This is a genomic window from Candidatus Pseudothioglobus sp. Uisw_041, from assembly GCF_048087625.1.
GTDB lineage: Bacteria > Pseudomonadota > Gammaproteobacteria > PS1 > Pseudothioglobaceae > Pseudothioglobus.
In genome coordinates, this window is the sequence record NZ_CP159805.1 from 807,402 (window position 1) to 865,072 (window position 57,671).

Annotated in this window: 61 protein-coding genes and 1 tRNA gene (2 of these 62 cut by a window edge); 43 read left to right on the top strand and 19 right to left on the bottom strand. The window is 36.1% G+C overall.

Annotated elements, in window-relative coordinates:
• The 8 genes from ABXT44_RS04060 to glk form a co-directional block, all read left to right on the top strand.
• Nucleotides 1-867: the 3' portion of a carbohydrate ABC transporter permease gene (locus tag ABXT44_RS04060; RefSeq protein ID WP_416688268.1), read on the top strand. Its footprint begins 15 nt before the window's first position; the window shows 867 of its 882 coding nt (coding positions 16-882); its start codon lies off the left edge, out of view; the stop codon is at nucleotides 865-867.
• Between the two features lie 49 nt (nucleotides 868-916).
• Complete coding sequence (locus tag ABXT44_RS04065) at nucleotides 917-2,023, top strand: ABC transporter ATP-binding protein (RefSeq protein ID WP_416688270.1); 1,107 nt, start codon at nucleotides 917-919, stop codon at nucleotides 2,021-2,023.
• A gap of 4 nt (nucleotides 2,024-2,027) precedes the next feature.
• Nucleotides 2,028-2,888 (top strand): aldo/keto reductase, encoded by an 861-nt coding sequence (locus ABXT44_RS04070; RefSeq protein WP_416688272.1) that lies wholly within the window; start codon nucleotides 2,028-2,030, stop codon nucleotides 2,886-2,888.
• A gap of 6 nt (nucleotides 2,889-2,894) precedes the next feature.
• A complete protein-coding gene (gnd, locus tag ABXT44_RS04075; RefSeq protein ID WP_416688273.1) occupies nucleotides 2,895-4,322 on the top strand; it encodes a decarboxylating NADP(+)-dependent phosphogluconate dehydrogenase in 1,428 nt (475 codons plus the stop codon).
• Between the two features lie 2 nt (nucleotides 4,323-4,324).
• A complete protein-coding gene (zwf, locus tag ABXT44_RS04080; RefSeq protein WP_416688275.1) occupies nucleotides 4,325-5,788 on the top strand; it encodes a glucose-6-phosphate dehydrogenase in 1,464 nt (487 codons plus the stop codon).
• Nucleotides 5,742-6,497, top strand: a complete 756-nt coding sequence (gene pgl, locus ABXT44_RS04085; RefSeq protein ID WP_416688277.1) for a 6-phosphogluconolactonase — start codon at nucleotides 5,742-5,744, stop codon at nucleotides 6,495-6,497. Before zwf ends, pgl begins: the two co-directional genes overlap by 47 nt.
• Nucleotides 6,498-6,592: 95 nt before the next feature.
• A complete protein-coding gene (locus ABXT44_RS04090) occupies nucleotides 6,593-6,928 on the top strand; it encodes a cupin domain-containing protein (protein ID WP_416688279.1) in 336 nt (111 codons plus the stop codon).
• 42 nt (nucleotides 6,929-6,970) lie between these two features.
• A complete protein-coding gene (gene glk, locus ABXT44_RS04095) occupies nucleotides 6,971-7,909 on the top strand; it encodes a glucokinase (protein ID WP_416688281.1) in 939 nt (312 codons plus the stop codon).
• A 6-nt stretch (nucleotides 7,910-7,915) separates the two neighbouring features.
• On the opposite strand, the gene ABXT44_RS04100 is transcribed toward glk, so the two are convergent.
• Nucleotides 7,916-8,284 (bottom strand): sirohydrochlorin chelatase, encoded by a 369-nt coding sequence (locus ABXT44_RS04100; protein WP_416688283.1) that lies wholly within the window; start codon nucleotides 8,282-8,284, stop codon nucleotides 7,916-7,918.
• 128 nt (nucleotides 8,285-8,412) lie between these two features.
• Here ABXT44_RS04100 and hemH point away from each other — a divergent pair, with 128 nt between their 5' ends.
• From hemH to ABXT44_RS04120, 4 genes are all read left to right on the top strand, one after another.
• Nucleotides 8,413-9,444 carry a ferrochelatase gene (gene hemH, locus ABXT44_RS04105; protein ID WP_416688284.1) on the top strand — a complete coding sequence of 344 codons (1,032 nt, stop codon included), beginning with the start codon at nucleotides 8,413-8,415 and terminating at the stop codon, nucleotides 9,442-9,444.
• Nucleotides 9,445-9,448: 4 nt separating this feature from the next.
• Nucleotides 9,449-10,291, top strand: coding sequence for a TIGR01777 family oxidoreductase (locus ABXT44_RS04110; RefSeq protein ID WP_416688285.1), 843 nt, complete (start codon nucleotides 9,449-9,451; stop codon nucleotides 10,289-10,291).
• 140 nt (nucleotides 10,292-10,431) lie between these two features.
• Nucleotides 10,432-10,917, top strand: a complete 486-nt coding sequence (locus ABXT44_RS04115; protein ID WP_416688286.1) for an FKBP-type peptidyl-prolyl cis-trans isomerase — start codon at nucleotides 10,432-10,434, stop codon at nucleotides 10,915-10,917.
• Between the two features lie 26 nt (nucleotides 10,918-10,943).
• Nucleotides 10,944-11,588 (top strand): class I SAM-dependent methyltransferase, encoded by a 645-nt coding sequence (locus ABXT44_RS04120; RefSeq protein WP_416688288.1) that lies wholly within the window; start codon nucleotides 10,944-10,946, stop codon nucleotides 11,586-11,588.
• Here the strand turns inward: ABXT44_RS04120 and rsgA are convergent, their stop codons facing one another.
• Both rsgA and ABXT44_RS04130 read right to left on the bottom strand, forming a co-directional pair.
• Nucleotides 11,589-12,551 carry a ribosome small subunit-dependent GTPase A gene (gene rsgA / locus ABXT44_RS04125; protein WP_416688290.1) on the bottom strand — a complete coding sequence of 321 codons (963 nt, stop codon included), beginning with the start codon at nucleotides 12,549-12,551 and terminating at the stop codon, nucleotides 11,589-11,591. It abuts the gene before it with no gap.
• A gap of 12 nt (nucleotides 12,552-12,563) precedes the next feature.
• Nucleotides 12,564-13,811 carry a M48 family metallopeptidase gene (locus ABXT44_RS04130; protein ID WP_416688292.1) on the bottom strand — a complete coding sequence of 416 codons (1,248 nt, stop codon included), beginning with the start codon at nucleotides 13,809-13,811 and terminating at the stop codon, nucleotides 12,564-12,566.
• 156 nt (nucleotides 13,812-13,967) lie between these two features.
• Here ABXT44_RS04130 and ABXT44_RS04135 point away from each other — a divergent pair, with 156 nt between their 5' ends.
• The 14 genes from ABXT44_RS04135 (at nucleotide 13,968) to ABXT44_RS04200 (ending at nucleotide 24,491) form a co-directional block, all read left to right on the top strand.
• Nucleotides 13,968-14,897, top strand: coding sequence for a branched-chain amino acid transaminase (locus ABXT44_RS04135; protein ID WP_416688417.1), 930 nt, complete (start codon nucleotides 13,968-13,970; stop codon nucleotides 14,895-14,897).
• Complete coding sequence (locus ABXT44_RS04140) at nucleotides 14,888-15,076, top strand: zinc-finger domain-containing protein (protein ID WP_416688294.1); 189 nt, start codon at nucleotides 14,888-14,890, stop codon at nucleotides 15,074-15,076. Before ABXT44_RS04135 ends, ABXT44_RS04140 begins: the two co-directional genes overlap by 10 nt.
• 20 nt (nucleotides 15,077-15,096) lie before the next feature.
• Nucleotides 15,097-15,612, top strand: a complete 516-nt coding sequence (locus ABXT44_RS04145) for a shikimate kinase (RefSeq protein WP_416688296.1) — start codon at nucleotides 15,097-15,099, stop codon at nucleotides 15,610-15,612.
• Between the two features lie 115 nt (nucleotides 15,613-15,727).
• On the top strand, nucleotides 15,728-17,104 hold the full coding sequence (locus ABXT44_RS04150) for a TolC family protein (RefSeq protein WP_416688298.1): 1,377 nt from the start codon (nucleotides 15,728-15,730) through the stop codon (nucleotides 17,102-17,104).
• Between the two features lie 2 nt (nucleotides 17,105-17,106).
• The gene (locus ABXT44_RS04155; protein ID WP_416688300.1) at nucleotides 17,107-17,949 is read left to right on the top strand and encodes a lysophospholipid acyltransferase family protein; all 843 of its coding nucleotides are present in this window, start codon (nucleotides 17,107-17,109) and stop codon (nucleotides 17,947-17,949) included.
• 74 nt (nucleotides 17,950-18,023) lie between these two features.
• Entirely contained in the window at nucleotides 18,024-18,695 is a 672-nt protein-coding gene (gene cysE, locus ABXT44_RS04160; protein WP_416688301.1) for a serine O-acetyltransferase, read from the top strand.
• 100 nt (nucleotides 18,696-18,795) lie between these two features.
• Complete coding sequence (locus ABXT44_RS04165; RefSeq protein ID WP_271541747.1) at nucleotides 18,796-19,224, top strand: Rrf2 family transcriptional regulator; 429 nt, start codon at nucleotides 18,796-18,798, stop codon at nucleotides 19,222-19,224.
• 17 nt (nucleotides 19,225-19,241) lie between these two features.
• Nucleotides 19,242-20,456, top strand: a complete 1,215-nt coding sequence (locus ABXT44_RS04170; protein WP_416688302.1) for an IscS subfamily cysteine desulfurase — start codon at nucleotides 19,242-19,244, stop codon at nucleotides 20,454-20,456.
• Nucleotides 20,457-20,527: 71 nt separating this feature from the next.
• Nucleotides 20,528-20,908 carry a Fe-S cluster assembly scaffold IscU gene (iscU, locus tag ABXT44_RS04175; RefSeq protein ID WP_271541743.1) on the top strand — a complete coding sequence of 127 codons (381 nt, stop codon included), beginning with the start codon at nucleotides 20,528-20,530 and terminating at the stop codon, nucleotides 20,906-20,908.
• A 5-nt stretch (nucleotides 20,909-20,913) separates the two neighbouring features.
• Nucleotides 20,914-21,237 carry an iron-sulfur cluster assembly protein IscA gene (iscA, locus tag ABXT44_RS04180; RefSeq protein ID WP_271541741.1) on the top strand — a complete coding sequence of 108 codons (324 nt, stop codon included), beginning with the start codon at nucleotides 20,914-20,916 and terminating at the stop codon, nucleotides 21,235-21,237.
• A gap of 33 nt (nucleotides 21,238-21,270) precedes the next feature.
• The gene (hscB, locus tag ABXT44_RS04185; protein ID WP_416688304.1) at nucleotides 21,271-21,786 is read left to right on the top strand and encodes a Fe-S protein assembly co-chaperone HscB; all 516 of its coding nucleotides are present in this window, start codon (nucleotides 21,271-21,273) and stop codon (nucleotides 21,784-21,786) included.
• A gap of 11 nt (nucleotides 21,787-21,797) precedes the next feature.
• Nucleotides 21,798-23,642 (top strand): Fe-S protein assembly chaperone HscA, encoded by a 1,845-nt coding sequence (gene hscA, locus ABXT44_RS04190; RefSeq protein ID WP_416688305.1) that lies wholly within the window; start codon nucleotides 21,798-21,800, stop codon nucleotides 23,640-23,642.
• Nucleotides 23,643-23,660: 18 nt separating this feature from the next.
• Nucleotides 23,661-23,999 (top strand): ISC system 2Fe-2S type ferredoxin, encoded by a 339-nt coding sequence (gene fdx, locus ABXT44_RS04195; RefSeq protein WP_271558565.1) that lies wholly within the window; start codon nucleotides 23,661-23,663, stop codon nucleotides 23,997-23,999.
• Between the two features lie 21 nt (nucleotides 24,000-24,020).
• Nucleotides 24,021-24,491, top strand: coding sequence for a DUF4396 domain-containing protein (locus tag ABXT44_RS04200; protein WP_416688307.1), 471 nt, complete (start codon nucleotides 24,021-24,023; stop codon nucleotides 24,489-24,491).
• Between the two features lie 41 nt (nucleotides 24,492-24,532).
• Here the strand turns inward: ABXT44_RS04200 and apbC are convergent, their stop codons facing one another.
• Nucleotides 24,533-25,615, bottom strand: coding sequence for an iron-sulfur cluster carrier protein ApbC (gene apbC, locus ABXT44_RS04205; RefSeq protein WP_416688309.1), 1,083 nt, complete (start codon nucleotides 25,613-25,615; stop codon nucleotides 24,533-24,535).
• A gap of 90 nt (nucleotides 25,616-25,705) precedes the next feature.
• On the opposite strand from apbC, the gene metG reads away from it, so the two are divergent.
• The 7 genes from metG (at nucleotide 25,706) to ABXT44_RS04240 (ending at nucleotide 29,801) form a co-directional block, all read left to right on the top strand.
• Nucleotides 25,706-27,346 carry a methionine--tRNA ligase gene (gene metG, locus ABXT44_RS04210; RefSeq protein ID WP_416688311.1) on the top strand — a complete coding sequence of 547 codons (1,641 nt, stop codon included), beginning with the start codon at nucleotides 25,706-25,708 and terminating at the stop codon, nucleotides 27,344-27,346.
• Between the two features lie 15 nt (nucleotides 27,347-27,361).
• A tRNA-Ser gene (locus ABXT44_RS04215) sits at nucleotides 27,362-27,451 on the top strand.
• A 50-nt stretch (nucleotides 27,452-27,501) separates the two neighbouring features.
• Nucleotides 27,502-27,906 carry a GIY-YIG nuclease family protein gene (locus tag ABXT44_RS04220; RefSeq protein WP_416688313.1) on the top strand — a complete coding sequence of 135 codons (405 nt, stop codon included), beginning with the start codon at nucleotides 27,502-27,504 and terminating at the stop codon, nucleotides 27,904-27,906.
• 168 nt (nucleotides 27,907-28,074) lie between these two features.
• Nucleotides 28,075-28,509, top strand: a complete 435-nt coding sequence (locus ABXT44_RS04225) for a hypothetical protein (RefSeq protein WP_416688315.1) — start codon at nucleotides 28,075-28,077, stop codon at nucleotides 28,507-28,509.
• Between the two features lie 90 nt (nucleotides 28,510-28,599).
• The gene (locus ABXT44_RS04230) at nucleotides 28,600-28,743 is read left to right on the top strand and encodes a hypothetical protein (RefSeq protein ID WP_416688317.1); all 144 of its coding nucleotides are present in this window, start codon (nucleotides 28,600-28,602) and stop codon (nucleotides 28,741-28,743) included.
• 142 nt (nucleotides 28,744-28,885) lie between these two features.
• Nucleotides 28,886-29,380: a hypothetical protein gene (locus ABXT44_RS04235; RefSeq protein WP_416688319.1), complete on the top strand. Its 495-nt coding sequence runs from the start codon at nucleotides 28,886-28,888 to the stop codon at nucleotides 29,378-29,380.
• A gap of 4 nt (nucleotides 29,381-29,384) precedes the next feature.
• Complete coding sequence (locus tag ABXT44_RS04240) at nucleotides 29,385-29,801, top strand: hypothetical protein (protein WP_416688321.1); 417 nt, start codon at nucleotides 29,385-29,387, stop codon at nucleotides 29,799-29,801.
• Nucleotides 29,802-29,820: 19 nt separating this feature from the next.
• On the opposite strand, the gene ABXT44_RS04245 is transcribed toward ABXT44_RS04240, so the two are convergent.
• From ABXT44_RS04245 to ABXT44_RS04300, 12 genes are all read right to left on the bottom strand, one after another.
• Complete coding sequence (locus ABXT44_RS04245; RefSeq protein WP_416688323.1) at nucleotides 29,821-30,729, bottom strand: metallophosphoesterase; 909 nt, start codon at nucleotides 30,727-30,729, stop codon at nucleotides 29,821-29,823.
• Nucleotides 30,730-30,734: 5 nt separating this feature from the next.
• The gene (locus tag ABXT44_RS04250; RefSeq protein WP_416688325.1) at nucleotides 30,735-31,760 is read right to left on the bottom strand and encodes a DUF3427 domain-containing protein; all 1,026 of its coding nucleotides are present in this window, start codon (nucleotides 31,758-31,760) and stop codon (nucleotides 30,735-30,737) included.
• Nucleotides 31,761-31,763: 3 nt separating this feature from the next.
• Nucleotides 31,764-32,729 (bottom strand): DUF3883 domain-containing protein, encoded by a 966-nt coding sequence (locus tag ABXT44_RS04255; protein WP_416688327.1) that lies wholly within the window; start codon nucleotides 32,727-32,729, stop codon nucleotides 31,764-31,766.
• Entirely contained in the window at nucleotides 32,704-34,665 is a 1,962-nt protein-coding gene (locus ABXT44_RS04260) for a DEAD/DEAH box helicase (RefSeq protein WP_416688329.1), read from the bottom strand. The genes ABXT44_RS04255 and ABXT44_RS04260 overlap by 26 nt, the downstream gene beginning before the upstream one ends.
• Nucleotides 34,666-34,668: 3 nt before the next feature.
• Nucleotides 34,669-36,126: a hypothetical protein gene (locus ABXT44_RS04265; RefSeq protein ID WP_416688330.1), complete on the bottom strand. Its 1,458-nt coding sequence runs from the start codon at nucleotides 36,124-36,126 to the stop codon at nucleotides 34,669-34,671.
• A gap of 77 nt (nucleotides 36,127-36,203) precedes the next feature.
• The gene (gene dcm, locus ABXT44_RS04270) at nucleotides 36,204-37,463 is read right to left on the bottom strand and encodes a DNA (cytosine-5-)-methyltransferase (protein WP_416688331.1); all 1,260 of its coding nucleotides are present in this window, start codon (nucleotides 37,461-37,463) and stop codon (nucleotides 36,204-36,206) included.
• Nucleotides 37,456-40,461: a MutH/Sau3AI family endonuclease gene (locus ABXT44_RS04275; RefSeq protein WP_416688333.1), complete on the bottom strand. Its 3,006-nt coding sequence runs from the start codon at nucleotides 40,459-40,461 to the stop codon at nucleotides 37,456-37,458. Before ABXT44_RS04275 ends, dcm begins: the two co-directional genes overlap by 8 nt.
• 173 nt (nucleotides 40,462-40,634) lie before the next feature.
• Nucleotides 40,635-41,348, bottom strand: a complete 714-nt coding sequence (locus ABXT44_RS04280; protein WP_416688335.1) for a hypothetical protein — start codon at nucleotides 41,346-41,348, stop codon at nucleotides 40,635-40,637.
• An 11-nt stretch (nucleotides 41,349-41,359) separates the two neighbouring features.
• A complete protein-coding gene (locus ABXT44_RS04285; RefSeq protein ID WP_416688337.1) occupies nucleotides 41,360-42,175 on the bottom strand; it encodes a hypothetical protein in 816 nt (271 codons plus the stop codon).
• A 586-nt stretch (nucleotides 42,176-42,761) separates the two neighbouring features.
• On the bottom strand, nucleotides 42,762-42,947 hold the full coding sequence (locus ABXT44_RS04290) for a hypothetical protein (protein WP_416688338.1): 186 nt from the start codon (nucleotides 42,945-42,947) through the stop codon (nucleotides 42,762-42,764).
• Nucleotides 42,948-42,950: 3 nt separating this feature from the next.
• Complete coding sequence (locus ABXT44_RS04295; protein WP_416688340.1) at nucleotides 42,951-43,637, bottom strand: tetratricopeptide repeat protein; 687 nt, start codon at nucleotides 43,635-43,637, stop codon at nucleotides 42,951-42,953.
• Nucleotides 43,638-43,763: 126 nt separating this feature from the next.
• A complete protein-coding gene (locus ABXT44_RS04300; protein ID WP_416688342.1) occupies nucleotides 43,764-44,006 on the bottom strand; it encodes a hypothetical protein in 243 nt (80 codons plus the stop codon).
• 232 nt (nucleotides 44,007-44,238) lie between these two features.
• On the opposite strand from ABXT44_RS04300, the gene ABXT44_RS04305 reads away from it, so the two are divergent.
• The 5 genes from ABXT44_RS04305 (at nucleotide 44,239) to ABXT44_RS04325 (ending at nucleotide 48,617) form a co-directional block, all read left to right on the top strand.
• Nucleotides 44,239-46,578, top strand: coding sequence for a marine proteobacterial sortase target protein (locus ABXT44_RS04305; protein WP_416688343.1), 2,340 nt, complete (start codon nucleotides 44,239-44,241; stop codon nucleotides 46,576-46,578).
• The gene (locus tag ABXT44_RS04310; protein ID WP_416688345.1) at nucleotides 46,575-47,129 is read left to right on the top strand and encodes a class GN sortase; all 555 of its coding nucleotides are present in this window, start codon (nucleotides 46,575-46,577) and stop codon (nucleotides 47,127-47,129) included. The genes ABXT44_RS04305 and ABXT44_RS04310 overlap by 4 nt, the downstream gene beginning before the upstream one ends.
• Before the next feature lie 138 nt (nucleotides 47,130-47,267).
• Nucleotides 47,268-47,525 (top strand): hypothetical protein, encoded by a 258-nt coding sequence (locus tag ABXT44_RS04315; RefSeq protein ID WP_416688346.1) that lies wholly within the window; start codon nucleotides 47,268-47,270, stop codon nucleotides 47,523-47,525.
• On the top strand, nucleotides 47,522-47,782 hold the full coding sequence (locus ABXT44_RS04320) for a hypothetical protein (RefSeq protein ID WP_416688347.1): 261 nt from the start codon (nucleotides 47,522-47,524) through the stop codon (nucleotides 47,780-47,782). The genes ABXT44_RS04315 and ABXT44_RS04320 overlap by 4 nt, the downstream gene beginning before the upstream one ends.
• 10 nt (nucleotides 47,783-47,792) lie before the next feature.
• Nucleotides 47,793-48,617 (top strand): metallophosphoesterase, encoded by an 825-nt coding sequence (locus ABXT44_RS04325; RefSeq protein WP_416688349.1) that lies wholly within the window; start codon nucleotides 47,793-47,795, stop codon nucleotides 48,615-48,617.
• A 32-nt stretch (nucleotides 48,618-48,649) separates the two neighbouring features.
• Here the strand turns inward: ABXT44_RS04325 and ABXT44_RS04330 are convergent, their stop codons facing one another.
• On the bottom strand, nucleotides 48,650-49,186 hold the full coding sequence (locus tag ABXT44_RS04330) for a hypothetical protein (RefSeq protein ID WP_416688351.1): 537 nt from the start codon (nucleotides 49,184-49,186) through the stop codon (nucleotides 48,650-48,652).
• Nucleotides 49,158-49,586 carry a thermonuclease family protein gene (locus ABXT44_RS04335; RefSeq protein WP_416688353.1) on the bottom strand — a complete coding sequence of 143 codons (429 nt, stop codon included), beginning with the start codon at nucleotides 49,584-49,586 and terminating at the stop codon, nucleotides 49,158-49,160. The genes ABXT44_RS04330 and ABXT44_RS04335 overlap by 29 nt, the downstream gene beginning before the upstream one ends.
• 297 nt (nucleotides 49,587-49,883) lie before the next feature.
• Between ABXT44_RS04335 and ABXT44_RS04340 the strand changes: the two genes are divergently transcribed.
• From ABXT44_RS04340 to ABXT44_RS04360, 5 genes are all read left to right on the top strand, one after another.
• The gene (locus ABXT44_RS04340; RefSeq protein WP_416688355.1) at nucleotides 49,884-51,779 is read left to right on the top strand and encodes a lambda-exonuclease family protein; all 1,896 of its coding nucleotides are present in this window, start codon (nucleotides 49,884-49,886) and stop codon (nucleotides 51,777-51,779) included.
• Nucleotides 51,780-51,841: 62 nt separating this feature from the next.
• Complete coding sequence (locus tag ABXT44_RS04345; RefSeq protein ID WP_416688357.1) at nucleotides 51,842-53,542, top strand: bacteriophage T4 gp5 trimerisation domain-containing protein; 1,701 nt, start codon at nucleotides 51,842-51,844, stop codon at nucleotides 53,540-53,542.
• Between the two features lie 25 nt (nucleotides 53,543-53,567).
• Nucleotides 53,568-55,049, top strand: a complete 1,482-nt coding sequence (locus tag ABXT44_RS04350; RefSeq protein ID WP_416688359.1) for an Hsp70 family protein — start codon at nucleotides 53,568-53,570, stop codon at nucleotides 55,047-55,049.
• 1 nt (nucleotide 55,050) lies between these two features.
• A complete protein-coding gene (locus tag ABXT44_RS04355) occupies nucleotides 55,051-56,166 on the top strand; it encodes a TerB family tellurite resistance protein (protein WP_416688361.1) in 1,116 nt (371 codons plus the stop codon).
• Nucleotides 56,159-57,229, top strand: a complete 1,071-nt coding sequence (locus tag ABXT44_RS04360; RefSeq protein ID WP_416688364.1) for a M48 family metallopeptidase — start codon at nucleotides 56,159-56,161, stop codon at nucleotides 57,227-57,229. The genes ABXT44_RS04355 and ABXT44_RS04360 overlap by 8 nt, the downstream gene beginning before the upstream one ends.
• 14 nt (nucleotides 57,230-57,243) lie before the next feature.
• Here ABXT44_RS04360 and ABXT44_RS04365 read toward each other — a convergent pair whose 3' ends face one another.
• Nucleotides 57,244-57,671 carry the final stretch of an Hsp70 family protein gene (locus ABXT44_RS04365; protein WP_416688365.1) on the bottom strand. It continues 1,171 nt past the right edge of the window, so the window shows 428 of its 1,599 coding nt (coding positions 1,172-1,599); the start codon falls outside the window, past its right edge — the gene reads right to left on this strand; the stop codon is at nucleotides 57,244-57,246.

Genomic DNA, 57,671 nt, shown 5'->3' on the forward strand with positions numbered 1-57,671 from the left:
ACTAAAAACACTAAGGATAGTATCAAAATTTCTCGAGTATTTATTTATCTAATTTTGATTATATTTGCAATTTATTATTTACTTCCTCTATATGTAATGCTTACAAACTCCTTGAAGCCACTAGAGGAAATTCGCTCTGGGGGGATGCTTAATCTTCCTGAAGTGTGGACTCTAGATCCATGGCGATCAGCTTGGTCAACTGCTCAAATTGGTGTTGATCCTAGTGGACTTAAGCCTTATTTTTGGAATTCAATTTCTATGGTCATACCAGCAGTAATGTTAACTGCAATACTGGGCGCCATGAATGGCTATGTTTTGACTAAATGGCAATTTAAAGGTCATGGAATTGTCTTTGGGCTGCTTTTGTTATCGTGCTTTATCCCGTTTCAAATTGTGTTAATTCCGATGGCAAAAATGCTGGGTATTTTAGGAATGGCCGGAACAACGTCAGGATTAGTATTTGTTCATTTGGTTTATGGGCTAGGCTTTACAACTTTATTTTTTAGAAATTATTATGCAGCATTTCCTACTGAAATAATAAAGGCTGCACAAATCGATGGGGCAGGATTCTTCAGAATTTTTTGGCGTGTTTTACTTCCAAGCTCAGGTCCAATTATAGTGGTGACTGTGATTTGGCAGTTTACCAACATTTGGAATGATTTTTTATTTGGCGCTTCTTTTGCAGACTTTGATTCAATACCAATGACTGTGGCTCTAAATAACCTTGTTAATTCTTCTCAAGGGGTTAAAGAATACAACGTACATTTTGCAGGGGCAATTCTAGCTGCTCTTCCAACATTAGTAGTTTATATCGTCTCTGGGCGATATTTTGTGAGAGGTTTAATGGCAGGTGCTGTTAAAGGTTGATTTATTCATTTATTCATTTATTTATAATTATCAGTTAAGGGTTTTAAGTATGGCAACAGTAAAAATTACTAATTTACATAAAAGTTATGGCTCTGTAGAAGTATTAAAAGGAATAAACCTTTTTATTGAAGATGGAGGTTTTTTGGTTTTAGTTGGCCCGTCAGGTTGCGGCAAATCAACTCTCCTTAATACTATTGCTGGCTTAGAAGAGATAACAAGTGGTGAAATTGAAATTGGAGAGAACTCTGTTGCTGGGCTTCACCCTTCAAAGCGGAATATTGCTATGGTCTTTCAATCTTATGCCTTATACCCAAATATGACTGTTTCACAAAACATTAGCTTTGGAATGGAAATGAAGGGCGTAAAAAAACCTGAAAGAGAGCAAGCAGTTAATAAAGTTGCTGAAACGCTTCAAATTAGTGAATTACTTAATCGTAAGCCAGGTCAATTATCTGGAGGCCAAAGACAACGCGTCGCAATGGGCCGCGCTATTGTTCGTGAGCCTGAGGTTTTTTTATTTGATGAGCCACTTTCAAACCTCGATGCTAAGCTTCGGATTGATATGAGAACAGAAATTAAACGTCTTCATAAAAGACTAGGCTCGACAATTATTTATGTTACTCATGATCAAATTGAGGCTATGACTTTGGCTACAAAAATTGCTGTTTTAAAGGATGGATGTATTCAGCAATTTGATACCCCATATGAAATATACAATAACCCAAATAATATGTTTGTTGCAAATTTTATGGGAGCTCCTGCAATGAATTTGATAGAAGGAAGAATTGCTAAAAATAAAAAAAATGTAGAATTTGAAATGAAAAATAGTAAAGGCGAAACTATTTGTTTGCCAATTCATGGAATAAACGATATTGAGCAATATATTGATAAAACTGTTATTTGTGGTATTCGACCAGAATCAATAAATGACCTTGATCCATCCTTGAATAAGAGCTCAGTAGAAAGAGAGGTAGTTGTGGATGTTGTTGAGCCAGCAGGCTCAGATACTTTTGCTGTGGTTGAGCTTGGTGAAAAACAAATAGTTGCACGGCTGAATGGAAACTCTAAAGTTTTAGGCGGTGAGAAAGTTAAATTAACTTTTGATTTATCTCAAACTGTTTTCTTTGATAGTGAAACTGAAGATCGAATTAGATAAAATTATGTATCAAAAACTCTCAAAATCTGGCACTGATATCCCATCTTTAGGTTTGGGAACTTGGGACCTTAAGCAAGGTGAATGCTCAAGAGTTGTCTCAGAGGCATTGGACTTAGGTTATCGTCATATTGACGCTGCAGCAATGTATGAAAATGAATCTGAAGTGGGTACTGGAATCATTGACTCGAGAGTTGATAGAGCTGAGTTGTTTTTAGCAACAAAAATTAATACTCTGGGTTGGACTCCTTCAGGAGGGCAAGGACCTCAACTAAAAAATAAAAATATTATTAAATCACTTGAAAAGAGCCTTGAAGATTTAAAGACTGATTATGTTGATTTATTACTAATACATTGGCCAAAATTTGAAACAAATTTAGGAGACATGCTTGAAATAATGTATGAAATTAAAGCGAGTCAAAAAGCAACAGAAATCGGCGTTGCAAATTTCAATTCCAACTTATTAAATGAATGTGTAAATCTCGGCTTTAATGATCTCTTTTGCAATCAGGTGGAGTATCACCCATTTCTCTCGCAATCTAAGCTTCTTGATACAATGAAGAACTTAGATATTATTCCAGTTGCTTATTGCCCAATATGCCGTGGTGATGTTGCCAAAGATGATGTAATTATTAATTTATCAGAAAAATATAGCAAGACTCCTGCGCAAATTGCATTAAGGTGGATTGTTCAGCAAAATGCAGTTGCAATCCCAAAGACTGCAAACCTAGAGAGATTAAAAGAGAATAGCAACATTTATGACTTTAATCTTGATGAAGGTGATATGGAGCAAATTTTTGGTTTGCAGAGGAACCAAAGACTCGTACCAAATCTTGAATCTAACGAATCACTGTATCCTTGGGACTAGATTATTATGAGTGAGAATTTGTCAGATATTGGCCTAATTGGTTTGGGCGTTATGGGCTCAAGTCTAGCTTTAAACATTGAGAGAAATGGTTATAGAATCTCTGTGCACAATCGCACAACTCCTCAAATAGATAATTTAATCAACAATAGATCAAAGAGTAATAATATTATTGGTTTCGCTAATCTTGAGGAGTTTGTAAGTTCAATTAAAAAGCCTCGTAAAATTATGCTAATGGTTGTTGCAGGCCCAGTTGTTGATGATTACATTAATAAACTTATGCCTCTTATCGACAAAGGCGATATTATTATTGATGGTGGTAACTCTCATTACCCCGACACTATCAGAAGAACTAAAGAGCTAGAAGAGAAGGGCTTTCAATTTATTGGTGCTGGCATCTCTGGAGGCGAAGAGGGTGCTTTAAAGGGTCCTTCAATTATGCCAGGAGGCTCAGTATCTGCTTGGCCTGAAGTAAGAGGTATATTTCAAGCAATATCAGCCAAGGTTGAGGGTAAAGAGCCTTGTTGTGACTGGATAGGTGAAGATGGCTCTGGCCACTTTGTAAAAATGGTCCATAACGGCATTGAGTATGGTGATATGCAGCTTATTTGTGAAGCGTACCAAATCATGAAAGATGTCTTGGATATGTCGAACGATGAAATGCATCAAGTATTCAAAAAGTGGAACGAAGGTGAGCTTAGTAGTTATCTGATCGAAATCACTGCAGACATTGTTAAATTTAAAGATAAAGACGGGACTTATCTTGTTGATAATATTTTAGATGCAGCAGGTCAAAAAGGAACCGGTAAGTGGACTGCAACGGTTGCCCTTGAGCTTGGGACTCCTCTTACACTAATTGGAGAGGCAGTATTTTCAAGATACCTTTCATCCATTAAGCAGGAGCGCGTCGAGGCATCAAAGTTGTTAAGTGGCCCAAGCCATGCTTTTGAAGGCAACAAGGAGCAAGTCCTCAACGATATTCATGACGCACTATATGCTTCAAAGATTGTTTCTTATGCCCAAGGATATGCCTTACTAACAAAGGCAGCTAAAGAATTTAATTGGAATTTAAATTACGGCGGCATCGCGCTTATGTGGCGTGGAGGCTGCATCATTCGCTCGGCCTTTTTAACTAAAATAAAAGATGCGTATGATGCTAATTCTGAGCTGCAAAACTTATTATTAGATCCTTTTTTCATAGATAAGATCAATAAATCTCAAGATGGCTGGCGCCGAGTTTGCTCATTAGCAATTAGTCATGGCGTGCCAATACCTGCAATGACCTCCTCTCTGTCATATTTTGACGGTTATAGAACAGAGAGGCTGCCAGCAAACTTGCTTCAAGCTCAGCGCGATTATTTCGGTGCTCACACCTATGAGCGGCTAGATGCAAAAAAAGGTGAATTTTTTCATACTAAGTGGATCAATGGCGATTAATTATGAAGCCTGAAGCTGCTATAAAAATTAAAAGCTTTGTGCTTTTTGGGGCCCTAGGGGACCTATCTATTCGTAAGTTAATACCTGCCTGGTATTATCTAGAGCGCGACCATAAGCTTGATGATGGTTTACAGATTTTAGGTGTTGGAAGGCAAGAGCTAACGAAGTCTCAGTTCAAAGAAAAAGTAAACGATGCTCTGAGCACTAATGTATCAGATGAGTACTTAGACGATGATATTATTTCTAAGCTTTTGAATCGCATTGATTTCTGTTGCTGTGATCTTCAGAATCCTAATAGTTACCAAGTGCTAAGCTCAAGTCTTAAGAATTGGAGTAAGCCAGTCGCTTACTATTTAGCAATATCCCCAAAGCTTTTTGAAAGTGTTTTTGATGGCCTAAATAGCGAGCAAATAATAACCAGTTCATGCAGAATTATTGTTGAGAAACCTATTGGATATGATCTTGAGTCTTCTAAGGACATTAATGCCAAACTTTTAAAGCACTTTAATGAGTCTCAAATTTATCGAATTGATCACTATCTAGGAAAAGAAACAGTGCAAAACCTTATCACTCTTCGGTTTGCAAATTCATTGTTTTCAAGTCAATGGAACAGTAAGGGTATTGATTATATTGAGATAACTGCCGCAGAATCTGTTGGTATTGAGGACCGTTGGGGTTATTTTGATGGAATGGGGCAGCTAAGAGATATGGTGCAAAGCCATCTTCTTCAGTTGCTATGCCTGATAACAATGGAGCCACCCAACCGCCTTAATGATCAGAGCATTCGCTCAGAGAAGGTTAAGGTTCTTGAAGCATTAAAACCAATTAATAAGGAAGGGATTGAGTCGAATTTTGTTTCTGCGCAATATACCGATGGTAAAAATAAACTTGCCTATATTGATGAAGAGGGTGCAGACGTAACAAGTGATACTGAGACTTTTGTAAGTATTAAGGCAGAAATACAGAACTGGCGATGGAAAGGGGTTCCTTTCTACTTAAGAACTGGCAAAAGAATGAGTAGTAAAATGACGCAAATTGTTATTCATTTTAAATCTGATGGGCACTATATTTTTGATCAAGACAGTGAAAGTTTAAAAGGTAACACTTTGATTATCAGTTTGCATCCTTCTGAAAGTATCTCTTTGCAGGTTTTTACTAAGCCCCACGGCGTTGACAAGCACTCAACTTTAAGATCTGATCCTATGAGCCTAGATTTTATAAAAACTCAAAAACTACTCAATATTCCAAGCGGTTATCAAAGCCTCTTGATGGATATTCTAAATGGTAATCAGAGTTTATTTCTCTGTAAGGAAGAGGTTGAGCTTGCCTGGCAGTGGTGTGATAACGCTTTAGAGACTTATAAAAAATCAAATCAAGAGCTGTATTTCTATCCTGCAGGAACTAATGGACCTAAGGAGAGTGAGCAACTTATTCAGAGCAATGGACATGAATGGCATGAGGAGTAGTAAAACTTATTATTTGCCCGATTCTGTTGACTTTTATAGTACAAATAATAGTGAATCATTGGCATTAGACTTATCTCAAATTATTGGTGAAATTTTAGCTGAAGCAATCAAAAAAAGAGGTCGTGCAAGTATTGCTGTTTCTGGAGGAGTTACCCCCATCCCTCTTTTTAAAGAGTTTTCGTTATTGAATATTGATTGGAAAAAAGTAGATTTAACTTTAGTTGATGATCGATGGGTTGACCCTAAGAATACTGATAGTAATGAATTGCTTGTGAAAACGCATCTTATAAAAAATAAAGCATCCAAGGTCAATTTTATTCCACTTAAAAATGACTCCAAAACAGCTAAAGATGGTCAAAAAAATAGTGAAGAAATGTTAAAAAATATCACGCTTCCTTTTGACGTTATTGTATTAGGTATGGGCTCTGATGGACATACTGCATCTCTTTTTCCTTGCTCAGATGAGCTTTCTGAGGCGATGAATCTAAATAATTTAAACTGCTTGATTTCAACTTCTCCAAAAACCGCACCTTATGAGCGCTTAAGCCTTACTGCAAGGGTGATTATTGATGCTAAAAATGTTTTTCTACATCTGAACGGATCTAGCAAGCTCCACACACTAGAAAGCGCAATGGAGTATAAAGACTCAAGCAAAATGCCAATCTATACTTTTTTAGAAAATGGACTTAGCATTTACTGGAGTCCTTAAATAATTTTATTTTAAGTTGTCTGCCATAATGCACTTTATTTTTTGAAAAAGCAATGGATAATAAAGTTCTTTATAATTAAATTTAAAATTCACTTATGAAAATTAATAATATTGACGGCGAAGTAGTTAAAGATAATGAAACTTATATTCTTAAGGATAACACCTCACTAAATAACTTTGTAATAAGCTCAACAACGCTTCATGCTGGTAAATCAACAAAAGGCCACAGCCATGCTGGCAAAGAAGAGGTTTACATGATTATGAGTGGAAGCGGAAAAATGGATCTCGACGACAAGACTATATTAATCGAGAGTGGCGATATGGTTCTGATTGAGGATGGCGTTTTTCATCGAGTTCATAATTTGGGCGAAGTCGATTTATATATGGTTTGTATATTTGATGGAGAGCGGGAAAATGTTTATAAATCCTAACGATCGCTGGAGAGTTTAATTATTAGTAATCAGCTTTATAATTTGGTAGGAGATATTGGCGGAACAAATGCCAGATTTTCTCTCGTTGCTCCAGGTAAGTCTGAGCTGATGAGTATAAAAACGCTTCAGTGCACAAAGTTTGAAACTGTTCAGGAAGCAATTAAGTCTTATCTTTCTTCAATTAATAATGTTGAAATTATTTCAGCATGCATAGCCTCTGCAGGAACAACCCACTTAGACATCTTTAAACCAGCAAATAATGATTGGGTTATTAATAAGAGTAATGTCTCTTCAGCATTGAATGATATTCAGGTCAATTGGATTAATGACTTTTCAGCGCAAGCCCTTGCAACTACTACACTCAAGGATAATGATGTTATTGTTATTAATCAGGGAGCTGTTCAGCCTGAAAGAGTCCGGTTAGTTATTGGCCCTGGAACTGGTTTAGGAACTTGTGGTTTGATTAATTCATCTAGCGGGTGGCTACCACTTCCTGCGCAAGGAGGGCATTCAGATTTTGCGCCTAATTCCAACTTAGAGATTGAGATTTGGACTTTATTACAAAAACAATTTGGCCATGTTGCGGTTGAGCGAATATTGTCTGGACCAGGTATAGTTAATTTGTATAGAGCTTTATGCCAAATTAATGGAAAGGAAGTCTTATTTAATTCTCCTTCAGAGATCACTTCTGAAGCAATAAAGTCAAATCCAGACTTAATAGCTAAAAGTACACTTGAGTTATTTTGTCAAATATTTGGCTCAGTCACTGGAAGTATTGCTTTATCAACAGGCTGCTTGGGCGGTATCTATATTACAAGTGATCTGGTAAGAAACTTTTTAGATTTCTTTATTGATAGTGACTTTTTAAAGAGCTTTGAAGACAAAGGGCGATTGAAATATTATATGACTGATATTCCAATCTTTATATCAAAAAAAGAAAATATGGGTCTAATTGGAAGCACTTACCAACTAAACAAGTAAAGAGTTTTATTTACTGTCTAGGGCCGTTTTAAGAAGAATTTGTGCGATTTCATCTCGTGATCCAAAGTAGTTTGCCACTTTAATTTCTAGACCCGGACTTCCCTCAGAGGCTTCAGTAATCTCATTAGGTATATCTCTTGTTATGTGAACCCCAGCAGATAGGAAATAAGGCAATATTGTAACTTTAGTTGCGCCTAGTTCAGCGCACTCTTTAATTGCTTCTGGAATTGAAGGTGAGGCGAACTCCAAAAAGGCTGGAATTACTTTAGCAAATTCTTTCGGTTCTAATGTCGAAATTTTTTCTGATAAAGATTCAATCTCAATATTCGACTCTTCTCTTCTGCTTCCGTGGGCAACTAGTAATAATATATGCATATTTTTTATATAATAATGAAAGTGATAATATGTAAATAACCACAATAGATATAGATAACATGTTTTACAGTGAAAGGCACTTTATAGGGTATCTTATCACCTTGAAAAAATAAATTTGAGAGACTAAATTGTACCAATGTACTTCAATACACGAATCTGTAAGTGACGCAAAAATTGGAATTCTTCTGTCTAATTTGGGAACTCCTGACGCACCTTCGAAGAAGGCCGTTAAGCCTTATTTACGGCAGTTTTTATCAGATACAAGGGTAATTGAGCCTCCTCCTCCTCGCTGGATTTGGAAAATTATATTAAATGGGGTAATTCTTAACTTAAGACCAAGAAAATCAGCGAAGGCCTATCAAACTGTTTGGGATACTCATGGAAAAGGTTCACCACTTCTATCAATTGCAAAAAAACAAAAAAATGCAATAGCAATAGAGCTTGAAAAGCTCGCACCTGGTAAGTTTGCTGTGTCTTTAGGTATGAGCTATGGAAATCCATCAATGGGCTCTGCACTAAATGAGCTTGAGGCTCAAGGATGTAATAATATTATCATCTTACCTTTATATCCTCAATATGCTGGGGCATCAACCGGTTCAGTTTTTGATGCAGCTGCTAGAGAGCTGATGAACTGGAGAAATGTTCCTGACTTAAGGTTTATTAGTAGCTACAGTAAAGAAGATTTATATATTGAGGCTTTAGCTAATAGTGTTAAAGAATATCAAGCAGTTCATGGTAAGCCCGATCTCCTTTTAATGTCATACCACGGAATACCTAAGCGCTACTTTGATAAGGGAGACAACTATCCATGCCAGTGCTGCAAAACTACTTTTCTTTTGGCCTCTAAGTTAAATTTAAAGCCTAATGAGTACACTATGACATTTCAATCTAGACTAGGGGCTGGTGAATGGATGAAGGAATATACTGATAAAACATTAAAGGCACTTCCGGCCAAAGGCGTGAAAAATGTTCAAGTTATCTGTCCTGGTTTTTCTGCAGATTGTCTTGAGACGATTGAAGAGATTAGTGAAGAAAATCATGATTACTTTATGGAGTCAGGTGGTGAAAAATTTGGCTATATTCCAGCGCTTAATGACAGAAAAGACCACATTGAATTCCTAACACAGCTTCTACTAAAAAATGCAGTAGGGTGGATGTAATAAGATGAAGATTGTCATTTTTGGTGGCTCGGGATTGATTGGTAAAGCGCTTGCAAAAAATCTTTCAGCTAGTCATAAAGTTCAGTGCTTAAATAGAAGTGCTTTCAAATCTATAGATACTTTGTCATTGTCATTAAAAGATAGTGATCTTGTTATTCAACTATCTGGATCGACTATTGCAAAGCGATGGACTAAGAGTCATCTAAAAGAAGTTTGGGGGAGTAGAGTCGATACTACTCAAATGCTCTCAAAAGCAATAAGCATGATGACAACCAAGCCAAAGGTTATGTGCGCTTCAGGGGTTAGTTTTTATCCTGAGTCAGATTGCAGTAACCCCCACTCTGAGAATGGCTTAAGAGGCGAGGGTTATCTTACTGAGCTTTCTGTGGCATGGGAGAGCGCTGCAAAGTCAATCTCAGAAGACACTATAATTTTAAGATTTGGGGTTGTTCTTTCAAGAAGTGGAGGCGCTTTTATGAAGCTTTATTGGCCTTATTATTTTGGATTAGGCGGTCCAATTGCAAGTGGAAACCAATGTTTTTCTTGGATTCACATAAAAGATCTTGTAAGAGCTGTTAATTTTATTTTAAATAATCCAAAAGCTAAGGGTGTGTATAACATTACTGCGCCAGAGCCTATTCCTCAAAAGGTATTGGGCAAAGCTCTTGCTAGTGCTTTAAAAAGACCATTTTTAGTGCCGCTTTGGGAATGGCAGTTAAAACTACTTTTTGGAAGTGGCTCACAAATATTGACAGAGAGTATATCTGTTATCCCAAAAAAAATACTTGAGGAAGGCTTCATTTTTGATTATCCAGATATTAAGAGTGCAATGGATGATCTTACTTAGTAAGATTTTTTAATGCTTTAGCCTGAAGTTTCTTTGGTATATGATAAAATATAATATTGAGATTCACCCTGTAACAAAGAATTACTTTTAGACTTTCCATCTTGGAGGGTCTTTTTTTTGTATTAAATTTTGGAGAAAATATGAAAGTAACTAAAGATAAAGTCGTTTCAATGCATTACAGCCTTAAGAATGATGCGGGAGAGGTTATTGATTCGTCTGAAGGCAAAGAAACTATGGACTTTTTACAGGGTCATGGAAATATAATCCCAGGATTAGAGACAGCCTTAGAGGGCTCTAAGAAAGGCGATAAGGTTGAGGTTTCTATTGAGCCTGAAGAGGGTTATGGCCTTAAAATGGATGATGCAATTCAAGAAATTCCAAGAACTGCCCTACAAGGAATTGATGAGGTAACTATTGGGATGCAGCTCCAATCTCAAGACCAAGATGGAAACCCTTTTGTTGTGACTGTTATTAAGCTTGATGACGAAAAGATTACTGTTGATGCAAACCATCCTTTGGCTGGAGAAACTCTTCACTTCTCAGTCTCTATTGAAGACGTTAGAGATGCATTGGAAGAGGAGGTTTCTCATGGACATGCTCACTCTGCTGGCGGACACTCCCACTAAATAAATATGACTCTTAGCGGACTAAAGTGATTAATAATATTGCTTGTCCGCTTTGTAAGACAACTAATAGCTCTAAATTCTATAAAGAGAAGTTTCGCGAATATTTACGCTGTTTAAGTTGTGATTTTATTTTTGTTCCAAAAATGTATCACCTCTCAGATGCTGAGGAAAAATCAAGATATGATGCCCATAATAATGATCCTAATGATCATCGTTATCGCCACTTCTTATCCCAACTATTAGTGCCCCTTTTAGAAAGGATCCAACAAAAATCAAATGGCCTTGATTTCGGCTCAGGCCCTGGTCCAACGCTTTCTCTTATGCTTGAAGAGTGTGGTCACTCTGTGGATCTCTATGATAAGTTCTATGATAATGATATTTCTGTATTTGAGAAAAAGTATGACTTTATTACTGCAACTGAAGTAGTGGAGCACTTGAGTGAGCCTATGGCAGAAATAAGCAGACTTATTGAAATGCTTAATAATCAAGGTCACCTTGCTGTAATGACCCAAATATTAACCCCTCAAATTGACTTTAGCTCATGGTATTACAAGAATGACCCATCTCATATAGGCTTTTTTACTAAAAAGTCGCTAAGTTTCTTAGCAAGCTATTTGAATATTGAGGTTTATTTTATTTCAGAAAGGGTGGTTTTCTTCCAAAAAAAATAGTTAAGGAAGGATGTTAAGATAGCTTTCGTAGCGATTAGAGTGTATTTCTCCTAATTCAACAGCCTCTTTAACAACACATCCTGGCTCATTAATATGGTGACAGTTTCTAAACCTGCACTCACCGGCTAGTGATTTAAATTCTCTAAAGCCATTAACTATTTGTTTTTCAGAAAGGTTATCCAGTTGAAACTCTCGTATTCCTGGGGAGTCAATTAAGTCACCGCCACTAGGGATATGATAAATAGTTGTATTTGTCGTAGTATGCTTGCCAAGCTTACTCTTACTAGAAATTTCATTCACTCTAAGTTCTAAATCTGGGATTAATGAATTAATGAGTGATGATTTTCCAACGCCAGACTGACCGAGAAAAATATGCGATTTATTAACAAGCTTTGTTTTGAATTCTTTCAGGTTTGTTTCATTTTTAACACTTAAAAAGTGGACGTCATATCCAAGCTCTTGGTAGTTTGAAAAGTCACTTTCTAGTTGCCCACTATTTTTTGAAAGTTCAATTTTATTAACAACAATGTTAATTGGTAGATTGGAGTCTTCTGCGATTACAAGGTAACGATCAATAAGCTCAAACTGATAGTGGGGCTCAATAGCGACAATAAGCCAAAGCTGATCAATATTGGCAGCTATTAGGCGCTCTTGCCTCTTTAGTTCTGTTTTCCTTGGGAATATTGCTGTTACTATTCCTTCGCCTTCTTTTGTTGTCTGAAGCAGAACCTGGTCTCCTGCGACAGAAAATCCAATATTTTGACGACTGACTGCCTGAAAAATTTCACCACTTTTAAGCTCAACAAGTTGCCGCTGGCCGTACCTTGTAATAACTAAACCCTTATGCCCAGCCTCATTATTGTCTACATTTGACTCTGCTTTAATAGATGCTTTATTTGACCGGGCAATTTTTTCAGATTGAACCTTATCAATTCGCCACTGCTGTCTTCTAGTAAGGGCCACTAAATGATCAATTTATAATTGTAGGCGCTCAATTCTGAGAACTGCACTTGGGTGTGAATCATGAAAGGCTGAGTAGTACTTATCTGGAGATAATGACGATGAATTTTCTTTATAAAGTTTAATTAGAGATGAAATTAAGTCATTTGCATCTGTATGACCAGCTGCAAAAGCATCTGCTTGAAACTCATGCTTTCTAGATGCAAGGTTACTAAAAGGCGTAATGAAAAAACTAAAGACTGGAAGTGCCAAAGCGAAAAGAACAAGTGCAGCATGAGATGATGGTTCAGACACTCCAAGTCCATTATAAAACCAAGCTTGATTTATTAGGAAACCTAACAAAGCAAGACTAGCAAAACTAAATATAAAAGAACTTGCCATCCTTTTTTGCGTGTGCTTATGATGAAAGTGTCCCAGTTCATGTGCCAGGATCGCTTCAATTTCTTTATCTTCCATGCCTTTGAGGAGTGTATCAAAGAACACGATTCTTTTATTTTTACCAATTCCTGTGAAGTATGCGTTTCCATGAGACGATCTTTTAGATCCATCCATAACATAAATACCATCACTCCCAAACCCTGTTCGAGTAAGTAGACTTGTAATTCTACTTTTAAGGCTCTCATTGTCTAGTGGGTTAAATTTATTAAAAATTGGCGCTATATAAGAAGGATAAACCCACATCATTATTAGTGAAAATCCACTAATAATTAACCAAACATAAATCCACCAGTAATTCCCAATAGCTTCAATATTCATAAGAAATAAAATTGCATAGATCAGAGGCAGCATTAAAATTAAAGTTAATAAGATCTCTTTAAATAGATCCTCTGCAAAAGTTTTAATAGTCATCCGGTTAAATCCAAATTTTTGTTCAAGAACAAAGGTACGATAGATGCTAAAGGGGAGGTCAATTAGGCTTGCAATTAACATGATGCTCAGAACAAAAACTGTCCCCATTAAAACAGGATCTAAAATTCTTTGGCTCCAATACGAATCAAGTGAATCCATGGCCCCACCAAGCGTCCAAATAAGCAGCACAACTGTAGAAAAAATGATTTCAAAATGATTTAAAAGAAGTTTGGCTTTGGTGTAGTTGCCCGCTTTTTGATGATCTTCAAGCTTAATGGACTCACTAAAGCCTTCTGGAACAGCATTAAAAGAGTTATTTATTGCTTTATCTTGTCTAAAGTTAAGCCAAAGTAATGATAAAACAGACGTTGATATTGCAAATAAAAAAATAAAAGTAAATAAGTTGAATTCCATTTTGTTTAATTTAGAAGGGAAAAAGTTTTCAGATCTAATTATACCTAGTGATTTAACATATATTAGATATTGAAAATTTCATAAATTGCTGGGTATAATTTCGTGATAAATATCAAATATATATAGTTTAATTTTTAAAAATTAAGGTTTTTTATGATGACAATGGAAGACAGAGATGGATTCATCTGGATGGATGGAGAGTGGGTTGATTGGCGTGAAGCAAAAGTTCACGTCCTAACACATACCTTGCATTATGGTATGGGCGCTTTTGAAGGTGTTCGCGCCTATGAAACATCTGAGGGGCCTGCAATTTTTAAACTTGAAAAGCACACTGAGCGCTTATTTAATTCAGCTCGGATTCTTGGAATGAGCATCCCTTTTGATGCGGATATTCTAAACCAAGCTCAAAGAGAGGTTGTTACAAAAAATAACCTAAACTCTGCCTATATAAGGCCCATGTGTTTTTATGGTTCAGAAGGAATGGGCTTAAGGGCCGACAATTTAAAGGTTCACGTAATGATAGCTGCTTGGGAGTGGGGCTCTTATTTAGGTGAAGACAATATGAAAAAAGGCATTCGAATTCGAACCTCTTCTTATATTAGGCATCATGCTCACCCCTCTTTAAGTGGGGCAAAGATGAATGGTAACTATATTAATTCAATGATGGCCCTTAAAGAGGCCCAAGATCATGGCTTTGATGAGGCCTTAATGCTTGATGTTGATGGCTTTGTTTCTGAAGGTAGCGGTGAAAATATTTTTGTAATTAAAGATGAAGTTCTCTATACACCTCATTTAACTTCTGCTTTGCCAGGAATAACTCGAGATACTATTTTTACTTTAGCAAAATCTTTGGGTTATAAAATTACTGAAAAGAAAATTTCTTGTGATGACATCTATAATGCTGATGAGGCATTCTTTACAGGAACTGCAGCAGAGGTTACGCCAATAAGAGACCTCGATGGAAACCAAATAGGAGTAGGATCTCGAGGCCTAATTACTGAGAAGCTTCAAGCTTTATATTTTGATTGCGTTCATGGGCGTAATGAAGACTATAAATATTGGATTGAGAGTGGGAGATGTTCTTGAAAAAACGAAATCATCCTGATTCCACCTTTGCTTTAGTTTCCAAAAATGAAATCCCTTTCCATTGCCCTCCAAAAGGTGAAAAGACATGGAATATGCACCCTAAAGTATTTCTTTCATTTTCGGAAGAAGGAAAATCAAAATGCCCATATTGCGGCGCTAATTATCAGTTAGATAAATAAAACTTTTTTCCCTTGAAAAAATGCAATCAAAAATAAACAATATTATTCTAGTTGGACCAATGGGTTCAGGTAAAACAACTGTTGGGTGGCGTTTATCAGAAAAGTTAAGTCTCGATTTTTTTGACTCAGATCATGAAATTATTGATAGAACAGGCGTAAGCATTGATCATATATTTGATGTTGAAGGTGAAAAAGGCTTTAGGGCTCGAGAGTCTGATGTAATAAAAAAATTATGTGTTACTCCTAATATAGTTTTAGCAACTGGAGGCGGCACAGTAATCCTTAAGGAAAATCGTGAACTGATCAAGAAAGCAGGTGCAGTGGTTTATCTTTCATCATCCGTTGATCAAATTCTTAGAAGGACCGCAAAGTCAAAAACCCGGCCTCTACTTGAAAAAAGTAACAATCGGAGAAAAACGATTACTGATATTTTAGAAGCTAGGGATTCCTTATACAAAGAGGTTGCTTCAATCATTATTAACACCAATGGAAAAAAACTTAATGAAGTGATTGATGAAATTATGGAAGCGCTATAGGCTTTATATTTTTATTTTTTGTATAAAATTCATCAAAACTTCACTAAAATATTTATTTGTTACTCTAAAATGATGCTTTTTTATGTTAATGTTTTGAACAGACAAAGGGGATACGATGTTAAAGAGAGCTAGTCTTTCGGTATTTTTGTTAATATCATCAAATGCAAGTGCCATAACCCTAAATGAATTCAGTGAAAGGTTAGTAGAAATGCATCCTTATTTTGTTCAGCTATCTCTATCTGAAAAAACAAGCCTATTGGATCAAAAAGCATCTTTAACTTACTCTGACTGGAATATAAAGGCCGGCGCAAGTGAGGCATTTACAGGTGGTGAAGATTCTTCCTCAAGACTCTATAAAGATTTGTATTCAACTAAATATGAAGTTTCTGCTAATAGAAAAGTTGAAGACTCAGGTGCTAGCGTTAATTTAAAGCACTCTTTAACTCGCAATGATAAAGACAGTAATGCCTCTCATTCAAATCTCTTGGCGTTTGATTATGTCCGCCCATTACTTCAAAATAAAGATGGCTTGAATGACCGTCTTGCTACTGATCTAGCTACGTTAGATATGATGGCAAAGAAAGTGAGCCTTGAAGAGCAAGCTGAAACATTTTTAGCATCTAAGCTTTCTAAATTTATCGATTTAGCGCTCAAACAAGAAGTTGTAAAAAACCATCAAATTTCACTTGATCTATCAAAGCAGCAGCTTGATTTGGATGAAGAAAAATATGAAAACTCGCTGATTGATAAGTCTGTTTTAATTCAACAAAAAGATTCTTATGTTAAAGCTAAGCAGCAATTACTCCAGTCCAGTAAAGAACTAATTATCGAAAGAAGAGAGCTTGCTAATCTAATAGGTTCTAAAGAGTCAGATATGATTGTTGAACTTGACTTATTCGAAGTTCATAACTTAAGTGAAATTGATCCCAGTTCTTTTGTTGAAAACTCAAGATTAATTCAAAAGTTTGACTTTGATAAAGCTAGATTTCAAAGGCAGTTAATAACTTTTGAAGACAAGACAATGCCTAGTGTTAATTTAAATTTAGGCTTGTCTTCTTTGGGTGAAGACGACAAGTATTTTGGCAGCTTTGGTAACAGAGATTACTCTTGGAGTGTTGGTGTTGATATCTCTTACCCATTAGGCTCTAGAAAAGAGCTAATAGATGTTGAGCGCGCTGAAATTAGCATTGATAATGTGGATGCTAAAAGGCAAGAGACTGAGATTACAAATGTTCAACAAATTAATTATCTGCTCGCGCAAGTTGACTTATTGTCCGAACTTGTTGTGCTTTACTTGGAGCAGGGCTCTTTAGCTGAAGAAATGGTTATTGAGGAACAGATCAAGTTTGGTGAGGCTCGTGGTCAAAAATCATTAGTGATTGCAGCAAAAAGAAATGCTAATCTTGCAAACCTGACTTATCTGCAAGCAGCTGGTACTTACCAAAAAATAGTTATTGATTACAAAGCAGCAATCGATCAATTGTATAAATAAAAATGATTCGCCTGTTTTTATCTTTATGCTCTATTTTGCCTCTTAAGATTAATCATATATTTGGGGCATTAATAGGTAAATTACTATATATTTTTGGTTCTGAAGCAAAAAAAGTTTCAGTCCAAAATATTGAAATTTGTTTTCCTGAGCTCAGCCTTAAAGACCAAAAGTCTCTTGTTAAAAATGCATTAATTCATACAGGCAAAAATTTAACCGAATCTGGTTTAATTTGGAATCAAAGCTTTTCAAAAAATGTGAACTATGTTCGTGATTTTAATGGTGAACATTATTTAGACAATCAAAAAAAAACTATTCTACTGTTACCTCATATTGGATGCTGGGAGCTAACAGGTAGGGTTCTTGCTAATACAAGAAAAGTTACGTTTATGTATAAACCACTAAAAAGTCAAAAACAAAATGATTATTTATTTAAGCGCAGAAATAAAGGTAACTTGACTATGGCTAGCGCTGATAAATCTGGAATCCTGAAGATTCAACGCGCATTAAAAAATAATGAACTTATTGGGATGTTACCTGATCAAGACCCAGGAGGGGAAGGGGGCATTATGTCTCCATTTTTTAATAAAAAGGCTAATACAATGACCTTGCTTGCTAAAATTGCAAATAAGAATGATCTGCAGGTATTAATGTTTTGGGCCAAAAGACTTCCTAAAGGAAGGGGTTATGAGCTTAATCTCGAGCCAGTTGAGCTTAATTTAAATGGTGATACTTTAGAAGACCAGGTTGCATCCATGAACAACTGTATTGAAGATTTAATTAGAAAGATGCCAGAGCAGTATATGTGGAGTTATAAACGATTTAAATCAACGCATACATACGGCTAATTATCTGAATCCAAGTAATTGTTATTTTATTGTCACAAAAATCTTGTCATTATCAATAATGGTATAATTTATCTATGAGAATTTTTGAAGATGTAAGAAGCGTGTTTGATCGCGATCCAGCAGCAAGAAATGTATTTGAAATACTTACCTGTTATTCAGGGGTCCAGGCCGTAATTATTTATCGTTTAACTCATTTATTATGGGGTTATAAGCTCTTCTGGCTTGCGCGCTTTATTTCTACTTTTGCTCGCTGGTTTACTGGTATTGAAATCCATCCTGGTGCTGTCATTGGGAGACGCTTTTTTATTGACCATGGTATGGGCGTTGTTATTGGTGAAACTGCTGAGATTGGTGATGACTGCATGATGTATCACGGAGTTACGCTCGGTGGAACCTCTTGGGATAAAGAGAAGCGCCATCCCACATTAAAAGACGGCGTAGTTATTGGGGCGGGTGCAAAAATTCTAGGCCCAATTACCCTGGGCCTTAATGTTAGAGTTGGCTCAAACTCAGTTGTAGTAAGGTCAGTTGATGACAATGACACTGTAGTTGGCATCCCAGGACGCGTCGTTGTTAAGAAGGCTAGTGAGAGCGATACGTTTGACTCTTACGCTGCAAGCTCAAGTGGTCGCTCAAATGATCCTACTATTCAAGCTGTTGATTCTATTATTGAGCGATTAGCTGAAATCGACAAGAAAATAGCCAATCTGCCTGATGATTCTAAGCCCATAAAAGAAGACTCATAAATTGTTGAAAATAAGTAATTGTTGAGTGAATTTAATACTTGACTATTTTCGTAGGTTACTAGTATAATTTCCTTGAATTTTTTAATAAACTAATAATGTTATGCAACTAACTACTAAAGGAAGATATGCAGTAACTGCAATGCTTGATCTTGCATCTAATGAGTCAGCTAAACCTGTCACATTGGATATGATTTCTCAAAGGCAAAATATCTCACTTTCTTACTTAGAGCAGCTCTTTGCTAAGTTAAGAAAAGCATCTTTGGTTAAAAGTGTTCGAGGTCCAGGAGGCGGCTATCTTTTAAATGTTAACGCTGTGGATGTTACTCTTACACAAATTATTGAAGCTGTTGATGAGAATATAGATTTACGTCGCTGTCACGGCTCAAAAGACTGTTTAAGGGGTAAGCAGTGTTTGTCACATCACTTGTGGTGTGAGGTAAGTGACCAAATAAGAGGGTTTCTGAGTACCAGAAATCTTCAACAGGTCATTGATGATTATAAAATTAATCAAGATATACAATTACATTAATTAAAGGAATATAAATAATGCTAACTCCAACTTATATGGACTATTCATCTACTACTCCAGTAGATCAACGTGTTGCTAAAAAAATGGCTAAATTCTTAACAATGGAAGGTGACTTTGGGAACCCTGCTTCACGCTCCCATTTTTATGGATGGCAGGCTGAAAAAGCGGTCGATGAGGCGCGCTCACAAGTAGCAGATTTAGTAGGGGCTGATCCAAGAGAGATTGTTTGGACTTCAGGCGCAACTGAGTCAAATAATCTAGCAATCAAAGGTATTGCGCACTTTTATGAAAAGCGTGGTAAACATATTATTACCCTAAAAACTGAACATAAAGCGGTCTTAGATACTTGCCGCCAACTAGAAAGAGAGGGTTTTGAGGTTACTTACTTAGATCCATTGCCAAATGGTTTATTGGACATGGATGTATTTAAAAAAACAATAAGAGAGGATACAATTCTTGCCTCAATTATGCATGTTAATAACGAGATTGGTGTTATCCAGGATTTACAAGCTATTGGTGATATTTGCAGAGAAAATAAGGTATTTTTTCATGTGGATGCTGCTCAATCGGTTGGAAAGTTAGAAATCAATTTAGAGTCACTTCCAGTTGATTTAATGAGCTTTTCAGCGCATAAGATTTATGGACCCAAGGGAATGGGAGCACTTTATGTGTCTCGTAAGCCAAGAGTCAGACTTGAGGCTCAGATGCATGGCGGCGGTCATGAGCGCGGAATGAGGTCTGGCACGTTAGCCACTCATCAAATTGTTGGTATTGGTGAAGCGTTTGCAATTGCTAAAGCTGAAATGAAAGATGAAGGTATAAGGGTTCAAAAACTTCGTGATAGACTTCTTGCTGGATTTTCTGACATGGAGGAGGTTGTTGTTAATGGTGATCTAGACCAAAGAATTTCAGGAAACTTGAATATAAGTTTTAACTACGTTGAAGGTGAATCGCTAATGATGGCGATTTCTGATGTAGCGGTGTCTTCTGGCTCTGCTTGCACTTCATCAAGCTTAGAGCCTTCTTATGTGCTTCGAGCTTTAGGGCTTACTGATGAACTGGCACACAGCTCTATTCGTTTCAGTGTTGGTCGATATACAACTGAAAAAGATGTTGATGATGCAATTACACTGGTTCGTGAAAAAGTTCAAAAATTAAGGGATTTATCGCCTCTATGGGATATGTTTAAGGATGGGGTTGATTTAAGTACAGTTGAATGGGCTGCGCATTAAGCAGGCTAAGTGTTTAAATCAATAAAATATAACGGTATAGAGTAAAATTAAACTTAAATTCGGAGTAATTTATGGCATATGGTAAAAAAGTAATGGATCACTATGAAAACCCACGTAATGTTGGAGTTTTAGATAAGGATGCTGCAAATGTAGGAACAGGAATGGTTGGAGCTCCTGCTTGCGGCGACGTCATGAGATTGCAAATTCAAATAAATGATGAAGGTGTAATCGAAGAGGCTAAATTTAAAACATATGGGTGCGGCTCAGCAATTGCCTCATCATCTCTTTTAACCGAGTGGGTTAAAGGAAAGACGTTGGATGAGGCAGCTCAGATTAAAAATACTGAAATTGTAGAAGAGTTAGAGCTACCTCCCGTAAAGATTCATTGTTCAGTTCTGGCTGAAGATGCAATAAAAGCAGCCATTAATGATCTGAAGAGTAAGGCTAGCTAATAATTATGGCAATAACGTTAACTGAAAAAGCGGCAGAGAGAATGAGCGATTACTTAGCTAATCGAGGCACAGGTGTCGGCGTAAGGCTCTCTGTTCAAACGACAGGCTGCTCTGGTCTTGGTTACAACATGGAATTTGTTGATGCAGTTAATGACGATGACACCCTGTTTGATGATAAGGGCGTTAAAGTTATTGTTGATGCTAAAAGCTTAATTTATATCGATGGTACTGAAGTTGATTACCAAAAAGAAGGCCTAAACGAAGGTTTTGAGTTTAACAATCCAAATTCGAAAGCTGAATGTGGTTGTGGCGAATCCTTTACTGTTTAATACGTTTTCGTTAGTTCTCAAGGTAAAACCCTAATGCAAAATTATTTTGAGTTATTTGATCTTGAAACATCATTCTTTATAGATGATGATCAGCTCAAATCTTCTTATCGAAAAGAAATATCCAGGTTTCACCCGGATAAATATGCCACAAAGAGTGAGTCTGAAAAGCTTCAAGCACTTCAGAATACATCGCTTTTAAATACAGCATTTACCTCTCTTAAAACCCCATTAAATCGTGCAAGTTATTTACTTAAGATGCAGGGTTTAGATCCATTTGATGAGAGAGATACTGTAATGAATCATGATTTTTTGATCTCTCAGATTGACTTACGTGAAGAGCTTGAGGTAATTGAGGAAGATCGAGATAGCTTTAGCTTAGAGGGCTTTTTGGAGCGTGTTGATCTTCATATTGAAGAGAATACAGAATCAATTTATAAGGCTTTTGAGCTTAAGAGTGACCTCATGGATATCAAAATGAATGTGCGAGAACTCAAGTTTTATGATCAGCTCTATAAAGAAGCTAATAAATTAATGGACGAACTGCTCTAAGGATTTAGTTTATGGCGTTATTACAAATTTCAGAGCCCGGCCAATCCACTGCGCCACACCACCACAATTTGGCTTGTGGTATTGATTTAGGTACAACCAACTCACTAGTGGCTAGCGTAATGAGTGGTGAGACAAAACTAGTTTTAGATCAAAGCGATAGGGCAATCCTTCCATCAGTCGTTTATTGTGGCTCTAAGGAGCTTATCGTTGGCCATGAAGCGCTTGATTTGGCAATAAAAGACCCAACAAACACAATTCTATCAATTAAGCGTTTTATGGGAATTGGCTATAGTGAAGCAAAAGAAATTAAAAATTTACCCTATGATTTTGAAGATCATAAAGGTAGCGTTTTATTTAAAACTGCAATTGGCAGCCTCTCAGCTATTGAAATTTCAGCAAAAATTCTCTCTACCTTAAAGACTCGAGCCGAAGGAGCTCTTGGTGGTGAGCTAAAAGGTGCGGTAATTACAGTCCCTGCATATTTCAATGATGCCCAGAGACAATCTACTAAGGACTCAGCCAAACTTGCAGGAATAAATGTCTTAAGGCTTCTTAATGAGCCAACAGCGGCTGCAATTGCATACGGTTTGGAGTCTGGCGAAGAGGGTGTTCATGCGGTTTATGATCTAGGCGGAGGTACGTTTGATATATCAATACTAAATTTCACTAAAGGAGTTTTTGAGGTCCTTTCAACGGGCGGTGACTCAAGTTTGGGCGGTGACGATTTTGATAACTTAATTTTCGATGATTGTACCCATTCACTAAATCTGACTAACTTAACTGCTTCGCAAATTCAAACAGTTAGAAAACTCTCAAAGTTAGCAAAAGAAGAGCTATCAGTCAATGAGGCTGCTGAATTTACAATTGAAGGTCAGCTCTATAAGATTACAAAGTCTCATTTTGATGATATGAGTGAGCCTCTAATCAAAAGAACATTACTTCTAACAAAGCGAGCTTTGAGAGATGCTGACGTTAATATATCTGAAGTTAAAGAGGTTATTATGGTTGGCGGCTCAACTCGAATGAGCTCAATAAGAGAGCGAGTTGGAGAAGTCTTTAATAGGCCTGTTTTGTGCTCTATTAACCCGGATGAGGTTGTAGCCAAGGGCGCTGCAATTCAGGCAAACATATTAGTCGGCAATAAAAGTAGAGACGACGTATTACTGTTAGACGTTCTGCCTCTTTCTTTAGGTCTTGAGACTATGGGCGGATTAGTGGAGAAGGTGATTCATAGAAATACCACAATACCAATCACTAGGGCTCAAGAGTTTACGACCTACAAAGATGGCCAGACTGGAATGAGTATTCATGTATTTCAGGGTGAGCGCGAGCTTACAAAAGATTGTAGATCACTCGGACGTTTCGAGTTAAAAGGAATCCCTCCAATGGTTGCCGGGAGAGCTCGCATTCTAGTTGAATTTCAAGTGGATGCAGATGGCTTGCTATCGGTTTCAGCTAAAGAGGAAACTTCTGGCGTTAAATCTGAAATAGCTATTAAGCCTTCATTTGGTCTTAGTGACTCAGATATGGAAAAAATGCTTAAAGACTCTGTTGTATTTGCCCAAGAAGATATTATCTTAAGGCAGCTTCAAGAGCAGAAAGTTGATGCAACAAGGACTATAGAGGCAATTGATTCAGCTTTACATGCTGATAAAATCCTTCTAGATGAAGCGATGCTTAAAACCATCCTTCAATCAAGAGACTATTTATCATCAATAATAGAGTCTGATGATGTTGCTCTCATAAAAAATGCAACCCTAGATCTTGAAAAAGTTAGCTCAAAATTTGTTGAGATGAGAATGAACAAGTCAATAATGAGCGCGATGAAAGGTCATAAAATTGATGAATTTAACTAATAACTATAAACTATCACTATGCCTCAATTAATTATCCTGCCAAATGAAGAATTTTGCCCTGAGGGCATTGTTATTGAAACAAATACTGGAACGAGTGTTTGCAGAGCTTTGCTTGACAACGGTATTGAAATTGAGCATGCCTGTGAAATGTCGAACGCCTGTACAACATGTCACATATACGTTCGAGAGGGTTTTGACTCAATCGAAGAGTCTGATGAAATCGAAGATGACCTTCTTGATAAAGCCTGGGGGCTTGATCCTGATTCAAGACTATCTTGTCAGGCTATTGTTCTAGAGGAAGACTTAGTTATTGAAATTCCAAGGTACACGATTAATCAGGTGTCAGAAAATCACTAAACTTTAAAAAAGAGAGTGCTTATGTTTTTAGATAAAATTAATGACGGTTTTTGGGCTTGTAAGCATACGTGGGCAAAAAGCGCTAATAATACAAAGTGGTGCCTCATTGGCTGTGCTACTGGTGAATTTGCGACATTGGCCTATTTCAGCTACTCTGGCATCACAAGTGACCTCGTTCTTTATAGTGCTGTTTGGTACTTATTTGCCGCGCTGCCTCTCATTAATGGCCTAATAACAAGTGTCATCTTGGAAACGATCATTCTTATCAGGTCAAATTTTGATTTTGCAAACGCCTTAAAAACGGCGCTAGGGATGTCTTTTATTTCAATGCTGATGATGGAAGTCGCGATGATGTTTACAGACTTGGTTTTTACAGGCGGCGTTTTGGGCCTAAATTATTTTGCGATCCCTTTAATGCTTTTAGTCGGTTTTTTAGCTCCTTGGCCCTATAATTACTGGCGCTTAAAGAAGTTTAATAAGGCTTGTCACTAACCTCTCCCAATAAAGTGAGAGGTTAGTTAATTTATAATCTCTTACTCGATTGTAATCTTTGGAAAAGCACCAATTGACTCGCTTTGAAGCGACAATGTCGCAGCAACATTCCTTGCAATTTCCTGATACATCATTGAGACTTTACTCTCTGGATCTTTAGCAACGCTAGGCGTTCCTTCGTCAACATCAGTTCTGATTTCAAGTTTAAGTGGAAGCGCCCCAAGAAACTTCGTTTTAGAGGAAGCCGCCATTCGCTCACCGCCGCCATTACCAAAAATCTCTTCAGCGTGATTACAGTTTGAGCAAATATGAATCGACATGTTTTCAACGATACCTAATATTGGAATATTTACTTTTTCGAACATCGCTAAACCTTTCTGAGCGTCAATTAGAGCAATGTCTTGAGGCGTTGTAACAATGACAGCACCGCTGACAGGAATTTTTTGGGAAAGCGTCAGCTGAGTGTCACCCGTTCCTGGCGGAAGGTCGACAATCATGTAGTCCACATTTTCCCATTCTGTGTTCTTTAAAAGCTGCTCTAAGGCCTGAGTTACCATCGGGCCGCGCCATACCATAGGAGAGGCTTCTTCAACTAAAAACCCAATAGACATTGCCTGAATGCCATGCGCCAGAACTGGCTTCATGTTGCCTTCTTTAGACTCTTCGGGCCTAAGATCTTTAACGCCTAGCATGCGCGGCTGAGAGGGGCCATAAATGTCCGCATCGAGGAGTGCAACGTTTGCACCTTCGGACTGAAGAGAGAGCGCAATGTTAACAGCAGTCGTTGACTTTCCAACGCCGCCCTTGCCTGAGGCAACAGCAATAATATTTTTAACTCCTGGCAGCGCAGGTACTCCGCCTTGAACCGCATAAGCTGCTATTTTTGACTTGATAGAAATATTTGAGTAATTAACGCCTTCCTTTGAGAGCGCTTCTTCGACAGAACCTTTAAGGTCTTCATGATAGTTAATCGCAGGATATTTAAGTAGCAATTCAACGTTCACTATCTCATCGTCAATAGATATATTTTTAACGTTCTCAGATGAAACAAGGTCTAAGCCTGTATGAACATCGATAACAGTGCTAAGAATTTTTTGTATTGAGTCTTCGGTTAAATTTGTCAATTTGGTGACCTCAGTCGGTAAAATAGCGCTATTTTATCGTACAACTATCTTGGGAATCCTTAATAATATTGGGATTATTGATAACAAATTATGACCAAACGTAGAATACTTGTTACTTCAGCTCTGCCTTATGCCAATGGTGAGATTCATTTAGGCCACTTGCTTGAATACATTCAGACAGATATCTGGGTTCGGTTTCAAAAAATGCAGGGTAATGAGTGTCATTATGTCTGCGCGGACGATGCCCACGGAACCCCAATTATGCTCAAGGCAGATGAGATGGGGATTGATCCTGAAGAGTTAATTGCAGGGGTTAGTGAGCGCCACCAGGCAGACTTTAGTGACTTCAATGTTGATTTTAGTCAGTTCCACTCTACCCACTCTGAGGAGAATCGTCATTACTCAGAGCTGATCTATTCTCGCCTTAAAGATTCAGGCTTTATTAAGACCCGCGTTATATCTCAGGCCTATGATCCTGAGAAAGAAATGTTTCTGCCAGACCGCTTCATTAAAGGCGAATGCCCTAAGTGCGGTGCTGAAGATCAGTACGGTGATAACTGTGAAGTATGCGGCGCAACCTATTCAACAACAGAGCTTAAGAATGCAAGGTCGGTTGTATCGGGCGCAGTCCCAATTGAAAAAGAGTCTGAGCACTACTTCTTTGACCTTCCTCAATTCGAACAGCAATTAAAGGAATGGACTAATGCTGGACATCTTCAAGATGAGGTAAGCAATAAATTAGCAGAATGGTTTGAGCAAGGCCTACAGCAGTGGGATATTTCTAGGGATAAGCCTTACTTTGGCTTTCAAATTCCAGGAACTGAGGATAAGTATTTCTATGTCTGGCTTGATGCGCCTATTGGCTACATGGCGAGCTTTAAAAAGCTTTGCGACAACAGTGATCTTGAGTTTGATGACTTCTTTGCTAAGGGTTCTGACACTGAGCTTTATCACTTCATTGGAAAGGACATTGTTTACTTCCATGCGCTATTTTGGCCGGCAACACTTATGGGCTCAAACTTTAGAACGCCGAACGCAATCTTTGCCCACGGCTTCTTATCGGTCAACGGTCAGAAGATGAGTAAGTCGCGTGGAACCTTTATTCAGGCGAGGACTTACTTAGAGACCCTTAATCCAGAGTGCCTTCGTTATTACTATGCCTATAAGTTATCTTCTAAGATTGATGACATTGACTTAAACCTTGAGGACTTTAAGCAGCGCGTGAATTCAGACATTGTGGGCAAGGTCGTAAACATTGCCTCAAGAAGCGCTTCGTTCGTTGTTAAGAAGTATGACAAAGAGCTGTCCGCTCAATGCATCGAGCAGGTGCTCTACGATGAGTTTGTAGCCGCTGGCCCTGAAATTGCAGCACATTATGAGGCGAGGAACTTTGGACACGCTATGCGCTCAATTATGAAGCTTGCGGACAAGGCCAATCAGTACATTGACGATAAGAAGCCATGGCAACTTGCGAAAGAAGAGGGTAAGGCGCAAGAGGTACACGAGGTAACGTCTCTAGCGATTAACCTGTTTAGAGCTTTGATGACGTATCTTAAGCCCGTGCTTCCAGAGATGGCTAAGAGTTCAGAGGAGTTCCTTAATATCGACTCACTGAACTGGGAAGACATTAAAAGCCCACTGACAAGTCATCACATCAATAAATTTAAACCGCTCATGACTCGTATTGAAGATGAGCAATTAGAGGCAATGATCGAGTCGTCTAAAGTATAAAATACCAAAAGTTTTGGAGGATTGGCAGAGCGGCTTAATGCGCACGCTTGGAAAGTGTGTAATCGGTTAAACGATTCGTGAGTTCGAATCTCACATCCTCCACCATATTTATTTGATGATTAGCATTTAGTTTCAGAATAAACTACAATGCTTTTATGATTGGATTTATCTATATTATGTCTAACCCTGCTCATCCAGGCCTATTAAAGATTGGGCAGACGAGTAAAGACCCAGATATTAGGAGAAACGACCTTAATTCAACTGGAGTTCCTGAAGATTTTATTCTAGAGTATAGGGCCCTAACAAGCGATTACCATAGACTTGAAAAAGAAATCCATCAAAAGCTAAATAATTCTCGATACCGACAAGACAGGGAGTTTTTTAAGATTGAAGTTCAAGATGCCATCACTACAATTAAAGCTGTTGCAGGAGATAGGATTGAATCTGAGAAAGACTTTTCAAACTTTGTTCCAGCATCAGCTTCTAAAAATAAAGGGGATGGATATTTAATTTTAGGAATTGCTATTTTATTTTTAATAGTTATGTCTTTAATTAGCTAATAACAATGTTTATGGAGTTTTAATGAAAATTGATATATGACTATTGATTAGTATATAAAGTAGGCATATAATTAAGTCTAAGTAAAGGAATGGTTCACCTCACGAACTGGGCATTTGTTCCTATTGTCGCCCTAGGGTTTTCCTTAAAGCACTAAAACGGAGGTTATTATGTCACACCCATACCAAAACCATATAACAGTTGTTATAGGTAAACCTGATGAAAAATTTCAAACTAAGGTTTCAGAAACCGCATTCGATGAGTGCAGGACTGAAGAAGAAGTTTGGGTTGAGTATGTATTAAGAACTTTTGATATTGGCACTATGCAGTTTAAGCCTGACTACAAAAGTCCTATTGATACGGCCTTAACCAATTTGCTTGGAGAAGAAGTACGTCTAGCTAAGCCTTTTCATGGTTTTACAAACAATGATGGAAAAACCTTTCCAGTTGTTATGTTTTATGAAGAGTTTATTCAAGACTTATCCGGCAATCCAATATCCATTCTCAAGTTTAATGATCAAATGCTAAGACAGCTTGGTGATTACTTTAAAAAGACTATAAAGTCGGATTGGATTCATATCTCTTCAACCTTTACATATAGCTAAAATCAAGCAAAGATTGGCTCGCTTAACAAGCTGGGCATTTGTTCCTATTGTCGCCCTAGGATTTCCCTTAAAGTACTAAAACGGAGGTATATGATGGGTAAAGTTACCTATAAAGAGCTGCCAAAGGATCATCCAATATTTAAAGCTGGATGGATAATTTCAACGGTTAAAAACCAAAGTCAAAAAATTAAACAATATGAGGAGGAAAGGGCAGCAGAGAAGCCCAAAAAATAATTTGTTAAATTTTTAATAATCTAAATCTTGTCACCGGTGACAAAGTGAAAAATCATCGGTGATAAATAGTTCAATATTTAACTTTTATCTTCTTGCTTGTTTTAGTAGGTAGAATAATTTATAGTTCAAAAAGATTACTAAAATGAATAAGACATTAACTTTAATTGATAATTTCTGGAGTGAAGCAGATAGGCTTCAAAAGTTTCATTATCTCGATCAAGACGGTGAATTTTGTCAGTGTACTACTGAGAAATTTATCAGAAGGTGTAAAGATTCAAAAGAAATGAGATCATTTCTTATGGTGGGTATTTTGATTGATCAGTGCATTGGTTTTCAAGTTCATGATGAATTTAAGCTTGCATTCAAATATCCTGGGCTTCATGGTCATTCAATACCAGATCAGCATCCACCATCTTGGTTTGCTGATAACTTTGCTATGCGTGACCAAATTGATTGGCGGTCTGTAAAAAATATGTTTGAAATATTGATTACTGATACCAAATCCTGGTTAGCTAAAAACTATGGTCATGAGAGAGTAGATGAGCTAAAAAAAACGCTTATTTATAAAATTGATATGAGTTTTGAAAAATATCCAGAGGGAATTCTATTGAATCATCTTGTTGAAAAATCCATTTAGTAATATGACTAAAAAAATACTTCAAGACCCTAGAATTATTGAGTTTAAATTTAAATGGTATCCTTTATTCCAAAGAGGCCCAAATGATGGTGAGAGAGTTATTCTTGAAGGAGATAAGGTTACTTTTGAAAGGAATCATCCATTTAATGATTCGAATCTTGTTGTTTCTAGTATTCCTTCTAAGAGTCAATGGGATGAATTTATTGATTTTTTAGATAGAAAAAAAATATGGAACTGGAAGAAAGATTATTTAGATTATGATGTTTTAGACGGAAGTGCTTGGAGTCTATTAATTAAAACAACTTCTTTAAAGATAGAGTCTCATGGAACTAATAAGAAGCCATCTAACTTTAATGAACTTCTCAGATCAATAAATAAATTGATGGGCATTGAAGTATTTGAAATTTTTGAGGAAGATTGAGGCTTCTTAATTTTGAAAACTATCGAGTAACAAAAACAAACTTATCTTCATCAATCTTTTGTTCACCATCCCAGCGATAAGCAACAAGCTTGCCTCCGAGTTTGGCTACACTGTAATCAATGCAAGCTATGTTTTCTGTAAGCGGCTTGATGTTACCTTCCATCCAGTAATGACCTAAGAATAATGGCTTCTCATCAGTAGGATAGGGCACCGAGTAATCCTCCTCAAGCGGAAGGTCTGGAATATACTTCAAGGCATCTTTCGGGCCCATAAATAACTCCTTGTATGTTTTAGCTTTTTTCTCCCAAAACTTAATGCGTATGTGACTTCTTTCGTTTTTATCTTTGTCAAAGAAAGTTTGTCCTTTAGGAAGACGAATTTCTTTGCCTTTTAATAAAGTTTCTATGGCTCTATATTCCACTGTACTTTTGTCAGAAGATTTTTTTAAGACGCCATCTTTAAGTGATTTGCCAAGTTTATTGATTAAATCAGAGTCCCAGCAAGCATGAATCACCCTTAAACCATCCAAATCTAGCCAAAAAGGCAGAGTTTTAAACCAGTCAATAACACTTTTATATTCTTCAGGATAGTCGGCATAAGCCATTAAAAAAGCTTTGTGCTGTTTAATATTTTTTTTATTGTGCTCTCTGTAATAGCCGCCTTTGCCATTTTCTGTATAGTATGCGATGGCATTATATTCGTGATTTCCCATAACACTTAAGGCAAAACCATTTTCAATCATCGGTCTTACAATATTTATAACCTCTTTCTGCTGGTCACCTCGATCAATAAAATCCCCCAGAAAAATTACTTTTCTGTTTTCATGCTGCCAGATATTATTTTTCTTTGTGTATGAGAGTTTTTCAAGCAGCTGAATGAGCTCATTAGCTTGTCCGTGAATGTCTCCAATTAAGTCAAAAAATTGCATAATATTTAGTCTTTTATATTTGGATTTACTCTATAAGATACTGGTGAAAAATCTAACATTTCAAGCCCTTTAGCATCGAGTATATATAATTCTGCAGATTCTGATTCTTTGTGAAACTCGTAAAGACGATAAAGTCGGAAGTTTTCTGGATACTCCTGTGCAAATAAACGCTCTTTTGCAGACATAAAAAAGTTTGAGTGCTTACTGCCTTCTGTGGTCTTAACTTCTATGAAGAGCGGACTTCCATCTTCAGAAAAAGATTTAATATCATAGCCAGCTCCATCTCCTTGTTCTTTAGCCACATGAACTACCTTTCTGGCAAGTTCGGGATAGCCGCTTGACTTAAGTTTTTCTATTTCATGCCTGACAACTAATTCCTCACCTGCTAAACCAAGATTACGATTTTTTAGTTCAATCGCTGAATAATCTGGCTTTACTCTATTATCAAAAGAAATTTTAGCGGGTTTACTTAGCCTTTCTTTTGGAGTTGGAGGATTTGTTTCACGGAGTCCTTTATTTACCTTTTTCTTATTGTTTATCTTGTTATCTTCAGGTTGATTTATTGAGGACCAGTATATTTTTTTCTCTTCAGTTAAGTCATGCCAATCAATCAGCTGCCACTGAAAATGGACTGGTTGTTGCTTATCAGGATCATGATTTAAATACTTTAATCTACCCATATACTCCCAGTTAGGGTCTTTTTTATTTGCTTTTAAGAAAAAATGTATATCGCTAACAAGCTCGTCATGATAAATCCATTTTTGAATATGCTTGTCATCAAGTCTTTGTCGCTTTTGTGATTGCCAGACCATTACACCATTATCTGAGATATGTTCTTTGAATTCATATCCAAGATCTTTCTGTCCAAATGTAGTAATGACAACATAATCATTGGTTGTTTCAGGAATTGGAATCCAGCCATGAATTCCCCATGTGCCTGAGCCTTTAGAATAGTCATCTTCAGGGGCAAAAATATCATGTATATCTTCGCGCGTATATTTGGATGACAACTTTAATGCAGACTCACTCATCATTTAATTTTTTATAAAATACCATTTTTCACATTCTTTTTTCCAGTCTGATGAATTGAATACTTCTAAATATGGATTTTCAATCATTAAAGGAGAGTAATCTTTAGAGTCAATTTCATCTCGATTAACTAGATACAGATAATAGTTATTTCGAATTTCTTGTGCTTTTTTAACTTCATTCTTTGACCAATGAAAATAAGGCTTTTTGCCTGCATATGACTTTACTTCGATAAATTTATCTATATGCTTTGAGTTAACATTCATTAATGAAACTACGTCATATCCTGCTCCAACATTTAAATCAGAAATCTGTTCGATTGCTTCACTTAAATTATGGGATTTAAATTTTGATTTTTCGTAATCAACAACAAATCTTTCAGCATCCTCACCATATTGATTCTGAATTTCTTGACGTCTTTTGAGTTCCTCTAGTGAGAGCGTTTTTTTATTAACATCTTTACTGACGCCTACAAAACTAAAATACTTTTTGTATTCTTCATTAATAAGGAAGTTACTGTTGATGTAGGGATGCTTATCTAAAATTTTAAAATCTAGAAGAAACTGCCTTATTACTGAGTATTTAAATTTGAAAGCGCTATTACTGACAATTAAATTGTTACTCTCGTCATATAGAACGCTTGAGCCATTGAAGATTAATTTAAATTCAACATCTTCTTTTAACTCCAACAAGAACATCTTATTAATTTTTTTTATCAACAAGTCTTCATTTTGAAGGAAGTGGAGAAAGGAATTATTGATTAGAATTTTTTTATTATCAAGTTTTAAAACTTTGATGTAAAGAAGAAAATTAATGCCCCCATCGAATACATGGCGTCCATCAATGGATTCCTTAAAAAATAAATCCTGTAAATCTCTTTGTGAAAGGGATTTTTTATTTGCGTACCGAAGGACTTTAATTAAATAGTTAGGCGTACCTATATTCTTATACTGAAGAATTTCTTTGATCATGACGTATTAAGATTTCTTCAACAAGCTCTCTATCATTATTATCATCAATACCCGCTAAAAGAGGAATTTCACCATCGATTACTTTAGCCATTCTTTCGATTTTTATATCAATTTTTTCATTAATAATCTCATCGACAGAGTCCTGAGACAAAAAGTAATAATAGGTGGTGATTTGATTTGGGTCTAGGCCAACTCGATGAATCCTATCAAGTGATTGTAGATAGCTTGCGCAGTTGTAGTCTCTCTCAAGATATATCGCACTATGACAACCTTTGTGAAGTGATACCGATTCACCAATGGTGAAAGGATTGGCGATAACAACTTGGAAATCGAGATTATCTGGATCATTAAAAGATTGTATTACTTCTTCTCTTTCATAGTCTTCAATTCTTCCAATTAGCAGCTTACTTTTAATTGAGTTTTGATTAAGATAGGATTGAAGCTGGTCTGCGTTGGAAACGAATATTGTCCAAATAATAACTTTTTCTTTTTTTGGTATTATTTCAGATGAAATGAGCTCTAATATGGAAGTAAATTTGGGGGGAACCTTGTGTTGATATTGACTGATTGCATCAAAAATGTCTGAGTTGCTCAGCTCTTCTGATAGGCCTTTATCAAATTCTCCAAGATTCTTATCTTTTATATCTAAGCTTTCAGAGATTGGTAAATAAAGTAAAGATGGATTCGTTGAGGCTTGTCTTAATCGAATAAGCTTTGCCTTATTCATTATTTCACTAGCTTTTTTGTCTGATTCAGATTTTTCAAACCATTTTACAAACTGGGCCTCAATAAAGTCATAGATGTATCTCTGGTCAGTATCCATTTTTACACTGACATGGTTCTTTTTAATAGGAGGGAGGGATAAGTGTTGTTTTTTAATCCTAATAAAAAAAGGCGATATATTGTCAATTAATTGATTCACTCTTGGACTATCTAAACCATCCACTTTGTTCATTTCAGTTAGATTTGAGTAATGAAAGCCAAGAACTTCTTGATAGTGAAAAGGATAGATGAACTTATACAAATTAAATAAGTCATGATAGCCATTGGGAAGGGGGGTACCTGTTAATACAATTCTAGACTTTGCATTTTTGACTACATCTAGCGTGTTGACTGCTTGCTGACCATCCTGTCTTTTAATCCGATGAGCCTCATCCGCAACAACCATGACGTTATTTCTTTTGATATAGGAAGTTATCTCCTCTTTTAATATCGGAACACTATGATAGTTAATAAGGGTTAATTCTGGCGGCTCTCCTGTCGCTAGATGCTCTTTTCTTTGAGATAAATTGACACCGCCATAGACTCTATTGGAACTTACCTTTTCTCCAAGACAGGCCTCAAATTCGTTTTCCCAAGGTGCAAATGCGGCAAAAGGACCTATAACCACAAGCCTATCAACCCTTTTATCCTTGTCAGGATGGTTTTTCAGGTAAGTATACGCAGCAAGAACAACGGCAGTTTTTCCTGCTCCCGGTACAGAAAAATTACAGCTATGCTGAGAAAAGGCCATGTGAAATGCAGAGAGTTCCTGAAAGTGTTTGAGTGGCCTGATAAATTTGGAGTCAACAAAAGATTTGAATTCTTGGAAGTCGCTATAAAACTTAGAGTTCTTGGTTATTTCTTCATTCCTGATAAGTTTGGCATGTCCTTTAAACTCTTGGAATTTACTTTTGTCTCTAGAAAAGCTTTCTAGCTCAAGCTTAATATCATCACTAAGCGTTATCTCAACATTAAGACTCTCAAGAGCTGACTGAATTTCATCAAGTAATGATTCTTTTAAATTTTCATCAAATGGCACACGAATTAATCCATCGTGAAATTCTGCATTCCATCTTTTTAAGGTAAGCTTCAACCGGAAATTGCTAAATAGTTCTTTCTTCTTGTCCTCGATTATAAAGCATGAAGAATCAATATCAATTGTCGTACCTAGCATGGTTTAACCACCAGCTTCTGTTTTCAAATCGTTAACCAGATTACTAAGTATTTCCATTTGATCAAGAAATTTGCCATCCTTAAGGTCTTCATCACTCAGAGTGCCTATTAAATCAGATAATTTAGTAGATATTTTTTTGATATGGGTTAGCTTCCCTGAAGAGCCTCCAGACTCAACAATCATAGTTTCTATTTTCTTAGCAACATTTGCTAATTGTCTTTGGGTTTGTGGCTTCTTAAAGGTATCAGCCTTTACGTTAATCTGGTCTGTGATTGTTTCAATAGTATTGATTTGAACAGAGGGCTGATTATGCGTTTTTTTGTATTTAAGTTTTTGAATGCTTTCATAGAAATTATCCTTTAGTAATTTATTTGACGCATCATAAAACTTAGAGTCTCTATCATTCAAATGATTCATCATGTCTTCAATTTCATGATTGATTTCAGGCTCTTGATCTCTTAGGGGAAATATATTATTATTATGAAATTCAGTGAAATCATGCCAAATTTCTTTATTACCAAAGATGTGACTTGGTTGAAGCCCATCAGCAATTTTTCTAAAGTCTTTGCCATCAAGAGCCTTAAAACACCTTATATAATCAAAAGCGACCATCTGAAGTAGGTCAACGTCCATCTCGGTATATCCATCATGTCCTCTTGCACTTTGAGCACCTCGGAAATTTTGCAGCCATTTGTTTAGACTAAGAAAGTAATCCTCTCTTTTGTCCAATTGAGTGTACTGAGAATCGTAGCCATAAGCTTCTAAGTATTCATCCATTAGCGCCATTGTTTGGGCATATTTTTGGATGTCTGTTTTTTTTATATTCATAAAACTAGCCACATCCTTCTCAGTCCATTTAAGGTCAAATAACTCTTTCGCTTGGAGATACTTTTCTATTGGATTGTAGTTTGCCTTCTCATCTTCACCCATCTGGTAAATGGTCTCAAGTCTCTTTACTTCTGCTGTAGCATCTTGAAGGGTTGCTGGAAGAATAACTGCTTTAAATGTGTTAAAGTTTGAGACATCGGCATCTCCAGGGTTTGCTACAATATTGTTAAGTGTCATAAGGCGACGGTTACCATCAATCACGATTCCATCTAAAGTAACTATGCCAACCTCTTTTTGCCCGTATTTTCTTATATCAATTTCTGTTTTTTTGTTTTTAGATTCTGCTGACTCATATAAAAATTTTTGTATTAACTTATTACCAGATTCACTTTGCGCATCAATCATTGAGGTATTGGCCTCATGAGAGAGTGTTCTGCTTAATATTCTGCCATTGCGCTGATTGTATACAAGGTACTCAAGAGGAATTTTGAAAACAGGCATTAATTCCATGCTTCCGCTTGCGGTTTGACCGTAGTTCCAGAGAATATCTTTCTCTCCGTAGTTTTCAGAGCCATCTCTAATTTTAGAGAGCTTTTCTATTCTTGCTTCGCTTGAAAGAGGCGTATGAGGCATATTAATCTCCTTTTTTATATTTTTTGAAAAGTATATCCTTTTTTGGTCTATATTAAATCAACTTCAATTCATTTTATTTATTCATTGGCTTGTTTAAGTAGAGAATTGGATAGTTTTTCTACAATACCAACTACTAAAGCATTACCCATAAAGAATGCTCTTTTTGCGTCAGGTGCACCAACTGTCCATTCATCTTCGAACATATTTAATCTTTCTAATTCTAATGGCATAAGCCTCCTGTATCTTCCAGAATCAGTTTGAATGACATGTTTAAATCGTGAGACCGATTTACCCCCTTCACCTGTAACGATTGTTCTTGAGGGCTTATTTAATTTATCAGGGAAAGACATTTTCCCTTCGGAATAATTATATTCATATCCATCTTTAGAGACTCTTGGAATTGATTTTGCATCCTTGGCTTTTTTCCATTCCTTTAAACTGCTTTCATCTATATAAAATTCATTAGGAATCTTTTCTTCATCTTTCTCAACTATATCATCTAAGACGGTGGGCTCTCCTTCAAATATAGCCTCTCCTTTCGCAGTAAATACCTTTCGACCTATAATGAGCCCCGCATTTGCAAAAGGGCGCTTGAATTCATTAAATTGCTCATAATTTTCAGAAATATCCTCGACTGACCCATCAATATTAAAAGAGTTAGCAAACATATCATTAAAGTTCATCGGAAAAGCATCCTGCATGACTCCGTCATTAAAAATCCAATTTGAGCTAAGATCGAGCTTATGAAGCTTTTTTATTTTTTTAAAAACTGGAGTATTCATTCTGTATGCCATAATGTAGACTCGTTTTCTCTTCTGAGGCATTCCATAGTCAGATGCGTTTATAACACGCCATTCTATTGCATAACCAAGGTCAGATAAAGATGCGAGCATTATTGCAAAATCTCTTCCTCTTTGAGATGTTGGAGACTTTAATAGTCTATCTACATTTTCTAGCATTAAATACTTTGGGGCTTTGCTTCTTTTTTTTCTAACAAGGTTATAAATTGACCACCATAAGACACCTTTCTTGCCTTTAATTCCTCCAGCCTTATTGAGTGATCTGGCTACCGAATAGTCTTGACAGGGAAATCCTCCTACAAGAAGGTCATGGTTTGGTATTTTTTTGAACTTTTTATTTACCACTTCGGCTATATCTTCACAGTTATGATTCTTATTTCCAAAGTTTTTTATATAAATGTCAGATGCATACTGGATTTTGCTACCAGGCTCCCATTGATTGCTCCATATGATATTAAATTGGCCATTATTAGACTTTTTTTCAAGTCCAACCCTAAAGCCTCCAACGCCTGCAAAAAGTTCAATAGTATCAATCATAATCTCTAACAATAGTCTCAATAAATTTTGCGTTTAGCCAAAAACTCTTCTTAATAACAGCTTCACCATAATGGGTTGGAAATGTATCCATTTTATTTTGAGCATGAGGCCTCACATGAAGAACATTACTTTCTGACATTTTAGGTAATTCATCGGCTTTTTTAAGATTAATTTGTGACACTGTTTTCTCCCATACCTTTTGTGCTTCTCTGAGGTCTTCAGTAGATATAGTCCAGGATATAACTTTTAGCAAGGCTGAGGAATTAGAATCCTCTTCTTCTTTAAAAACAATAAAAGTAAAATACTGAGTGAGTTGTTTGAATAGTTCAGATGTTCCCCATTTTTCATTAACAATATCAAGGTATCTAAAAGTTGGCAATGGAATTGACTGAGTTAGTTTGCCTGATGATTCAAGTTTAATGACTTTTATCACCCTGTCAGTCTGATCAATATACTGCCCATAAGTCTTTATGATGTTGTCTACCAATACCCTCCTAAAGTTCTTGGGTTTGTTACTTGGCAAGCTTAAATTTAGAAAATCCGCTATTTGTTCTTCACTCTTTCCTAAATAATTATGAAAGAGGGAATTAAAATCTTTATGAAGCCCATAGTGAGGATGGTTCATATTAAAACTGTCTTGGCCTTCACCTAATTCAGATGAAAAATTAATATGCTCAAGTACTTGGTCAAAATCCTGGAAATCTTCAGTTAATAATTCATTAACACGCTCTAGACTTAAATTATAAAATAGCTCACTAAAGGGTTTTTTAAGGCCTAAATAATGCAATATCCCCATAGACTGGAAACCTTTGGATTTTGTTGGGTCTAAGCCTAATATATTTTCATCAAGTTCACGGTGACTAATCCCTTTAAATAAAAAATCTTTTACAATATTTGAGCGGACTGATAGCTCATATTTTATGAACTCCCTTTCTCTTCCACTAGGTTGTAACTTAGGAATTTTTTCTGTTTTTCTTTTTCCATCTTTATCTAAGCTTGTAAAGGCTAACGATTGATTTGCAATATCATCAGATTCATTGTTCTTGATTTGACTTTCAGATAAGCTTTCAACTGCAAACAAGAGATTGACAAATTCTTTTTTTAAACAAAAGATTTTAGGGCTAGCTTTGTTTGTATTATTAGGTTGCCTGACCTTAGTATTTATAATTCTATCGTCATTTTGAGCTATAAGATATTTTGTTTGTTTGTCAGTTATAAAATGAGCTCTTCCGTCTTTAACTTTATCCCTTATTAATTCCCAATCTTTTTTAATTTGACTCAAAAGATAGTCGGGCAGGTCATTTATAAGATTAGGGGATTTAACACCAATAACTCTATAGTCTAAAGGGCTTAAGTAGCCAGGTTGTTCATATACAACAATAAGCAAGTTCTGAAGCTCATTGTATAGGCTACTGTTTTCCCATATTTCGTCAATAATTTCATAAAAGTCAATAGAGGATAGGTGTAAATTATTTAGAAATATATATTTAGATTCCATTGTTGCTGGGATTTTTTTTAGGAATATGTTGTTGTTCACCAGATGATTAGCTGATTGACTATCTGACTGAATATTGAAGCCATATTTGTCGAGCAACTCTTCAAAAATATTGTCTTTATCAGAAGCCTTTTCACAGACTCTTTCAATATCAGTCATGAGCCCTCTATCCTCCTTTAAGGCAAAATATCTTCTGTAACTATAATATTGATCCTCTAGGTTAGATTCTTGAATTTTAGTAATGATGTCTCTGAGGGATTTTCCTATAAACTTTTTTGAATAATCAACAATTTCTGACTTATTAGAATTTTCATTTATCATTAATGGCTTAAAGTCAGCTTCAACAGAAGGATTTACTAATTTAGCTTCTGCTTCTATAATTTTTTCCTTATCAGCTATTGCCTTGTCAGCTTTGGCTTTATCAGCTATTGCCTTATCAGCTATTGCCTTATCAGCTATTGCCTTATCAGCTTTGGCTTTATCAGCTATTGCCTTATCAGCTATTGCCTTATCAGCTATTGCCTTATCAGCTTTGGCTTTATCAGCTTTGGCTTTATCAGCTATTTGCTTTTTTTCAGCAAGCTTAGCCTTAGCTTCCTCTTTCTTTCGTTCAATTTCGGCAGCTCTAAATTTAGCTTTCTCTTGCTCTAGCTTTACATTAGCAAGATCTACAGCTTCTTTAATTTTTGCTTTTTCAGCGCTTTGCTTTATTTCAGCAAGTTTTATTTCAGCAAGTTTTACTCTAGACTCCTTCCTCTTTCGCTTTAAGCTAAAGATATTATCAAGAGCTAGGGCACTAAAAATTAAAGCTAGCCAAAAATATATTGTTGGCTTTCCTGAGTTAAAAAATACAAGAAAAAATGAATGATTATCTTTAAAAATACTTGTATAGAAAGAATTATCTTTCAAAATAGACCCTTCTACACAAGTATTTTTAATCCTTGTGTAACCTTGAGGGCATAGCCATAACTCTTCAACAGCGTTTCCTTTTGCGGGAGAGTGTTCAACGCAATTGTTTTGTGAAGTGCTCATTCTGTAATTTGGTTTGCAGTAATAGCCATCAGAGCCACTTAAAGCAATTGCATTTAATGGTAATCGGCGACAAGAGTTGCTTTTTTTATAGTAGCCAGTTACGCAAGCAAAGGAGGTGCCTTTTTTATATCCATTTGGAGGAACTGCTTGTTTAATTATGCACGTATTTAATTGTTTTACATATCCAGTATTACAAGACCATCCTTCATCAGAATATGTAGCATTTTCTGGTATTTTTTCACATCTTGAATTAGCAAATATACTATTAGAGCCACACTCCACTTTAAATTTAACTCGAGGCTCACCACACTTTAAATTCCGCTTTTTAGCCTCATCAATAAATTGTTGGGGGACTCTTAACACTTCAAACCAGCTGCAGACATAAGTATCGCTTAAGTGAGATAGGTTTGGATTAGCATACACAGGGAGTGTAAAAATACTTAAGAATGCTACAAGTAAAATTTTTTTCATAAAAAATTAAAGTTTACTTTTAGCAAAGAAAGGCTTTGAGTAAAAAAAATAGATCAGAGTGAATTACGAATTATAGCACTTACATTAAATTAAAAATTATAGAGTATTGCAGTATTCCATCGTTTCTAATGATTTATTAAGCATACATTCAAGATAATCAAAGTTCATAACACTTATAAATATGATGTTCCTATTTCATTTTCATAGCAAGTCTCACCACCAGGTTCACAGTAATTCTCTAAAAGAAGTTTGGGGCTCTCATCATTAGTAACTCTAGCTCTTATAACCTTTGCCTCACCTGATACCCATTCAAGCTTAAAGTTACGTCCAGTTGCTTTATAGTCAAAGGACATAAAGCCATAGTAAGGCTTTAACTTATATCTATAAGAACTTGAGCTTATATATCCTGCGTCAATAATGTTAGTTTTATTTTCTATAATTTCATCTTCTTCGCCTTCTAGAGTCCATATAGTGTCAGCCTTAACCAGCCGTACATCATCAAAAGCGGTAGATAAGGTCACTGGACATTCTTCATTTGTAATACATAACTCTTGAATGTCTTTAGCAAGGGAGGTCATACTTTCATTAAACCTCTTTTCTGAAGAGAAAGTAAAGAGGAAGATAAAAACTGAAAAAACTAAAAGTATTAAAGGGGTTATTAGCTTTAACTTATTCTTTCTAAATACCCGAGTAATTAGTAATAAAATTGAAATGAGAATTGTTAAAAATAATGGAACTTCATAACCGCAACCTACCACTGGTGAACATAGTGAGCGGCTATTATGCAAGTCTAACTGTATCAAAAGGATTGAAATGCCTAGTCCAGTAGTTAGTCCCCAAGTAAACCAATATTTTTTACCTATTACTATCTCTTCTTTCGATTTCATATGTTTTCCTGTTAAAACCAATCCGAGCGATTAAGCCATACTAGTCCTTCTTTAGGGAATATCACCATAAGAATGCTCAGCTCAGTCTCCGTCTTTAATTCTGAATAGTAAACCTCTCTTTTCCCGCAGAAATTCTCTGGGTCAGTGAGTTTTTTGGTTACCTTAAAGTAGCGTGGTTTGACAACCATCGTAGGAGTCTCTGAGCAAAAAGGAGGACTTAGTATTCCTTGAAATGGGTCGAAACCATAGCCTAGGTATTCTCTGTCGTGACCTGGAAAGTCCATTGTCATTTCATAGAATTTATATTTAGTTACAGCTGTATTAACAAATGAATCTATGTCCCCAACCTTGATGATAATATCTGTGCCAACGTTAGCCCCCCAGTTACTAAAAGAAGTATGAATTAACTCAGCATCAGAGGGGTATTGTAATTTTGAGTTTTCAGTAAATTCTGTGGGAGCTTCTTGCTTTAAAGAATAAGTATTAGCTTGGTAGTCAGAGCCTCCAAAGGCTGCAAATACGCCCCAAAAACCGAAAAAGATAAGGAATGCCGCTATCTGCCCAATAAAATGAAAGAAGGTCTGCAAGATTGACTTAAAGCTGAGATTGATGTCTCCAAAGCTAAAGAAGAAAACAAAGAAGTAGTAAATTGGGACTAACCAGTAAATCCAATCTTCTAGATAGAGAATTCTTTTAAGAAGGGGTGTTGTTACTAATGCATCTATAAGAAGAAATAGCAGGATGGTTCCAAAAAAACCCCAGAGCCAAACCAATGAGCTCAAACTTCTTTCTTTGAAAACAAATGCTTTAGTGGCTTGCATTAACATATCCAAGCTCCATCCACATAACAGTATTCTTCTTCAACACTCCATCTCATATAAGAAAAGATTCCTAGATAAACAATAAATGCAATAATTAGAATTCGTTTAATCTAAGTATCTCCCTTATGGTGTATCCCAGAGAATATCTTGAAAACAATACTCCCACACTTCAAATTCACACGCATCTATGATTGAATAGAGTACATAACCCAAGTTAATGTATGGGGCTAGACCTATAATTAGAAGGAAAATTGCAAGCTTACGATACTTTGGACCCCAAACAAGAATAAAGCCTGCGAAAAGGAAGATGGACCAAACTATAAATATTATTAAGTCTATATTCAAGGTGTATCCCAGAAACTATCTTGAAGGCATACCCACATATCAGGGCACGAACTAAGCCAAAAGATAAGACCAATAATCACAGCAACATAGGGAACAAAAAATAGAATTATCAGTGCGATTCCTGTCTTCTTGTACTTGGAGTAGTAATGAATCAGCATCCCGTAGAAAGGGGCAAATATCCAACCAGGAGTGAATGGAATGGGTAGAAAGCTTAGGATTGTAATTTGATGTAACTCCTATATTTAAATTAATCTATGGGTTGAGCTTTTGTTGCTGTTGGAAGCGGCATACCGCCTTCTGCCCAATAGTCATCTGGACCTGCTGTAGCAAAAGCAAATAAAATTAATATCATTAGAAAAAAGGAAATGACTCCGTAAACAATTGCATCTGCTATAGACACAAGCCATACAAAAACGGTAGTTATTATTGCCATTATTTAAAAGTTCTTCTCGAGTACTTCAATTGCATCCTTGAATCCTAGCTTTGCAGACTTTTCAAACCAATCTTTAGCAATATCTATATCCTGCATTAATCCCTTTGAACTATATAAGCCTCTTGCGTTAATCCATCCAAGATTAAACTGAGCCATAGCATTTCCATTATTAGCAGCAACCTCCATCTCTACCAATACATCTCGATACTCATTTTCATAGAGTGTCGCTAAATTAGCATAAGAATCATCGTTTCCATTAAAGGTTGCTCTTTCGAACCAATATATCATTTCCACAATATCTTCTACTGAGTCATTCTTCCAACCAGCAGCGAGTCGCCAACCTAAATCATATTGAGCATCAGCATTGTTATTTTCAGCAGCCCTTAATAGCCACATTTCACCGAGTTCTGGAATGTTTAGAGCGTTAGGGTCTCTGAAGTACATTGAAAGGACGTACTGTGCTTCAGCATTGCCCTTATTAGCTAAATCAACGATGAGGTTTGATGCTCGAACAAATTCACCTTGTCTAGCCATTGCAAGACTGTCATCAATAAGATAACTATTATCTTCAGTATATTCAACAGCTTTATTTGAGTCGGCATTGGCAGCAGTTGAGATGAGTATTCCGAGTGAGAGACCAACGACTATGGCAAGTAGCTTCTCCCAATGTGATGGTTTTCTAATAATCATGTGGTTCATTCTAGGCTGCAAATATAAAGCTTAAATGAAGATTAGGAGTTGATTAGATAAAGATTTTTTGATTAATTAATATTAAATTTAAAGTAAAGTTCACTATCGAAAAGACAAGAGTTAAGCCTAATTCCATTTAAATTTTGCTTTTTTATTTGTAAACTTAGCTTTACAATTTTTAATTTCTTGATCAAGAGCTCTAAAAATTTTATTAACTTCATCTTCTGAATATTTATAGGTGCTTTTATTAGAGCAGTTTCCTAGGATACGAATTCTATCTAGAACTTCATTAGTTCTATTTGCAGCTATCCTTTTAAAGCGGTCCTCTCGTGAGTGATCTTGCTGGATATTTTGTAAGTTATTTTTCATAATACAGATATTTTAAATTTTATTATTAAGTAATTGATAGGATTATTATAAATTTAATTCACTCTAACATATAAATAGATTGATTATTTATATAAGTCTAATAAATAAAATTCTCTAAATACGTAAAAATATGGTCCAAATTCACCTTAAATTCATTAACAAAACACCAAAGCTTTATCCTTAAATTATTTCAGAGGCCAATAATAAATTAACTTAACTATTAAAGGGTCTAATGAAACGCCATATCTCTTTCGCTGCCACCTCAACTCTTATATCTATCTTCTTTTTCTTCTCTTCAACTTCCTCTCTAGCAAACCACGAATCCTCGCAAACAAACAAACCAATCCACGTCAATGAGGCAGAGTCAGGCTCAATGATCTTTAAATTTAATGGGATGCCATCTATTATGCAAATTGCGCTTGATACTAAAGTGCAAATGGATATAACTGGAAGCATTAATAGAGTTACAGTTAAGCAGTCCTTTACGAATCCATCTAATGAATGGGCTGAAGGCGTTTATGTATTCCCACTTCCTGAAAACTCAGCGGTTGATCAATTAAGAATGTATATCGATGAGCGAGTCATTGAAGGCCAAATTCATGAAAAAAAGGAAGCCAAAAAAATATATGAAAAAGCCAAACAAGAGGGTAAGAGCGCCTCTTTAGTTGAGCAGCAAAGACCGAATATTTTTACCTCCAGTGTTGCTAATATTGCTCCTGGCGGAACGATTACCATCGCCATTGAGTATCAACAAGCAGTCCTCATTGATAATAACAAATACTCAATAAGGTTTCCAATGGTTGTTGGCGATCGCTACATTCCAGGCAAGCCAATTAAAACTCCTTATGATTCTCTAGGTTTTGCGCCGAATACTCATGAGGTTGAAGACGCTTCAAAAATAACCCCACCGAGCGAAAGCGTTATTAGCTCTTTAACCGGTCAAGATTATGAAACCTACCTGCCAGTTACGATTGACATCAATTTAATGCCTGGCTTTGAAGTTTCGACATTACACTCAAGCTATCACAAGATAAATACGTTCGATACAAACCAGACAACTAAACATATCTCTTTAGCCGACGCCAATGAAGCCGACCGTGATTTTGAGCTTAATTGGTATCCAGTCAGGACATATGAGCCTGAAATTGCTCTTTTTACACAGCAAAAAGACGATGACGTTTACTTACTATTAATGGCAACACCTCCGAAAGATGAAGTGTTCAAACAAAGCAGTAGGGCGCGCGAGCTAGTCTTTATTATTGACTCATCAGGCTCAATGAGTGGCAGCTCTATGAATCAAGCTAAAGATGCACTTTATGAAGCTATTAGAAGGCTAAAGCCTAATGATCGCTTTAATGTCATTGATTTTGATAGTAACTTTAATCCTCTATTTGATAGCGCAATGCCCGCGATTAAAAGCAACATATCTTTTGCTAACCGATTTATAAGAGGCCTTAATGCAGATGGCGGCACTGAGATGCTTGACCCTATTACTTATGCATTTAAATCAAGAGACTCTAACTCTCACAATTATCTTCGTCAAATTGTATTTATAACGGATGGCCAGTCTGGCAATGAGAGCGCAATATTTACGAGGGTACAAACGCAAATTGAAGACGATCGATTTTTTACAATTGGTATTGGCTCTGCTCCAAACTCCTATTTACTTTCTAAGCTTGCAGACTTTGGAAGAGGCTCCTTTACTTATATTGGAAGCCAAAACGAAGTTACCCAAAAAATGAATGAACTATTTGTAAAGCTTGAATCTCCCGCACTCACCGACATAAATGTTAACTTCCCAAATGAAATCAATGCTGAGCTTGCCTTAGATGTGATTTATGATCTTTATGCTGGTGAGACCATTACTGCGGTTTATAAAATGAACGCGCTTCCTACGTCACTCATCATCACTGGAAAGACAATTGATGGTGACTTTAATAAAGATATAACGATTAACTCATCAGAAGATACTAAGGGAATTGACATTCTTTGGGCTCGAAGGAAGATTGATCGTTTAACCGATATTCATAACAACGCCTACACCACGAGAACAAAAGATCTATCTAGAGTGGATATATTAGAGCTTGCCTTAGACTATCACCTTGTCTCTCGCTTTACATCTCTGGTGGCAGTTGATGTAACGCCAGTAAGGCCTGATACAGAGCAGTTAATCAATCAAGCGATTATTAAAAAAGCGAAGGCAGATGGCCTAGAAAATATAATAAAAATTGATAGTGACGGCAATCTTCAAAATAAAAATCAATTACTTCAACAGTTTATTGTTAAGTTACAAAAAACTCCAGCAAATGCCAGTCGCGTCGCAGCATATGAATTACCTGCTGCATACCAAAGTATTAATTTAGATTCAGAACTTGCTGCATTTGAAGCAGAACTTGTTGCATTTGAAGCTAAATTACTAACTGAACTCCAACTTGATCTAGCGCTCAACCAGGTTATGCCAGTAAGAGTTGCCGCGGCATCGCAAACAGCAACCAATTCAGAGTTATTTATGTATCTAGGTGCTCTAATTCTAATGCTAACGTTCATAAATCGCCGAAGATTAGCAGCATGAAGAAGCTGGTATTTTTATTAACAGCCATAGGCTTTAGTATATTTGCCTATGGCGCTTATATTCCTGCTAAAGCTGTCTTGGCCCAATATTTAATAAATGATGCCTGGAACGACTCCATACGTACTGGGGAGATACACAAACCTTGGGAATGGGCGGACATGTATCCAGTGATGAAACTCAGTTCACAAAAACATAACAAAGACTTAATTGTTCTTTCGGGGGACAAGGGCAATTCATTGGCATTTGCACCGGGACACAACATCAACAGTTATAAGCCGAATCAAGGCGGCACAACGGTTATTTCAGCGCATAGAGATACCCACTTTCAATTTTTAGAGGAGGTAGTAATGAGTGACATTTTTGAACTGACCGATGAAAGTAACAGGACAGCAAGTTATGTTGTTACTGAGATAAAAATTATTGATTCAACGAAGCAAGACATATCCATTCACTCAGATCAAGACGAGCTAAAGCTGGTCACCTGCTTTCCATTTAATGGGATTGTTGCAGGAGGGCCTTTAAGGTATGTCGTTACCGCTAAATTAATATGAAAATACACGTATCCCCAATTAAAAGAAACCCTAAATTTATAAGCAATAAGGTGCTTTTAATGTCCGTTATTTTTCATGTGGCGCTTTTTATATTTGTGAGCTTAATCGAAATACTATGATTATTAAAGGAGATAAAAATTGTCCTTAATCTTTGTTTTTGTAGGCTGGCTCTTTATGTTTTTTTATGGCATTAGTCTGCTTCGAGATTCAAAAAATTTAAAACTTAAGGCAGCACTTATGTCACTGTTTTTTGCGCCAATTGCTTTTGTAATAATGTTCAGTTTATATTCCTGGATATTTTTTGACTTAAGTCCTATTGATATGCAGAGGATTGGTTGCGGCTTAAATGCTACTCATTACTCAGAGTGCTATCCAGAGGGATACTTTCCTTCATGACTAATCTAATTAAAAGTAACCACGCAAGAGTAAGACAGCAGCAACGCCACATTACTAATGACGCTCTTGAACTTTTGTTTAGTTACGGCGTTAAAAAAAGACAAAGGAGAGGGTGTGCGGTCATTTATCTAAGCAAGAAAGGTAAAAAAATAGCAATTAAAAAGGACATTAAGCCCAACATTTGCGGCATTGTTAGTCTGACCGATAACATTCTTATTACCGTTCAGTATCGCTTTAAGCGTATTAAAAATTACTAAACACAGTTATATGAAAATACTTCTTATTGTCATTCTAATAGCTTTTATAGCTATTTATTTCAGAGCATCAGTCCTTAAAAATCTTAAGACTGAAATGAACTCACTGCAGATTGATTTTAAAGAAACTGATGTCTCTGCATTATCAATCAAGGTTGCAGTAATTGGAGATATTCATTTAGGCGAGGGTAAAGATATTACCAAGTTTTTAAAGCTCTTAGATGAAGTTAAAAGTAACAATCCAGATCTAGTATTGCTTGTGGGTGACTACATAACAGACCTACGTAAAATTAAAGACGTAGACTCTCATCGCAGGAACATTATCAAAACTTTTAAATCCCTTGACCCAATACCCAGAGCCATTGTTCTTGGGAACCATGATAATTACACAGGCCGTAAGAAATGGTTTGCAGAATTTAAGGATCTTGAGGTTGACCTTTTAGAAAATGAATCGCGAATCATGAATGTTGCTGGCGCTGTAATTTGCGTACGCGGCTTGGGAGATTACAACTCACATCGATTTAAATTTGTGGATTATCCTGAAGAATGCAAAAACTTGCCAAAGCTAACGATTACCCATGACCCTCAAGGCGCTTTTGAACCGGGCGTTGAAGGGTTGATATTTGCAGGACACACACACTGCGGTCAGGTAAGTTTTCCAGTTATTGGCCCACTTAAAGTCCCGTCAAAGGCGCCTCGTGATGCGACATGTGGATTATATAAGGATAGTAAAAGAACACTTTTTGTTACATCTGGCGTGGGAACTAGCATAGTCCCAATACGTTATGGTGCTCAGTCTAATTGGGATTTGATTGATTTAAGCTTTGGAGATATTTAAGAGACTGTTATTATCTAATAAGAGTGGTTTTTTCATTTAATAATTTCAGCATTTTTCTCTTCGGTGTCATCTAGTTTGTTTTTCCACATAGCTTCTATAGTTGAAACTAACTTACCTATTAAAAACAAGAAAATTAGTATTCCTGGAAAAATGCTTAAGAGCTCCAACCAGTATCTTAATCCTAGTTCTGGAACAAAAATAAATAAAATACCACACATTAAAATAAATAAAATTATCCAAAATAATGCGACTGCTTCTAGAGAAGATTTGATCTGCTCTTTAAAGCCACTTTGTTCTATTTTCTCTTCTGATTGATATTCTTCAATATCGTCTAAATTGCTTTGATGAACGTCTTTGAGAAACATATAAGCAGCTTTGAGCAAGAAGGGGGATATAAGTATCATACATATCCAGTATAGCAACTCCCCAATCCATAGAATACCAAGAAATTCTAAACTAATATAAATACCAATAAGCAAAACAATCACTGATAACCCACCAGTAATTTCGAGTAATCGATTTATGATTTTTTCTTTCATATTAATTACACCAGCTTGATTTCTTTCCACCAGTGTACTTGTAAGCTAATTCATTATCAAGTAGCTCCTGCTCTAAGCTAACACCATCGATGATCACATCGGCAACCACTCTAAAGTACTTGCCCCTTTGCAGCTTAGTCAACTTAATCTCTTTTGCGTTCGCTAACCTTTTTCTTACAAAATCTCTTGCTTTAAGGGCTAAATCTTGCTCGTATTGACACTTTCCTTGTATCTCTGGAGTATCAACGCCATTAAGCCTAATGGGTATGTTTTTGCCAACTATGGGAGGCAGTGAATCTATATCCACTCTAAAGGTATCTCCATCATAGACACTAATTACTTTTGAGACTGTTACTGTGCCATATTCTGGCGCTGCTTGTGCTGTAAAAACTCCTAGACAAAGAGCAAGAAGCAGGAATAGTTTTTTCATATTAGGATTGTATATTAACTTGAACTAAAGTCCAAACTTCGTTTTTCTAGATTAGGTCAAATAAGAGCACATGAATGATGAGGGTTGTTGAATCTGCTAGTTAATCCTAACTCCTATTAACACGTATAGCCAATTAAACACGTTTTTTTAATAGATAAATAATTAAAAAATGTATATAAATATTAAGTTGATATGGTGCAGTGTGACTTATAATCAATTTTTATAAAATAAAATTGAAAATCATTTTTTCATTGGAGGAGTAGTATTCTTCGAATCTTTTTATTTGTCCTAACATTTTTGTTTTCAGCTGCCTATGCAGATATTGAGGGAACGAATTTAAGAGGCAAAGATAATGCTTCAATTTGTAGTTGGTTTCAATTAGTTTCAGTTCCTCAAATTTATATTAATGAAGCCAAAAATAGAAGATTAACTTGTGGAAGTGATTCCAGGCTTATACCCAGGAATGCTTACGTTTCTGGCGATACTTGGCGTTGTAAATTTGGCTTTAGCAAAAGTGGAAATAGGTGTGTAAAGAAACCTACTGTAATAAAAACTCCCTCTAATGCTCACCAGGTTGGTTCTGGATGGATCTGTAATACAAACTATTACAGAGATAATACAAAAACACTCTGCCTGAAGGTTCCTGCTAACTCTTATTCAAACTATAGTAGCAATATATTTCAATGTAACTCTGGCTTTTATAAAAGTGGAAATAGGTGTGTAAAGAAATCTACTGCAATAAAAACTCCCTCTAATGCTCACCAGGTTGGTTCTGGATGGATCTGTAATACAAACTATTACAGAGATAATACAAAAACACTCTGCCTGAAGGTTCCTGCTAACTCTTATTCAAACTATAGTAGCAATATATTTCAATGTAACTCTGGCTTTTATAAAAGTGGAAATAGGTGTGTAAAAAAAACTAGTAGTAGTAAGAAAAAATGTCCAGGATCTTACTCTGCTTCTTGGACTAATTGCTATGGAACATACACCTCACAATCTGGAGTCAAATATGTCGGTAACTTTGTTAAAGGTAATTTTAATGGGCAAGGAGTTATAACTTACTCGAGTGGTCAAAGATATGCTGGTGAATTTAAAGAAGACCAGAGACATGGCAAAGGCACCTATACTTGGCCTGATGGAAAAAAATATGTCGGTGGATGGATAACAGGCGACAGGAGCGGTCAAGCTATTTCTACCTGGCCAAATGGCCAAAAGTATGTTGGAGAATACAGAGATGACAAGCGAAATGGGCAAGGAGTTTTAACGCTCGCAAGTGGCATTATTCAGCGAGGTCTTTTTAAGGATGGTAAATTCCAAGAAGCTAATAAAGTTAAAACAACGAACAATTCTAATTCTAGTGGCAGTTCTAGCTCTGGTGATGATAATTCAGATGTTTGGATCGTACTTGTAATAGCTTTTATTGTATTCTTATTCTTTAAGAGTAAATCTGATAAAAAGCCAAAACCTACTCCTAAACCTACTCCTACGCCTAAGCCAAAACCCACGCCTAAGCCAAAACCTACGCCTAAGCCAAAACCTACGCCTAAGCCAAAACCGACACCTAAGCCAAAACCGACACCTAAGCCAAAACCTACGCCCAAGCCTAATACAAATAAAATTTTAGATGTTGGGAGGCGATTTAATCTTGTTTTAATGGAGCAAGGTTCAAATGAGTGGCTTGAGTGGAGACATACAGGTATTGGAGCCTCCGATGCTTCAACAATTAATGGTGATAATAAATTTCAATCACCCAAAGAGCTTCTTGATCAAAAAAAGAATAGAGTTAACACAATTCCAAATGAAAAAATGATATTGGGCACTAAATTAGAACCAGAAGCTAGAAAGCTTTATATAGAAAAAACTGGTATTAATGTAAAGCCTCAATGTCTTCAGGATAAGCAATTCTCATGGCTTATTGCCAGTATGGATGGAATTTCAGATGACTTTAAACACATAGTTGAAATTAAATGTGGCGAGTCAGCTTATTGGCAAGCAAACAATGGAGTTGTTCCCGACTACTACTTTGGTCAACTCCAACATCAAATGATGATTACTGGGCTAGATGAGGTGGATTATTGGTGTTACTGGCCTGGGCAAAAGGGAATTCTTCAAAAGGTTAATAGAGATGATGAGTATATCAAAAAGCTATTTATTACGGAACAAAGCTTTATTAACGAATTAAATAATTAGTTGTTATATTTTAGTTTTAGGTTCATAATGAAATATATTCAATTTGTAAGTATTTAATTTTTATGAATAATTCAAAAAAAAATAAGAATAAATTAAAAACTCCAAAAGAAGTTGAAGCCCCTAAGTCAAAGGCTGATGAGTCAAAAGTTGAAAAGGAAAGCTCTAAAGATACAGAGTCATTATTAGATAAAAATAACTTTCAAAACTATTTAATTGGATTTATATTAATTGCAATATTGATTGGGATTTTTGTGTTTGCGTACACTACTTCAAATGATAATTCAGATCCATCAATACTAACACCAAATAATAACATATCTCTTGAAGATGGTATGCGCGCTGCAAAACTTGCATCTCAAGAAATGATGGCAGAAATAAAAGCAGAGATGCCAGTGCTACCTCCAATGGATGGTCCAAGCTCTTCAATACCAGATGCAGGGCAGGAGACATCTGCTGAAGATTCTAAGGCAGTAAAAAGTAATTTTCTGAATTCACCTACCACATTGCTAATAATCCTATCATTATTGACATTGATCTCAATTTCACTTTCTTTTTGGCTTTATTACTGGAGGAAATTAAGTATTGCTGGAAAAGAAATTATGGTTCCTGAAAAATTTGAGAAGAGTATAAAAAGTCTTAATAAGTCCTCAAAAGAGAGCACTTCTATTATTCAAAATGCACTAGATAATCAAACTGCTGCTTTAAAAAGTTCTAGAACAATATCAGATAATACTAATGATGAAATAGCCAGAATTTCAGAAATAATTACACATTTGCATAGCGCTCTTGAAAAGAAAGACGAGGAAATGGAAAGGTTTAAAAAGGGTTACGATGCTGATATTTATAAGCAATTTTTATTAAGATTTACTAAAGTTGACAGAGTTCTTAAAGAGTACATTGATGATGGAGAGATAGACTTAGATGGCTTAGGGGACATACAGGAGGAAATGGAGGAAGCTCTTCTAGAGTGCAGAGTCGAATCTTTTTCTCCAGAAGTTGGAGTAGATTATAAAGCTCAAGATAATATCGCAGATAACCCTAAAAAAATACCAACAACTGATAAAAGTCAACACGAAACAGTAGCTGAAGTTTTACAGATGGGCTATGTTAGAAAATGTGAAGATTCAAGCATTGAAGTAATTTCCAAAGCAAAAGTAAAGGTTTATGATTTCGCTGAGTCAGAAAAAAATGATGAATCAAATGCGGTTAACAATGATGAATCAAATGCGGTTAACAATGATGAATCAAATGCGGTTAACAATGATGAATCAAATGCGGTTAACAATGATGAATCAAATGCGGTTAACAATGATGAATCAAATGCGGTTAACAATGATGAATCAAATGCGGTTAACAATGATGAATCAAATGCGGTTAACAATGATGAATCAAATGCGGTTAACAATGATGAATCAAATGCGGTTAACAATGATGAATCAAATGCGGTTAACAATGATGAATCAAATGCGGTTAACAATGATGAATCAAATGCGGTTAACAATGATGAATCAAATGCGGTTAACAATGATGAATCAAATGCGGTTAACAATGATGAATCAAATGCGGTTAATGATAGTGATATTTTAAGCCTTCTAGAAATAGATCCAACTTTGAGTAATAATGAAATTTTAGGTCAACTCGACAAAGAATTTTCTAAATTGAATAATCGGCTTCATTCTTTAATTGATGGTGAAGAAAAGAATAATGCAAATCAAAGGATAGAACTAATTAATCAAGCTAAAAAAATATATGAATCAAAATAGAACAACAATATAAAGGAGTGAGAATATGTCAGCATTTATTGGAATAGATCTTGGAACTACATACTCTGCAATATCAACCATTGATGAGCATGGTATACCAAAAATTATAAATAACAGTGAAGGTCAAAATATTACCCCATCATGCATATGGATAAAGGATGACAAACAATATTTAGTTGGAGAAGAGGCAAGAAAGGAATTGGGCATAAACAAGAATGTTATTGCAAGATTTAAAAGGGACATGGGAACTAAAGAAAAATACACTGTTAGGGGCCAAGACTTTACTCCAACTGATTGTAGCGCTCTTGTCTTAAAAAAACTATTTCAAGACGCTCAGAAAGAGGTTGGAGACATTGGAGAGACAGTTGTCACTATTCCTGCAAATTTTAATAATGAAGCACGTGCTGAAACCCTTAAAGCAGCCAAGGAAGCTGGCTTAAATGTCAAGAATATTGTTGATGAGCCGACTGCTGCAGCACTCTATTATGCATTTAAAGGGGGTGTTGAGTTAAAAGGTCATTTTGCAGTATTTGATTTGGGAGGAGGTACATTTGATATTTCTTTAATAAAGGTTGATCAGCAAAATATTAATGTTTTAGCGTCTGAAGGTGTACAAAAGCTTGGCGGTGATGACTTTGATACTATCTTGCAGAAAATAGTTAGAAAAAAATTTAAAGAGGAGCATGAAGAAGTCGTTGATGGACAAGACTATACAAAAACTGATGCAGAAGAAGATAAGAAATCTTTATCTAAAAGAGACAGCTTAAAGGTTAGATTTAACAAAAAACGTGTAAGTGTCACAAGAGCAGAGTTTGAGGAAAAAATTTCATCTCTTGTCATGCAAACCGAAATGGTTTGTGAGTCCATCCTTGCAGATCAGAATTTAACTGCGACAGACCTGGAGGCGGTTTTCATGGTGGGTGGAAGTACTAGAATTCCATTAGTTCAGCAAGCAGTAGAAAGAGTCTTTAAACAAAAGCCAACACAGTCTGTCAATGTTGATGAAGCAGTGGTTTTAGGCGCATCTTTATACGCTGCTTTCAAGGGAGATCAATCAAAACTAACAAAAGTACAAAAAGCTTCTGTAAATAGGATTAAGGTTACCGATGTATGTCCTTCATATTTTGGTACATTTTATCTTGGAGAGGATCACCAACAACTAGTTTCAATTATTATTGAAAAAAATACTCCTCGACCGTGTTCAGTCACACAATCTTTTTATACCACCCATGAAGGTCAGGAAGGGATTGATTGCTCTATCACATCTGCTAATACGCCAGAGACTGATCCTAGTTTTGTTAGACTATTGAAAGACGAAACTTTAAAATTGCCAGCTGGAAGGCCAGCTAATATGGAGATTCAAGTCACCTATTCTTTTGACGAGAACGGAGTTATGCTCGCCTCATTTTTGGATGTTGAGTCTGGGAAAAAAACCGATATTAAGATTGGTGAAATTGATGCAAGCCCAGCAGAAAAAAATAAAATTGATGCATTTACGGTAGATTAGAATGGGATTCTTTTCAGCTTTATTTGGAGGCGGATCATCACTAGGTGATCTTCAGATTCGTGTTGTTGAAAAACAATTAGATGAAGTCACTGGCTATGAAGTTCAATGCAAGGGCTTAATGCCGGTATATACTCAGAAAACGGTTGGATTTATAACCTCGATTATTTGTAAAGATGAAAAAGGAGAATGGTCTCCTGTTTTATCGATGCTTGATTTTAACCAAGAAGACTCTTCTTCTGCTTATCAATCTATTTTGGATCTTGGTGAAATTCCTGGATCAGTTGGCTATGAAAATTGGGTAGGTATTGCAATGTTTTTCCCTGATATGCTTCAACCTTCATATGGAGGAAATCAAACACTAGGGATTGTTGTGAGGTTGGTTGATATGAATGATATGCCTTCAGTCTTCCTTGGCTTTGCTCCTCGCTCAGAGTCCATTTGGACAGAATCCGTTAATTTTGAGTATAACTTTGATGAAAAGGGTTACAGAGAAGAGCAGGTTGATAAAGATGAATCTAGGGCTTTATCTATAAAATTAGGGGTAGCTGTTGCGCTTGTAGATGATGACTTTGATGACACTGAGGGTGCTGTATTAAAGAAATGGATTAAAAAAATTATTGCTCCATACTCTGACGATAAACAAGAAGAGCTCAAAGAGCTTTATAACAAAGCTTTAAAAGAATCCTATAAATTAGAAAAATCTGGAAATTTAGATTTAGAGGATATATGTAAAAAAATGAATAAAATTGCTGACAAAGCTCAAAAACATGAAGCTTTGGAGTTAGTCAATGAGGTTATGGCTGCTGATTCTAAGATACTTGAAAGTGAAACAAAGTTAATTAACTATATTTGTGAGTTGCTTAATATTGATCCAGTTGAAGCAGAAAAAATTAGAGACAAACAGCTCATTAAGTTAAAGCCTACCACTGGGAATATTGACGTTGAGAGCCTATTAGGCTTAGACCCAACCTGGAGTAATAGTAAAATTTTAGGCCATCTAGGTAAAGAGTTTACTAAATGGAATGGCCGAATGAATTCACTCCAAGATGGTGAAGAAAAAGACAACGCTCAGCAAATGCTCGACTTGATTGGAGAAACTCGAAAAAAATATGTCTGATGAACTTTCAAGAGTTAGGATTTTTGCGAAAACTGTTCGTTATTCAGGTGATAAGCTAAGAGCGAAAGGCTCAATTAAAAGAAGCAATGACGAAAAAAATTCATTTTTTTCAATGAATTCTATGCTTATAAATCCTCTTGTTACCCCCGTTATTTCAAAATCAATTGAAAATGTTATCAACAGGCTTCAGATTCCACATGAGTCTGTTAAGGCCTATGTATACGCATCCTCAGATATTCAAGCTGAATGTCACGCTGGTGATGATGTTGATTGCATTATTCGCCTATCTTCAGGATTAATTGATATTTTAGAAGATAAAGAAATTGAGTTTGTTGTTGGCCATGAAATTGGACATTTTATTTATGCTCATGGGTCAGCAATTGCTTCAAATCGCAGTGAAAGTCTAGAGTTTTCGATTCAACAAAGAGCTCAAGAAATCTCTGCTGACAGAATTGGCTTACTTGCATGTGGCTCTCTAGATCACTCTATTAGAGCAATGATGAAAACAATGTCTGGCCTGTCATCTAAATATTTAAAATTTAATATTGGAGCCTTCTTGTCCCAACTTTCAAATACAGAAAAGTTCAAATCTCAGATTGATAGCAACTCTTCCCACCCCTCAATTCTTGTTAGATGCCGTGCTTTATTATGGTTTTCAATGTCTGAGACATTTAAAAGTGGTGAACAAAATTATCAACCAAATGAAGTTGCAAAACTGAACAAGAAAATTAAAGATGACATTGATAAATTTGTTGACTCTATAGCTCGTGAAAGGATAAATACATTAAAAAAAGATGTAGCATTATGGCTGTGTGCTGCAAAAATTATTGAGGATAATGCCTTTAATAGTAATGAACAACAGATCTTTAATGAAATGTTCGGTCAAGAGTTATTGGATAAACTTAAAAACTTCTTATCTGGACACCAAGACGCATCATCAGTTCAAAAAAGCGTCTCCGAGAAGCTTGATGCTGCTGTCAGAAATTTACAGGGTGAAATACCAGTATCATTTGAAAATGAAATGGCAGTTTTAGAGAAAGAAATTAGTTCTAATTTTGTTTAAGACTTTGCCTAAAGTTAATCAAGCAACCATTTATCTATTTCTGAGGAGTCATCATCTTCACTCTGTTTTAGAATTTTATTAGCAGATTTTTGTTGTAAAAGTGGTTTTGATTGATCACCCTTGAATGCAGCATAAAGTGAGGCACCTAAAACTATGACTTCGTCAACATTTACAGATTGTGTTGGCTTTTGTTTAAAGATTCTTTCAACTGCTTTTTGAACCAATGGAATCTTGGTGTTTCCTCCAACCATTAAAACTGCCTGTATATCTTCAGTAGTTAAATTTTGATCACTAAGAATGTTCTCGCATAACATTTCAGTTTGAATGATAAGAGATGATATTTTTTTCTCAAACTCTGCTCTAGTGACACTTACACGTTTTTTATTTATTCTTACATATATAGCTTCTCTTTTTGTTAAAGACTTTTTATCTTCCTCAGCGT

Coding starts and splice junctions, on each gene's coding strand:
- ABXT44_RS04225 (WP_416688315.1), top strand. CDS start 28,075: ATGTCACACCCATACCAAAACCATATAACAGTTGTTATAGGTAAACCT.
- ABXT44_RS04115 (WP_416688286.1), top strand. CDS start 10,432: ATGAAAGTAACTAAAGATAAAGTCGTTTCAATGCATTACAGCCTTAAG.
- ABXT44_RS04235 (WP_416688319.1), top strand. CDS start 28,886: ATGAATAAGACATTAACTTTAATTGATAATTTCTGGAGTGAAGCAGAT.
- ABXT44_RS04140 (WP_416688294.1), top strand. CDS start 14,888: ATGTTCTTGAAAAAACGAAATCATCCTGATTCCACCTTTGCTTTAGTT.
- ABXT44_RS04325 (WP_416688349.1), top strand. CDS start 47,793: ATGAAAATACTTCTTATTGTCATTCTAATAGCTTTTATAGCTATTTAT.
- ABXT44_RS04240 (WP_416688321.1), top strand. CDS start 29,385: ATGACTAAAAAAATACTTCAAGACCCTAGAATTATTGAGTTTAAATTT.
- ABXT44_RS04245 (WP_416688323.1), bottom strand. CDS start 30,729: ATGCAATTTTTTGACTTAATTGGAGACATTCACGGACAAGCTAATGAG.
- fdx (WP_271558565.1), top strand. CDS start 23,661: ATGCCTCAATTAATTATCCTGCCAAATGAAGAATTTTGCCCTGAGGGC.
- ABXT44_RS04305 (WP_416688343.1), top strand. CDS start 44,239: ATGAAACGCCATATCTCTTTCGCTGCCACCTCAACTCTTATATCTATC.
- ABXT44_RS04350 (WP_416688359.1), top strand. CDS start 53,568: ATGTCAGCATTTATTGGAATAGATCTTGGAACTACATACTCTGCAATA.
- ABXT44_RS04275 (WP_416688333.1), bottom strand. CDS start 40,461: ATGAAAAAAATTTTACTTGTAGCATTCTTAAGTATTTTTACACTCCCT.
- ABXT44_RS04250 (WP_416688325.1), bottom strand. CDS start 31,760: ATGAGTGAGTCTGCATTAAAGTTGTCATCCAAATATACGCGCGAAGAT.
- ABXT44_RS04310 (WP_416688345.1), top strand. CDS start 46,575: ATGAAGAAGCTGGTATTTTTATTAACAGCCATAGGCTTTAGTATATTT.
- iscA (WP_271541741.1), top strand. CDS start 20,914: ATGGCAATAACGTTAACTGAAAAAGCGGCAGAGAGAATGAGCGATTAC.
- ABXT44_RS04090 (WP_416688279.1), top strand. CDS start 6,593: ATGAAAATTAATAATATTGACGGCGAAGTAGTTAAAGATAATGAAACT.
- ABXT44_RS04265 (WP_416688330.1), bottom strand. CDS start 36,126: ATGCCTCATACGCCTCTTTCAAGCGAAGCAAGAATAGAAAAGCTCTCT.
- ABXT44_RS04135 (WP_416688417.1), top strand. CDS start 13,968: ATGACAATGGAAGACAGAGATGGATTCATCTGGATGGATGGAGAGTGG.
- ABXT44_RS04280 (WP_416688335.1), bottom strand. CDS start 41,348: ATGAAATCGAAAGAAGAGATAGTAATAGGTAAAAAATATTGGTTTACT.
- ABXT44_RS04165 (WP_271541747.1), top strand. CDS start 18,796: ATGCAACTAACTACTAAAGGAAGATATGCAGTAACTGCAATGCTTGAT.
- gnd (WP_416688273.1), top strand. CDS start 2,895: ATGAGTGAGAATTTGTCAGATATTGGCCTAATTGGTTTGGGCGTTATG.
- ABXT44_RS04200 (WP_416688307.1), top strand. CDS start 24,021: ATGTTTTTAGATAAAATTAATGACGGTTTTTGGGCTTGTAAGCATACG.
- ABXT44_RS04100 (WP_416688283.1), bottom strand. CDS start 8,284: ATGCATATATTATTACTAGTTGCCCACGGAAGCAGAAGAGAAGAGTCG.
- ABXT44_RS04355 (WP_416688361.1), top strand. CDS start 55,051: ATGGGATTCTTTTCAGCTTTATTTGGAGGCGGATCATCACTAGGTGAT.
- ABXT44_RS04230 (WP_416688317.1), top strand. CDS start 28,600: ATGATGGGTAAAGTTACCTATAAAGAGCTGCCAAAGGATCATCCAATA.
- ABXT44_RS04300 (WP_416688342.1), bottom strand. CDS start 44,006: ATGAAAAATAACTTACAAAATATCCAGCAAGATCACTCACGAGAGGAC.
- ABXT44_RS04170 (WP_416688302.1), top strand. CDS start 19,242: ATGCTAACTCCAACTTATATGGACTATTCATCTACTACTCCAGTAGAT.
- ABXT44_RS04290 (WP_416688338.1), bottom strand. CDS start 42,947: ATGGCAATAATAACTACCGTTTTTGTATGGCTTGTGTCTATAGCAGAT.
- ABXT44_RS04070 (WP_416688272.1), top strand. CDS start 2,028: ATGTATCAAAAACTCTCAAAATCTGGCACTGATATCCCATCTTTAGGT.
- ABXT44_RS04220 (WP_416688313.1), top strand. CDS start 27,502: ATGATTGGATTTATCTATATTATGTCTAACCCTGCTCATCCAGGCCTA.
- ABXT44_RS04335 (WP_416688353.1), bottom strand. CDS start 49,586: ATGAAAAAACTATTCCTGCTTCTTGCTCTTTGTCTAGGAGTTTTTACA.
- iscU (WP_271541743.1), top strand. CDS start 20,528: ATGGCATATGGTAAAAAAGTAATGGATCACTATGAAAACCCACGTAAT.
- ABXT44_RS04145 (WP_416688296.1), top strand. CDS start 15,097: ATGCAATCAAAAATAAACAATATTATTCTAGTTGGACCAATGGGTTCA.
- ABXT44_RS04065 (WP_416688270.1), top strand. CDS start 917: ATGGCAACAGTAAAAATTACTAATTTACATAAAAGTTATGGCTCTGTA.
- ABXT44_RS04150 (WP_416688298.1), top strand. CDS start 15,728: ATGTTAAAGAGAGCTAGTCTTTCGGTATTTTTGTTAATATCATCAAAT.
- ABXT44_RS04110 (WP_416688285.1), top strand. CDS start 9,449: ATGAAGATTGTCATTTTTGGTGGCTCGGGATTGATTGGTAAAGCGCTT.
- ABXT44_RS04155 (WP_416688300.1), top strand. CDS start 17,107: ATGATTCGCCTGTTTTTATCTTTATGCTCTATTTTGCCTCTTAAGATT.
- cysE (WP_416688301.1), top strand. CDS start 18,024: ATGAGAATTTTTGAAGATGTAAGAAGCGTGTTTGATCGCGATCCAGCA.
- ABXT44_RS04260 (WP_416688329.1), bottom strand. CDS start 34,665: ATGCTAGGTACGACAATTGATATTGATTCTTCATGCTTTATAATCGAG.
- hscB (WP_416688304.1), top strand. CDS start 21,271: ATGCAAAATTATTTTGAGTTATTTGATCTTGAAACATCATTCTTTATA.
- ABXT44_RS04130 (WP_416688292.1), bottom strand. CDS start 13,811: ATGGAATTCAACTTATTTACTTTTATTTTTTTATTTGCAATATCAACG.
- ABXT44_RS04345 (WP_416688357.1), top strand. CDS start 51,842: ATGAATAATTCAAAAAAAAATAAGAATAAATTAAAAACTCCAAAAGAA.
- dcm (WP_416688331.1), bottom strand. CDS start 37,463: ATGATTGATACTATTGAACTTTTTGCAGGCGTTGGAGGCTTTAGGGTT.
- ABXT44_RS04285 (WP_416688337.1), bottom strand. CDS start 42,175: ATGTTAATGCAAGCCACTAAAGCATTTGTTTTCAAAGAAAGAAGTTTG.
- hscA (WP_416688305.1), top strand. CDS start 21,798: ATGGCGTTATTACAAATTTCAGAGCCCGGCCAATCCACTGCGCCACAC.
- ABXT44_RS04255 (WP_416688327.1), bottom strand. CDS start 32,729: ATGATCAAAGAAATTCTTCAGTATAAGAATATAGGTACGCCTAACTAT.
- zwf (WP_416688275.1), top strand. CDS start 4,325: ATGAAGCCTGAAGCTGCTATAAAAATTAAAAGCTTTGTGCTTTTTGGG.
- ABXT44_RS04360 (WP_416688364.1), top strand. CDS start 56,159: ATGTCTGATGAACTTTCAAGAGTTAGGATTTTTGCGAAAACTGTTCGT.
- metG (WP_416688311.1), top strand. CDS start 25,706: ATGACCAAACGTAGAATACTTGTTACTTCAGCTCTGCCTTATGCCAAT.
- ABXT44_RS04320 (WP_416688347.1), top strand. CDS start 47,522: ATGACTAATCTAATTAAAAGTAACCACGCAAGAGTAAGACAGCAGCAA.
- ABXT44_RS04295 (WP_416688340.1), bottom strand. CDS start 43,637: ATGATTATTAGAAAACCATCACATTGGGAGAAGCTACTTGCCATAGTC.